The organism is Dolichospermum sp. FACHB-1250, assembly GCF_014696335.1.
GTDB lineage: Bacteria > Cyanobacteriota > Cyanobacteriia > Cyanobacteriales > Nostocaceae > Dolichospermum > Dolichospermum planctonicum.
In genome coordinates, this window is sequence record NZ_JACJPZ010000017.1 from 1 (window position 1) to 57,671 (window position 57,671).

The 57,671-nt window shown below is 37.3% G+C and carries 49 protein-coding genes, 1 tRNA gene and 3 pseudogenes (1 of these 53 running past the window's edge); 18 read left to right on the top strand and 35 right to left on the bottom strand.

The annotated features are described in order from the left end of the window. Positions 1-93: 93 nt before the first annotated feature. Together H6F39_RS07870 and H6F39_RS07875 are read right to left on the bottom strand one after the other, a co-directional pair. Positions 94-2,076: a GAF domain-containing protein gene (locus H6F39_RS07870; protein WP_242028624.1), complete on the bottom strand. Its 1,983-nt coding sequence runs from the start codon at positions 2,074-2,076 to the stop codon at positions 94-96. Between the two features lie 304 nt (positions 2,077-2,380). Beyond that, positions 2,381-3,877, bottom strand: coding sequence for a dolichyl-phosphate-mannose--protein mannosyltransferase (locus H6F39_RS07875; protein WP_190396503.1), 1,497 nt, complete (start codon positions 3,875-3,877; stop codon positions 2,381-2,383). Between the two features lie 223 nt (positions 3,878-4,100). Between H6F39_RS07875 and H6F39_RS07880 the strand changes: the two genes are divergently transcribed. The 3 genes from H6F39_RS07880 to H6F39_RS07890 all read left to right on the top strand — a co-directional run bounded on the left by H6F39_RS07880 (position 4,101) and on the right by H6F39_RS07890 (position 6,036). Further along, on the top strand, positions 4,101-4,505 hold the full coding sequence (locus tag H6F39_RS07880; RefSeq protein WP_137906253.1) for a hypothetical protein: 405 nt from the start codon (positions 4,101-4,103) through the stop codon (positions 4,503-4,505). A 35-nt stretch (positions 4,506-4,540) separates the two neighbouring features. Further along, complete coding sequence (locus H6F39_RS07885) at positions 4,541-5,596, top strand: tellurite resistance TerB family protein (RefSeq protein WP_190396504.1); 1,056 nt, start codon at positions 4,541-4,543, stop codon at positions 5,594-5,596. An 83-nt stretch (positions 5,597-5,679) separates the two neighbouring features. Continuing rightward, positions 5,680-6,036, top strand: a complete 357-nt coding sequence (locus H6F39_RS07890; protein WP_137906251.1) for a Rieske (2Fe-2S) protein — start codon at positions 5,680-5,682, stop codon at positions 6,034-6,036. Positions 6,037-6,471: 435 nt separating this feature from the next. On the opposite strand, the gene corA is transcribed toward H6F39_RS07890, so the two are convergent. Continuing rightward, complete coding sequence (gene corA, locus H6F39_RS07895) at positions 6,472-7,623, bottom strand: magnesium/cobalt transporter CorA (protein ID WP_137906250.1); 1,152 nt, start codon at positions 7,621-7,623, stop codon at positions 6,472-6,474. Positions 7,624-7,798: 175 nt separating this feature from the next. Between corA and H6F39_RS07900 the strand changes: the two genes are divergently transcribed. The 3 genes from H6F39_RS07900 to H6F39_RS21125 all read left to right on the top strand — a co-directional run bounded on the left by H6F39_RS07900 (position 7,799) and on the right by H6F39_RS21125 (position 9,197). Then, positions 7,799-8,605, top strand: coding sequence for an SDR family oxidoreductase (locus tag H6F39_RS07900; protein WP_137906249.1), 807 nt, complete (start codon positions 7,799-7,801; stop codon positions 8,603-8,605). Positions 8,606-8,799: 194 nt separating this feature from the next. After that, the gene (locus H6F39_RS21120; protein WP_306420153.1) at positions 8,800-9,033 is read left to right on the top strand and encodes a hypothetical protein; all 234 of its coding nucleotides are present in this window, start codon (positions 8,800-8,802) and stop codon (positions 9,031-9,033) included. Beyond that, complete coding sequence (locus H6F39_RS21125) at positions 9,027-9,197, top strand: type II toxin-antitoxin system HigA family antitoxin (RefSeq protein ID WP_306420152.1); 171 nt, start codon at positions 9,027-9,029, stop codon at positions 9,195-9,197. Before H6F39_RS21120 ends, H6F39_RS21125 begins: the two co-directional genes overlap by 7 nt. Positions 9,198-9,497: 300 nt before the next feature. Here H6F39_RS21125 and H6F39_RS07910 read toward each other — a convergent pair whose 3' ends face one another. From H6F39_RS07910 to H6F39_RS07920, 3 genes are all read right to left on the bottom strand, one after another. Continuing rightward, positions 9,498-9,953 carry a cupin domain-containing protein gene (locus H6F39_RS07910; RefSeq protein ID WP_137906248.1) on the bottom strand — a complete coding sequence of 152 codons (456 nt, stop codon included), beginning with the start codon at positions 9,951-9,953 and terminating at the stop codon, positions 9,498-9,500. Between the two features lie 4 nt (positions 9,954-9,957). Then, a complete protein-coding gene (locus tag H6F39_RS07915; protein ID WP_190396505.1) occupies positions 9,958-10,728 on the bottom strand; it encodes a cysteine hydrolase family protein in 771 nt (256 codons plus the stop codon). Between the two features lie 173 nt (positions 10,729-10,901). Further along, entirely contained in the window at positions 10,902-12,671 is a 1,770-nt protein-coding gene (locus tag H6F39_RS07920; RefSeq protein ID WP_190371484.1) for a hypothetical protein, read from the bottom strand. Between the two features lie 730 nt (positions 12,672-13,401). Between H6F39_RS07920 and H6F39_RS07925 the strand changes: the two genes are divergently transcribed. Further along, positions 13,402-14,610 carry a NupC/NupG family nucleoside CNT transporter gene (locus H6F39_RS07925; protein WP_190371520.1) on the top strand — a complete coding sequence of 403 codons (1,209 nt, stop codon included), beginning with the start codon at positions 13,402-13,404 and terminating at the stop codon, positions 14,608-14,610. A 182-nt stretch (positions 14,611-14,792) separates the two neighbouring features. On the opposite strand, the gene H6F39_RS07930 is transcribed toward H6F39_RS07925, so the two are convergent. Beyond that, on the bottom strand, positions 14,793-15,944 hold the full coding sequence (locus tag H6F39_RS07930; protein ID WP_137906244.1) for an AAA family ATPase: 1,152 nt from the start codon (positions 15,942-15,944) through the stop codon (positions 14,793-14,795). A gap of 87 nt (positions 15,945-16,031) precedes the next feature. Between H6F39_RS07930 and ggt the strand changes: the two genes are divergently transcribed. Further along, the gene (gene ggt, locus H6F39_RS07935) at positions 16,032-17,753 is read left to right on the top strand and encodes a gamma-glutamyltransferase (protein WP_370539374.1); all 1,722 of its coding nucleotides are present in this window, start codon (positions 16,032-16,034) and stop codon (positions 17,751-17,753) included. On the opposite strand, the gene H6F39_RS07940 is transcribed toward ggt, so the two are convergent. Then, a complete protein-coding gene (locus H6F39_RS07940; protein WP_228036413.1) occupies positions 17,750-18,085 on the bottom strand; it encodes a hypothetical protein in 336 nt (111 codons plus the stop codon). The genes ggt and H6F39_RS07940 overlap by 4 nt on opposite strands. Before the next feature lie 338 nt (positions 18,086-18,423). Here H6F39_RS07940 and H6F39_RS07945 point away from each other — a divergent pair. Both H6F39_RS07945 and pyrE read left to right on the top strand, forming a co-directional pair. Further along, positions 18,424-18,496, top strand: a tRNA-Arg gene (locus H6F39_RS07945). A gap of 121 nt (positions 18,497-18,617) precedes the next feature. Next, on the top strand, positions 18,618-19,247 hold the full coding sequence (gene pyrE / locus H6F39_RS07950; RefSeq protein ID WP_137906242.1) for an orotate phosphoribosyltransferase: 630 nt from the start codon (positions 18,618-18,620) through the stop codon (positions 19,245-19,247). Between the two features lie 38 nt (positions 19,248-19,285). On the opposite strand, the gene H6F39_RS07955 is transcribed toward pyrE, so the two are convergent. Next, on the bottom strand, positions 19,286-20,587 hold the full coding sequence (locus H6F39_RS07955; RefSeq protein ID WP_137906241.1) for a tetratricopeptide repeat protein: 1,302 nt from the start codon (positions 20,585-20,587) through the stop codon (positions 19,286-19,288). 242 nt (positions 20,588-20,829) lie between these two features. Between H6F39_RS07955 and H6F39_RS07960 the strand changes: the two genes are divergently transcribed. Then, positions 20,830-21,081, top strand: a complete 252-nt coding sequence (locus tag H6F39_RS07960) for a hypothetical protein (protein ID WP_137906240.1) — start codon at positions 20,830-20,832, stop codon at positions 21,079-21,081. Here H6F39_RS07960 and H6F39_RS07965 read toward each other — a convergent pair. From H6F39_RS07965 to H6F39_RS08015, 12 genes and pseudogenes are all read right to left on the bottom strand, one after another. Beyond that, the gene (locus H6F39_RS07965) at positions 21,078-21,410 is read right to left on the bottom strand and encodes a DUF5615 family PIN-like protein (protein ID WP_137906239.1); all 333 of its coding nucleotides are present in this window, start codon (positions 21,408-21,410) and stop codon (positions 21,078-21,080) included. The two genes, H6F39_RS07960 and H6F39_RS07965, sit on opposite strands and share 4 nt — an antisense overlap. Next, the gene (locus tag H6F39_RS07970) at positions 21,407-21,631 is read right to left on the bottom strand and encodes a DUF433 domain-containing protein (RefSeq protein WP_137906238.1); all 225 of its coding nucleotides are present in this window, start codon (positions 21,629-21,631) and stop codon (positions 21,407-21,409) included. The genes H6F39_RS07965 and H6F39_RS07970 overlap by 4 nt, the downstream gene beginning before the upstream one ends. A gap of 401 nt (positions 21,632-22,032) precedes the next feature. Beyond that, entirely contained in the window at positions 22,033-22,473 is a 441-nt protein-coding gene (locus tag H6F39_RS07975; RefSeq protein WP_190396507.1) for a PIN domain-containing protein, read from the bottom strand. 536 nt (positions 22,474-23,009) lie between these two features. Beyond that, positions 23,010-23,165 (bottom strand): annotated as a pseudogene (locus tag H6F39_RS20655) (DNA-binding protein); the annotation flags it as partial. A gap of 42 nt (positions 23,166-23,207) precedes the next feature. Beyond that, a complete protein-coding gene (locus H6F39_RS07985; protein WP_137906236.1) occupies positions 23,208-23,453 on the bottom strand; it encodes a DUF1902 domain-containing protein in 246 nt (81 codons plus the stop codon). A 142-nt stretch (positions 23,454-23,595) separates the two neighbouring features. Next, the gene (locus H6F39_RS07990) at positions 23,596-24,030 is read right to left on the bottom strand and encodes a type II toxin-antitoxin system VapC family toxin (protein ID WP_137906235.1); all 435 of its coding nucleotides are present in this window, start codon (positions 24,028-24,030) and stop codon (positions 23,596-23,598) included. Further along, complete coding sequence (locus H6F39_RS07995; RefSeq protein ID WP_137906234.1) at positions 24,027-24,293, bottom strand: hypothetical protein; 267 nt, start codon at positions 24,291-24,293, stop codon at positions 24,027-24,029. The genes H6F39_RS07990 and H6F39_RS07995 overlap by 4 nt, the downstream gene beginning before the upstream one ends. Positions 24,294-24,451: 158 nt before the next feature. Then, positions 24,452-24,661, bottom strand: coding sequence for a hypothetical protein (locus H6F39_RS08000; RefSeq protein WP_039201908.1), 210 nt, complete (start codon positions 24,659-24,661; stop codon positions 24,452-24,454). Further along, entirely contained in the window at positions 24,648-25,103 is a 456-nt protein-coding gene (locus H6F39_RS08005; protein ID WP_137906233.1) for a PIN domain-containing protein, read from the bottom strand. The genes H6F39_RS08000 and H6F39_RS08005 overlap by 14 nt, the downstream gene beginning before the upstream one ends. 199 nt (positions 25,104-25,302) lie before the next feature. Next, positions 25,303-25,569 (bottom strand): type II toxin-antitoxin system VapC family toxin, encoded by a 267-nt coding sequence (locus H6F39_RS21130; RefSeq protein WP_370539375.1) that lies wholly within the window; start codon positions 25,567-25,569, stop codon positions 25,303-25,305. After that, positions 25,509-25,694, bottom strand: a complete 186-nt coding sequence (locus tag H6F39_RS20660) for a type II toxin-antitoxin system VapC family toxin (RefSeq protein WP_236097038.1) — start codon at positions 25,692-25,694, stop codon at positions 25,509-25,511. The genes H6F39_RS21130 and H6F39_RS20660 overlap by 61 nt, the downstream gene beginning before the upstream one ends. Continuing rightward, positions 25,691-25,915 carry a hypothetical protein gene (locus H6F39_RS08015; RefSeq protein ID WP_137906232.1) on the bottom strand — a complete coding sequence of 75 codons (225 nt, stop codon included), beginning with the start codon at positions 25,913-25,915 and terminating at the stop codon, positions 25,691-25,693. The genes H6F39_RS20660 and H6F39_RS08015 overlap by 4 nt, the downstream gene beginning before the upstream one ends. 4 nt (positions 25,916-25,919) lie before the next feature. Between H6F39_RS08015 and H6F39_RS08020 the strand changes: the two genes are divergently transcribed. Continuing rightward, complete coding sequence (locus H6F39_RS08020) at positions 25,920-26,069, top strand: hypothetical protein (RefSeq protein ID WP_190371482.1); 150 nt, start codon at positions 25,920-25,922, stop codon at positions 26,067-26,069. On the opposite strand, the gene H6F39_RS08025 is transcribed toward H6F39_RS08020, so the two are convergent. From H6F39_RS08025 to H6F39_RS08050, 6 genes and pseudogenes are all read right to left on the bottom strand, one after another. After that, the gene (locus H6F39_RS08025; RefSeq protein ID WP_137906231.1) at positions 26,066-26,464 is read right to left on the bottom strand and encodes a PIN domain-containing protein; all 399 of its coding nucleotides are present in this window, start codon (positions 26,462-26,464) and stop codon (positions 26,066-26,068) included. The genes H6F39_RS08020 and H6F39_RS08025 overlap by 4 nt on opposite strands. A gap of 4 nt (positions 26,465-26,468) precedes the next feature. Continuing rightward, entirely contained in the window at positions 26,469-26,687 is a 219-nt protein-coding gene (locus H6F39_RS08030) for a hypothetical protein (RefSeq protein ID WP_137906230.1), read from the bottom strand. Between the two features lie 175 nt (positions 26,688-26,862). Beyond that, positions 26,863-31,587, bottom strand: a complete 4,725-nt coding sequence (locus H6F39_RS08035; protein ID WP_190396508.1) for a polymorphic toxin type 10 domain-containing protein — start codon at positions 31,585-31,587, stop codon at positions 26,863-26,865. Positions 31,588-31,636: 49 nt separating this feature from the next. Next, positions 31,637-32,125 carry a hypothetical protein gene (locus H6F39_RS08040; protein WP_190396509.1) on the bottom strand — a complete coding sequence of 163 codons (489 nt, stop codon included), beginning with the start codon at positions 32,123-32,125 and terminating at the stop codon, positions 31,637-31,639. Positions 32,126-32,130: 5 nt separating this feature from the next. After that, positions 32,131-33,007 (bottom strand): annotated as a pseudogene (locus tag H6F39_RS08045) (IS630 family transposase). A 112-nt stretch (positions 33,008-33,119) separates the two neighbouring features. Further along, positions 33,120-36,251, bottom strand: a complete 3,132-nt coding sequence (locus H6F39_RS08050) for a plasmid replication protein, CyRepA1 family (protein WP_137906228.1) — start codon at positions 36,249-36,251, stop codon at positions 33,120-33,122. 286 nt (positions 36,252-36,537) lie between these two features. On the opposite strand from H6F39_RS08050, the gene H6F39_RS08055 reads away from it, so the two are divergent. Continuing rightward, positions 36,538-37,224 carry a DUF433 domain-containing protein gene (locus H6F39_RS08055; protein WP_137906227.1) on the top strand — a complete coding sequence of 229 codons (687 nt, stop codon included), beginning with the start codon at positions 36,538-36,540 and terminating at the stop codon, positions 37,222-37,224. Then, positions 37,221-37,652: a hypothetical protein gene (locus H6F39_RS08060; protein WP_137906226.1), complete on the top strand. Its 432-nt coding sequence runs from the start codon at positions 37,221-37,223 to the stop codon at positions 37,650-37,652. Before H6F39_RS08055 ends, H6F39_RS08060 begins: the two co-directional genes overlap by 4 nt. A gap of 160 nt (positions 37,653-37,812) precedes the next feature. On the opposite strand, the gene H6F39_RS08065 is transcribed toward H6F39_RS08060, so the two are convergent. Continuing rightward, positions 37,813-39,447 (bottom strand): Ppx/GppA phosphatase family protein, encoded by a 1,635-nt coding sequence (locus tag H6F39_RS08065; RefSeq protein ID WP_137906225.1) that lies wholly within the window; start codon positions 39,445-39,447, stop codon positions 37,813-37,815. A 92-nt stretch (positions 39,448-39,539) separates the two neighbouring features. Between H6F39_RS08065 and H6F39_RS08070 the strand changes: the two genes are divergently transcribed. Beyond that, positions 39,540-40,424 (top strand): 4-hydroxybenzoate solanesyltransferase, encoded by an 885-nt coding sequence (locus tag H6F39_RS08070; RefSeq protein ID WP_137906224.1) that lies wholly within the window; start codon positions 39,540-39,542, stop codon positions 40,422-40,424. Positions 40,425-40,581: 157 nt separating this feature from the next. Here the strand turns inward: H6F39_RS08070 and H6F39_RS08075 are convergent, their stop codons facing one another. The 5 genes and pseudogenes from H6F39_RS08075 to H6F39_RS08095 form a co-directional block, all read right to left on the bottom strand. Continuing rightward, on the bottom strand, positions 40,582-40,731 hold the full coding sequence (locus tag H6F39_RS08075; protein ID WP_228036407.1) for a hypothetical protein: 150 nt from the start codon (positions 40,729-40,731) through the stop codon (positions 40,582-40,584). Between the two features lie 39 nt (positions 40,732-40,770). Beyond that, positions 40,771-41,931 carry an RNA-guided endonuclease IscB gene (gene iscB, locus H6F39_RS08080; protein ID WP_190396510.1) on the bottom strand — a complete coding sequence of 387 codons (1,161 nt, stop codon included), beginning with the start codon at positions 41,929-41,931 and terminating at the stop codon, positions 40,771-40,773. 225 nt (positions 41,932-42,156) lie between these two features. Next, a pseudogene (locus H6F39_RS08085) lies at positions 42,157-42,369 on the bottom strand (nucleotidyltransferase family protein); the annotation flags it as partial. A gap of 245 nt (positions 42,370-42,614) precedes the next feature. Beyond that, complete coding sequence (gene argS, locus H6F39_RS08090; RefSeq protein WP_190371475.1) at positions 42,615-44,666, bottom strand: arginine--tRNA ligase; 2,052 nt, start codon at positions 44,664-44,666, stop codon at positions 42,615-42,617. Between the two features lie 261 nt (positions 44,667-44,927). Continuing rightward, positions 44,928-46,379 (bottom strand): MFS transporter, encoded by a 1,452-nt coding sequence (locus H6F39_RS08095; RefSeq protein ID WP_190396511.1) that lies wholly within the window; start codon positions 46,377-46,379, stop codon positions 44,928-44,930. A 56-nt stretch (positions 46,380-46,435) separates the two neighbouring features. On the opposite strand from H6F39_RS08095, the gene H6F39_RS08100 reads away from it, so the two are divergent. Next, entirely contained in the window at positions 46,436-46,960 is a 525-nt protein-coding gene (locus H6F39_RS08100; RefSeq protein WP_190396512.1) for a phosphoribosyltransferase, read from the top strand. A gap of 339 nt (positions 46,961-47,299) precedes the next feature. Then, complete coding sequence (locus H6F39_RS08105; RefSeq protein ID WP_190396513.1) at positions 47,300-47,902, top strand: hypothetical protein; 603 nt, start codon at positions 47,300-47,302, stop codon at positions 47,900-47,902. 106 nt (positions 47,903-48,008) lie between these two features. On the opposite strand, the gene H6F39_RS08110 is transcribed toward H6F39_RS08105, so the two are convergent. Next, on the bottom strand, positions 48,009-48,926 hold the full coding sequence (locus H6F39_RS08110; RefSeq protein WP_190396514.1) for an AEC family transporter: 918 nt from the start codon (positions 48,924-48,926) through the stop codon (positions 48,009-48,011). A 90-nt stretch (positions 48,927-49,016) separates the two neighbouring features. On the opposite strand from H6F39_RS08110, the gene H6F39_RS08115 reads away from it, so the two are divergent. After that, positions 49,017-49,814, top strand: a complete 798-nt coding sequence (locus tag H6F39_RS08115; protein WP_190396515.1) for a D-alanyl-D-alanine carboxypeptidase family protein — start codon at positions 49,017-49,019, stop codon at positions 49,812-49,814. A 297-nt stretch (positions 49,815-50,111) separates the two neighbouring features. On the opposite strand, the gene H6F39_RS20215 is transcribed toward H6F39_RS08115, so the two are convergent. After that, positions 50,112-57,671, bottom strand: the 3' portion of a protein-coding gene (locus H6F39_RS20215) for a Calx-beta domain-containing protein (protein WP_199290887.1). 1,470 nt of this gene lie beyond the right edge of the window; the window shows 7,560 of its 9,030 coding nt (coding positions 1,471-9,030); its start codon lies off the right edge, out of view; the stop codon is at positions 50,112-50,114.

Consider the following 57,671-nt stretch of genomic DNA (forward strand, 5'->3'; position numbering starts at 1 on the left):
GGACATTAGAATCCCTCAATGAAGCGATGACGATTGCAGTTAATTATCTTACAGAAGATGATGCTTTCAACTGGTTCAACCACTGTGGCTTATTTACCTGAAAACTGCTGTAATAGCGTTACCAATGAGGTTTAAAAATAGCTGGATTAATTGTGTTTCATCGGCCATGACGGTGGGTAAGGGATCATGGGTAATGATTGCACCAGTTTCCGTAATCCGTTGACGTAAATTCTTCAAAGCCCGATTTACAGCAGTTTCTACTTCCGTGACTTGAAAAACAATTCCTAATGTATCTACCTGGGAGTATGCGAGTACGTCATCAATTAAGGTCTGCATTAAACTTACTCCTTCGACAACATAACTAATAAACTCCTTTGCATCTGCGTCTATTGTTGCTGCATAGCGCATTTCCAAAAGTTGCACATAATTGGCTACTTGATTTAATGGTTCTTGCAAATCATGGGAAGCGACATAGGCAAATTTTCTCAATTCTGCATTAGAACGTTGTAAATTTTCAGCTAATTGGGCTAATTCATCAGCTTGACGGAGGACAATATTGATGATGGATTTTCGTAATTCCAATGCAGCTTTAATTTCTACATTTTGCCAGGGTAAAGATGTTAATTGAACTATTTCTTTCCATAAATCAAATGATTTACGCGGACACAACCGGACATTTCCCTCAGATTCATCAACTGAAAAAGCTTGATGGGGATTCCCACCCCAATTGACAGTTTGAATTATTTCTGGTCGAAACCACAATAGATAATTTTTCTGAGAAATGGGAATAGCTAATAACCCACTAGCAACGTTTTTCAAGCTAATCGCATCTGGATAAATCTGAGGTAAGGAATTTGTGGAAAATACCTCATCTTTGACATTATTTTTTAGCCATGCTACTAAAAAATTCAGTTCTTCTGCTGGAGGAGTATTACCAATTAGGGTATATTTTCCGCCAAAATAAACTGCTGCTCCCTCTGCATTAGTTAAATCTAGCAGATTTATTTGATTTTTGACTAAACCATCAATAAAGTTCTGTTCTTGAGACATATATTCAATCAATTGGGATTGAACTTGTTTCAAATTTATCTGATATTTGTAATCTTCTGTTTCTTCTTTGCCAGAAATTTCTGAAAATATAATTCTTCCTAAAAATTCACAAGCTTTCCGTAATTCGTAGGAAATATATTTGGATGATTGATGATGACAAGCAATTAAACCCCAAAGTTTGTGATCCTTAATTAAGGAAATTGTCAAAGATGCACCTACGCCCATATTATGTAAATATTCTATATGACATGGTGCGGCACTTCTGAGAGTAGAATTAGTTAAATCAATAGGTTTTCCGCTAACTGGGTTAATTTTGGGGAAAATTTCTACTGATGATTGAACGTTTGTATCGGGAATAACTCTAATGGAATTTTCTAGAAATAATTGTCGTGCTGGCTGAGGAATATCTGATTCTGGATAATGTAATCCTAAATAAGACTCTAAACTATCTATTTTTTCTTCAGCAATTACAGAACCATGTCCATCATCACAGAATTTATATAACATGACTCTGTCAAATCCGGTTATTTTTCGGATTTCTTGGACAATAATTTGACTAAAATCACGGAGGCTTTTAGTTGTTTTTAATCGATTAATTGAGGCTTGAGTTAAATGATAAAAACTTAAAAAAGGAATATTCTCTTGAGATGCTGTCGGTTCTAATTCTAAGATTAAAAATCCTTGAGAATTTCGATAAAAAGTGGCATCAAATATTGTATATTCATCTCCTTGTTTCTTGATCCAAATTTTGGTAGGGTTAATAAAATCTAAATTTTCTTCTGATAACCAAAATTTGATTTTCTGTATTTGGTAAGGATCTAGTAAGTCTTCTAATTCCTGTTGTACCATATCTTCTGGAGATATGCCAAAAGTATTAAAAGTATTTTGACTAATTTGTAATATTTGTAAATCTGGCTCTTGTAAGACTAACAAAATCCCATGGGGCTGAATTTCACTAATCAAATGTATTTGCGCTTCTTTTGAGCCTGTGATATTAATATGCTGTTGCTTAACATTGATATCCATAAACCCTTCCTTCCATGATTTTGGAGCATAAAATATATAGATTGCATCTAAATTCCTCACACCTATAAAAATTTTTTTGATTTAGTACCTTTGACAGTGGTACAGTCTATAGGTACAATCGCTCTTGTCCTTTATTCTTACACAATTTAACTGTTTGTAACCTAATATATAGATAAGAAATGTAAAATTTAATCTGATAAAAGCTACAGTATTTGTATAGTTATATTAAGCAATACCAAATAGAATAATATTGCCAGAATAATTGACCGCAAGACCGCACGCAAATTCATATTAGGTATTTCTATCAAATCCAAGAATTAAACCACATCCGCATTCTATAATCATCAGGAGAGAGGGGTAAACCTAGATAAATAGGTATCCAGAAAATGAAAGCAACTACAATTATAAAAGTTATAGTTACACCTAAAAACCGCAATGTGCGATAATAACTCAGTAAACATTGATCTACAAACCAAGCAATGGCTATGAATGTAAAGATTACGGCACACATATAATGATAGATAAAAGTACATCTTGTTACCTTTACCCAAGGGAGCAAATTAGCTCCATAATTTATAATTAGAAATAGACCAATCCAAGTATCAATGCTGAGATTTTTCGGGATAAATACTAGCTTTTTTTCTATTCCTGGCATAGTCATGTTGATCATCACCATACCAATTAAAAATATCATAGCAGCTAAACCAAACCACCATAAAAATGGATTACCCATAGCATGAACATCATAAATTATCTTACCAGTACCATCAGGTAAAGGTGGTCCAAATACAGGTAAGGGATCATGAATACTTTGAGCAGTTTGATAATAATAAGCCATTGGCCGGGTTAATAATGGCCATTTATACCATGCAGCACAATAAGGATGAACGCTAGGACTATTACCACCTAATTGCAGATGAAATTGTAAAATTTGTTTATGGACTTCAATAAATCCATATTTTTGATCAAGTTGGAGATGAGGAATCCAAATCAAACTATAAACGACTGCGGGAATAATTCCTAAATAGGAAAACATCTGCCAAATATTTATTTCTTTCAGGTTTTGTAATGGTGTTTTTCTAGTAAGAATCTGGGAATTATGGGAGGTGCGAAAAAAGTGTAAATAAGGAAATAAGGGGGTACGAGATGTAGAATCAAAAGACTGTAAGTAGTGAATTATCCAAACTGCTATCCATAAACTATAAGCACCTCCAAGAAACCACAAACCATTCCATTTAGTTCCCACGCAAGCACCAAAACTTATCCCAGAAAGTAGCAACCAAAACCAACGTTTTTGTTTTTGCTTCTGCAATGCTAATAATAATAACCATTGTCCTAGTAAACCAAAAATAACTATATATATATTACTTAAAGCATAACGAGATTCTACTAAAAATAATCCGTCACAAGCTGTAAAGAATCCTGCCAATAAGGCCAAACGATAACGATAACTTACTTGATAAGTTAATAAAGTCACGACTACGGGAATAAATGAACCTGTCAGAGCATTTAGCCAGCGATAACTCCCAGGGGATAATAAAGAACCTGTGAGACTATTTACAGCAGGTTCTCGGCCTATGGGAATATGATTACTAATCCAAATACCCAAGCCAATCAAATATTGACTGAGGGGAGGGTGAGCATTAAAAAATGGTGTGTGGGTCAGATAGTTATTACCAAATTTGGCAAAGTACACTTCATCAAATACTAAAGTATTAAATCGGCTTAATCCCCAAAAACGTAGGCTGAATGAAAAGATAAATATGCCGATAATTCCCAATCGAAACCAAGTTTTGTTCATGTTATTTGTGATTTTGGCGGTTTTTGAAATAGCAGTAGTTCAATACCATTATACTTAGAGGATGTTTTTAAATTTGTCAAGTTTGCGGAAGAACCGCTATGATAAATCTCTTTCCTGGAGAAAAAGTGCTATTGTAGTAAACAAGTTTTTCCTTATCATCCCTTGGTATTTGAGTTCAAATGTAGAATAATAGCTGTAGCCCAGCAATAAAATTTAATCTACTATGTCACAATTAGAACGATGGTTAAAAATGGCAGAAGATGAACTAACGGAGTATAGCACTGATGCCCGTAAAATGGAAAAACTCCGCCGTCGGATTAGTTTATCGTTATCATTAGCAGAACAACGGCAACTAAAAGCTGCGTTATTAGGTACAATGCCATCTAGCAAAATTGCAGAAATTGTAGAGGAGCAAAGACAAGTGGTGGCCTTACCATTTTGGGGAATTGCTGGTTTGGGTTTGCTGTTGGGGATTTCTCTGAATCAACCCATGGGCTTACTAGCAGCTATAGGGGGAACTGTAGCAGCTTTTAAAATTCAAAAATGGGGTTGGCAATTACAGGCAAATAGTCTATTATTACGAACATTAGAAGATATTGAAACCCGGATTTCCCAACCAGGTAATTAAGTACAAACAGCAGATTAATTGAGGAGCTAGACATTATGACAAAGTATGACTATATTTTCAAATCAAAAGAGAAAATAGCAGCATCATTGAATCCAGAAGAAGCGGTAGTAGCAATTGCTGTAATTACCACAGCAGTTGATTTAGGCATTGAAGATATAAATGGGGAAATTATAGCTGATATTCTCTGGGAATTTGAGATTTTTGATGAATACTCAGAAGAACAAATGTTAGAAACCGTGGATACACTGATAGAACTAGCCGAAGATGCTGGATTAGGATCTTTATTTAATGCTGCTAATGCTGCTATTTCTGAGGAGGTAGTATTAGATGGTTTTGCGGCTGGGGTGATTATGCTTTTAGATGCTGAAGATTTGATGATTCCTGCTGATAAAAAGACTTATCTTAAACAACTACAAATAGCTTTAGAATTGGAAGATGAAGAAGCAGAAGAAATTATTCAAGAGGTAATTGCCGCAGTTCAAACAGGAGATGAGGAAGAATATGATGAAGAATTTGAATCAATAATATTCAATGAATCTGGTGAACAATTTTATCAGTCACCTTTGGGAAATTTTACAGTTCCTATTCCTCTGGATTTTGAACAGGGAGGAAAAATTCAAACAGAAGAAGGAATGGTGAGTTTTTCGGATGATATGGGAACTTTATTGAGAATTGATTATTATCCTCTGTCTCTAGAACAGATTAAGGAGATCAGAACTCAAGGACATGAAACCTATCTTCATGAAATTATTGTTAATGAATATCTGCCCGAGACGATTATTTCTAATGTACCAGATGCTGAAGTTAAGCATAGAGAATATTGGCAAGATCCTTTAAAAAGATATTACTATGTATTAGTAAATATCCCAAAAGGTTCAACTATTTCTCAACAGGAAACTAACGGTCATGGCATAAGATTAGATGCCTATAGAGGATTATTGTCCTTTGTCAATAGTGAATGTTTGTATGTAGTTAGTAGCCAACGCAGCTTTTTAAATAGTGAAACGCTCGGTTCGGTGAAGGAAGAAGCTGAGAAAATTAAGAAAACTATTTTGGACTTTGTAGAAACTATCGAGTTTGCGGAAATCTAAATTATCAAGATTGGCGATCGCACCGAGCAAAATTGCGAGAAACTAAGAAGGGGTTTATAAAATCACAAAATCAGGAGAAGATCATGGCTTGGACTCAAGTTTTAGCTGCTAATGCACTGGCTACTGGTGCGCGAGAAGTAGTAAAAGTAGGCGATCGCCAAATCCTACTTTTAAATCACGAAAATCAGTTTTATGCTGTAGATAATACCTGCCCGCACTTAAAAATGTCCTTAAAAAACGGGAAAATCGAAAATGGGGCGATAGTTTGCCCTTTTCATCGTAGTGCTTTTGACTTGGGTAACGGTGAAGTCAAAACCTGGTGTCCATTTCCACCCGTAGTGGGTAAATTACTCTCAATGGTTTCCCCAGAAAAAACCCTGCCAGTATTTCCCCTCCGCGTCGAAGAGGGCAACATTTTGATTGATGTGCCATTCGCATAAATAGATAAATAGGTAGGCATAATTAAATATGAAGATGGGTGGGCTTCTAGCCCGCTCTAGCCTAGAATCAGAAAATATGACCCCAAGATCCCGCTAATCAAGCCATAGGACAATCAAAAATAAAGCTAAGAAATATTAACGAAACATAACTCAAGTCTGTTTCTCACCCATTTTTAGGCAATAATGGGAGTGTAAGAAAATAGATTTAATAAATAACTAGTTAACCGCTAGTAAGTAGAGGTGGAGTATGACGACCCAAGATTTTCTTATCCCTCATGCTTATACATACCTGCTGGTTAAAATCGGTGTCTTGATGTTAGCTTTGTTGTTGTGGTTCATATTTACAGCCGCACCCGTTATTTAATTCCATTCACTACTTAGAGATGTTCCCTAAAACGTCTCTATTTTATTAAGTTTTATGGATTTTTATCAAATCTAGCGGTGAAAGTCTTTTTGGAAATTAACGGAATTAGTCAACCAACCCCGGCGCCAAAAAAAGTATAGTAAACTTATCGCAACTAACGCCATTGCTCCCAAACACAGGGGGTAGCCCCAATACCAATTTAATTCAGGCATATTGTGGGGAGATTTTTCGGTATTAAAATTCATCCCATATACCCCTGCAATAAAAGTCAAGGGAATAAAAATCGAAGAAACCACCGTTAGTAGTTTCATAATTTCATTCATTTTATTACTAATTGCTGATAAATAGACATCCATTAATCCAGCTACTAATTCCCGATAAGTTTCCACTATATCCATAACTTGGACTGCATGATCATAACAGTCTCGCAGATAAATTCTCACATCATCACTAATTAATTCACTACCGTCTCTAATTAAAGAATTAATTGCGTCTCTTTGAGGCCAAATTGCGCGGCGAAGCTGTAATAATTCCCGCCTAACTTGATATATTTTTTGCAATGTTTTTTGATTAGGATTAACTATTACTTCTTCCTCTAACTCATCAATGCGTTCACCATAAAGTTCTAAAACCGGGAAAAATCCATCAATAATGGCATCTAATAAAGAATAAGCTAAATAATCGCTACCTTGTCTACGAATGATCCCTTTACCTTTATCAATTCTCATCCTCACTCCATCAAAACAATCATGTTCAGGTTCTTCCTGCACTGTTAATACATAATATTTCCCTAAAACTAAACTTACTTGTTCACTATAAAAACTGCCATTATTGTTATTAGGTACAACCATGTGGGCAATAATCACTAATTGATCTTCATAATCCTCAATTTTTGGACGTTCTATCATGTTCACAATATCTTCTAAAACCAGAGGATGTAAATCAAAAGATTGACCTAAACGGTGTAAAATATCTTTATTCCCTAAACCTTGAACATCCACCCAAGAAACGGATTCTGTATCCAAATAGTTAAGACACTCTTCTGGATAACTTATTTGTTTGCGAATCAGATCAGTTTGGTTATAGTCAATTAAAAAAATAATGGGTTGTTCAGCATTTTCATCAACAATGATTGTTCCTGGTGGAGTTCCTGCTTGGTGAAAAAACTCCTTATCGTGTGACTTATTGATCATCTTGGAAACTCGGCGAATTTTGTTAACCATAAATCTTCATTCCCTAGCTACTGATAATTGTAATTTTAACATAAAACAGGAGTCAACAGTAAAATCCTTACCTTTGGGTCTTGGCGTGAGGCGAATTATTCAAAAAAGATTCCAGTCATGGTAAACTATTAGAGTCAAAATTATTGTAGATTAAATAGCATTGCTTAATAAAAGTATGAACAGCAGTAAAGATCTCATTTTAGTTGTCGGTTCTACCGGTGGAGTCGGACAACTCGTAGTTAGTAAACTTTTAGAAAAAGGCTTACCCATTCGCATTCTCACCAGGAATGCAGAAAAAGCCAACAAAATGTTTAATGATCAAGTAGAAATTGCGATTGGTGATATTCGTGAACCCGACAGCTTAACAGCAGCCATGACAAATATTACTTCTATTATTTGTTGTACAGGAACTACCGCTTTTCCTTCTTCCAGATGGGAATTTAATCAAAATCCCAACATTATTGAATTAGGAATTACTCTATTCAATCCTCTATTTTTAGAAGATAAAGCTAAAAATACCCCTACTAAAGTTGATAATCAAGGTGTAACAAATCTGATATCATCCGCACCAAAAAACTTAAATCGCTTCGTCTTTGTTTCCTCCTGTGGTATTCTTCGCAAACATCAATTTCCTTTTAATATTCTCAATCTTTTTGGTGTACTTGATGCTAAAGAAAAAGGAGAACAAGCAATTATTAATTCAGGAATACCTTATACTATCATTCGTCCTGGACGTTTAATTGATGGACCCTATACATCCTATGATCTCAATACTTTACTCAAAGCTACAACCGCAGGTAAATTAAACGTTGTGTTCAAAACAGGGGATATAATTACAGGTGATTCTAGTCGTATTGACGTAGCCGCAGCTTGTGTAGAAAGTTTATTTCATCAAAGTGCTGTTAACAAAGTTTTTGAAATAGTAAATCAAGGAAATAGACCGGATACAGTTGATTGGGAAAAACTATTTTCAGAATTATAAGTGTGCAAATTTTCAATAATTAGGTAAGGATAATGACCTTAAAATAGGCGCAACCTATCAATCTACAAGATTGGCGATCGCCAATCTTCCCTTAACCTCTATTACCGTTGTGTCCTTTGTTCATCAAACCATGAATTAATACTCAGAAGTCGGGTATATGGAAAAATGATCCTTTCTTTTAACAGGAGTTAACCATGACTATTTCCTTAGATAAAACCACCTACAGTCAATTATTAGTAGAATATCAACCCAAAGTTATCACCACCGAAGCAGAATATGATCAAGCATTAGAAACTGTGGAAAAATTAATGGCTGATCAACAGCGTACACCCGAACAAACTGCTATCCTACAATTGTTAGTCACTCTCATTGAAGAATTTGAAACTAAACCTACCCTATTGAAACATCATCTCCCCATGCAATGTTAGAACATTTAATGGATGCTAGGGGAATTAAACAATCTGATTTAGTAGGAGTTATTGGTTCTAAAGGTGTAGTTTCTGAGGTTGTGAATAGGAAAAGAGCAATTAGTAAAGCTCAAGCAAAAACTTTAGGAGAATTTTTTAATGTTTCTCCGGCATTGTTTATTTAATAGTAAAACTTGCTATTAGCTTCTCTATGTAAGCTAAAACATGAGAACCAGGCTCATCAATCAAAACAAATACAGTTGCAACTCTTTTTTTGAGATCCTGAGATGCTTGTTTATATAGATAATTATCTAAACTATCTTTACCACCGCAAAATTCAGTGGGGATATGCCTACGACATTTGATTTCTCTGTCTTATTTCTCTCGGTTAGTCTTCCGATAAAAAGTTAAACTTGAGAGTGTAACAAAACATCAGCAAAAACCTTTGTTGTTACACCCTCAAATCGCCCAAAACTATAAAAATACTAGAAAAATTTTAAAGAATCCAATCTTCCTAAAACAGTCATATCTTCAGCATCTAATTCTACAGGAATCCCACTGCGAATTAGTTCCGAAAAATTCTCATTAGGAACCATAATTGTCAATGCGTAGAGACGATTTTTACCAGTATTTCTAATCAAATGAGTCCCTGTAGGTGGAACTAACAAACTATCTCCAGCCTTGATATTTACCTTTTTACCATCACAAATTACAATTCCTTCTCCTTTGAGAATAAAAAACATTTCTACCGCCCATTCATGACGGTTTGGTGGTGTTTTTCCACCCACGTCAAAAATTTCCACACAACAAGTTAAAGAAGTATTAGCGCTTGTGGAATCAAAGATAATTGCTAATCGGTTAGAGTCATGGGGACTAATACGATATGCTTGATAATCTTGAGGAGATTTAATGACTGGAATTACACAACGAGTAGTGTACATATTCTTAATTATTAATTGCTGTCAAAATTGCCGAAGAATCAGTGACAAAACCGAAACATTGTTGAACATTATATAAAGTTGCTAACCAACAATATTCCGGTGAAGTTGTTGCAGTACAATCTTTAACTAAAATACAATCATATCCTAAAAAATTGGCATCAGACAAAGTTGATAAAACACACTGATCAGCATTTACACCAGCAAAGAAGATTGTAGTTATACCCAAATTTCGTAAAATACTATCTAAAGGAGTATCCCAAAATCCACTCATGCGATATTTATCAACCTGGATATCTTCTGGTAGTTGTTCCAATTCGGCCACTACCGCAGCAGACCAACTTCCCTTCATTAGTACCTTAGCACCATTGCTGGGCAAAGCATCACCTAATCCTACACCGTCCCCTGTGGGTTTGTATACGTGCAGTAACCCGGCGCTGATATTCAATAAATCGTGACGATTTCCCCAATTTAACCAAATTACAGGTACACCAGCAGCCCGAATTTGTGGTAATAATTGTTGCAGGGGTGCAATCGGTTGCTGGGCAGGGGTGACATCTACACCAATGTGTGCTAACCAACCATCAGGATGACAAAAATCGTTCTGCATATCAATGACAATGATAGCAGCTTTGGATAAATCGCAGCGTAGAGTTTTAGTTTCTGTTGCTAAAACAACTGGTTGCGGGGTCTTTTCGGGACGGGTAATATCCGCAAATGTTTGATTTACTTCCCAAGCATTTGGTAGAACTCCTAATTTCCGAAGGGGTAGATTCATAAATGCCAGTTCTTATCGTTGTTTAATTTATAGCTTGAAATTAGGTTAACTCGCATCTTGCACCTAGCGAATAACCCTACAGAAAAAAATCATAAATATAAAAATATCACAAGTTTGAGGAAGTGGTCAGTGAGGTCATAAAATACCTCACTGATTCAATTATGACCTATCCTTTACCAAGTCGCTTTCAGTAAATAGGAACGAGTTCCCGTTTGAGCTTGCCCCTCATTATTAGTATAGGTATAAGTACCAGTTGCAACAATATCCCCAAAATTATTAATGCTAACAGCATTATTCAGGGTGACAGTTGCACCGTTATAGGTTAATGGTGTAGTGATTAAATTATTCAAATCGCTCATCACGCCGCCATTCCAAACATAAGCATGGTTTATACCTGAAGCTAGTTGGGAAGCTCCAATCACTTGTCCAAATTCATTGATTCCGTTAGCTGAACCAGTGTTACCACCAAGGCTACCCAGGTCTGTGAAATTCCCGTCTCTCAGTAAAAATGCGTCACTCGTTGCAGTTGCTCCCGAACCATTACTGGTTGAGCCAATGATATGACCTGCATCATTGATATCCCGTAAAGTGGCTTTTTCTGCGCCAAAAGTGCCCAGGTTTTGCATTGTATAAGTACCACTAGTATTTTTTTGCCAAATCACGGCCGTATTCACAAACTGATCATTGAGAGTGTCATCGCTGTCTACGTAGCCAACTATCTGCCCCTTATTATTAATACCGCGTGCAGTACCACCATCACCTCCTAAAGTTGTCAGTTCTTGGATCAGTCCATTTTCTGAGTAAATAGCTTTATCCTGACCTGAGGACAGGATATTACGCCCCACAACCTGGTTTAAGTTGTTCGCATCGAATAAGTAACTTTCAAGACCACCAAAGTCATTGATAGTTAAGTTGTAATTATTACCATTCTTTTGCCAAACTAATGCTCGATCTGTTGCTTTAGGTATGGGTTGACGCACTTCGTCTGCCGTTCCCAAAATAATTCCAGAATTGCCAATTGTATTAACATTGGTTGTCAGCAAAGTGACAGTTGCGCCATTGGCGGCGCCAAAATCAGACTGTCCGTTTTTTATACCTGTATTAGTCAAGGCAGTTTGAGAGCCATTTTCCCAAATGAATCCTTGGCGGACATTATTTGTTTGAGTAACATTTGTTGTGGCGTTCTGGTTGATAAACGTTGCACCAGTATCATATCGCCCAGCAATTTGCCCAAAGTCGTTAATGGAGGCGGCTACCACTGTACCGTTAGTATTTGTACTTAAAGAACCCAAATCAGTAACATTATACCTATATAGAGGTATTTTATTTAACAAGGCTTGGGAACTCCTAGCTACACCCTTAAGGGTCGCCAGTAGATCAGTACCAGTTTTGACTAAGGTATCTGAACCTTGAGTAACAAATTGTAATGACTTGCCCAGTAAGCTTTCTCCCAAACTCACCTTATCGCTGTTGATATTAAACCCAAACACCGTGACAGAGCCGTTACCACCTTCAAGAATGATTTTATCTTGACCACTGCCTAGGACAATCCGATCATTGCCCGTACCTGCATTAATAATGTTATTACCATTACCTGTATAAATGATATCGTTACCATTGCCTGTATAAATGATATCATTATTATCACCAGCATAAATGGTATCATTACCATTACCAGTAATAACATTGTTAACACCTCCACCAGTAAAAATGGTGTTATTACCATTGCCGGCGTTGATGAAGTCTTGACCCGCTCCAGCATAGATTATATCGTTACCTGCTGCACTATTAATGATATTGTTCCCTTCTCCGGCAACAATTGTTGCTTGAGTATTACTGAAACTAGTAATTAAATCATTACCATTACCGTAAAACATCAACTCATTGGTATTTGGCATTAAGCCATAGTCACTTACAGGGTTTAAGTTCAAATTAAAACTCATAGCGTTAATTAGCTCCTTTTATTTGCTGTTAATGAGAATTACATTCAATAAATTTAAGCAAAATAGCTATAACTCAATTGATTATTTATATCAATTAAGTTTACAACTCTATGCTGCAAAACCTAACACCCTAGCTGAAACGGCAAATATCAGTAGGGTGACAAACCTAATGGAGAAGGCTCGTTAAAAATTAATTTCCTAGAAAGTTCTTCTCCTATTTAAGAAACATTAGCAATAATTGCTGTTGTTCAGCCTAGCACAACTAATAAAAAAATTCCTAATAAATAAATGTAAATTAATGTTAAGTATTTTAATAAATTAAAGTGGCTACAGCTATAAATATACTATACGTATACTATATTTATTCTTTACCATAAATATATGTAGACAATTCATATATAAATATTTATATACAAATCAAAGCAAATACAACGCAAGTGATGTACAAGAAGTTAGAATTAAACACAGATAAACACAGATAAACACAGATAATTTTGTACCTCATTAGACTAGGAAACGCTTCGCATTTTTGGTACGATTTTGTATAATATTACAGAACCAGATTATCAAAACTAGATTACACCTCGTCAAGCTATGTCAAGCTATAGAAATGGCATCTTTAGGAGGTGCAAAAGGTTTAAATATAGAAACTCAATTAGGTTCTCCTACCGTTGGTAAACAATCTGAATCTTGTCCACATTTTGTCCACGAAAATATTAAAATACCGAATATGGAGCGTGTTATTTCGTCCCTGGGAATCTGCATTTTTATCACCATATCCTATGCCCTTTCTGTTAACCGTAATGCTGTGCGTTGGCGGACCGTTGCTTGGGGGTTAGGATTAGAATTTGTTTTAGCTTTAGTAATTCTCAAAACTCCTTGGGGTTTGAATTTATTTAAATCTTTAGGAAATATGGTTGCTAATTTTTTAGCTTTTTCTGATGTTGGGGCAAAATTTGTCTTTGGTGAAAATTTCAAAGATCATTTTTTTGCTTTTCAAATTCTGCCAACAATCATCTTTTTCTCATCATTTATTAGTGTTCTTTACCACTATGGTATTTTGCAAAGAGTTGTCAACAGTTTAGCATGGGTAATGATGAAAACCATGAAAACATCGGGTTCTGAATCTTTGTCTTGTGCAGGAAATATTTTCTTAGGACCTACAGAAGCGGCACTTATGGTCAAGCCTTATGTAGCAAATATGACTCAATCTGAATTACACGCCGTTATGACTGGTGGTTTTGCTACTATTGCTGGTGGGGTATTAGGTGCTTATTTATCTTTTGGCATTCCCCCAGAACATTTAATTGCAGCTTTTTTTATGACTTCTCCTGTTTCTTTGATAGTATCAAAAATTATGTATCCAGAAACAGAAGTGTCGGACACTACTGGAAAAGTTAATATAGATATCAAAAGTAATTATGTTAATGTGATTGACGCAGCGACTTCTGGAGCAATTGACGGCATAAAATTAGCGGTGAATGTGGGAGTAATAATTATTGCTTTTTTAAGTTTATTGGCCGCTGTTAATGCTGGTTTAGGTTGGTTGGGAAAATTATCTGGTTATCCGCAATTATCACTAGAATGGATGTTGTCTTTTATTATGTTTCCTGTAGCCTGGTTAATGGGGATAACTTGGGCTGACTGTGGACAAGTTGGGGTTTTATTAGGTAAAAAGACGATTTTAAATGAATTTATCGCCTATTTGGATTTGGGAGAACTGATTAAAAAACAGGAAATTTCTCAACGTTCAATAATTATTGCTACTTATGCCTTATGTAATTTCGCCAATATTGGCTCAATAGGAATTACCATTGGTGGGATGACAGGAATCGCACCAAACCGTCAAAAAGACTTAGCACGTATGGGTGTAAAAACAATGATTGGCGGATTATTGGCAGGTTTTATCACTGCTGGAATTGCGGGAATGTTGATTTAATCAGAATAAAATTACTGATAGATTTTAGCAGCATTTCTTAATTTTAAATTGGGTTGATGTGGGTTAATTCATGCTTCAATAAAAACCTGTTTTGTTTATTTAATATTATCGTAATATCAGAAAACCTAATAAAACTTGCTTAAATGCTGTTTCCGTTGCACCCTCAACTAAAATTGCTATTTTCATGGACGACCTCCCATTAAATTCATTGCCCAAACTTGATCTAAACTATATTCTTCTAGCCAATGTTCTAAATTAAAACTATCACCCCATCTCATAGTAGTTAGACCATCTTCAGCATCACAAACTAACACTTCTTCAGGTTTCAAAAATCTAATTAATCTATCGGAATGAGTGGCCACAATTAGCTGAGTTTTTTGTGATGCTTCCCGCATCATATCAGCCAGTAATCTTAATAATTCTGGGTGTAAACTAACTTCTGGTTCATCTATAAGAGTAACAGCAGTTAAACCTGGACTTTGCAATAATGTTATTAACCAAATAAACCGCAAAGTTCCCTCTGATAATTGGTGCATATAAATAGGTTTAGAAAAATTCTTATCTTTCCATGTCATTGTGATAGTTCCTGCTGCTACGGGAGGAAAACCCAATCTTTCAAAATCTGGAAAAGCAGCAGTTAGAGTATCTTCAATAATTTCAAATCGTTCTGGGTCAGTTTCTCGTAAATAATAAAGACAGGAAACTAGATCTTCACCATTAGCACCAGGTAGGCTTGTAGGACGCATTGATTGTGGTAAACGAACTGGACTTTTAGGAGCAACATTCAATGCACCGTAAAATGTACATGATGCTAATCTTTTACGTAGATTCTCAGGTTCTTGATACATTTTGGGAACTTGAGCAAGAGAAGTTTCCAAGGGATTATGATCCCAATTTGGACGTAATAATTTTTGATCTTCTGTACTAAAATACTTCACATCCAATCCAAGTGAATTAATATGCTTGAATGGTTCTAAAACCAAGGGATTATTTTCAGTTAGTGTTTCTAATGCAATTTCATAGGTGAAACCTTTTAGTGCAACTTCCAGTTGGTAATCAAGTGGTGCATACCCTGGTACGCTCATAGACAAAGAAATAGTTATACTATTGGCTCTATCACGGGTAATAATATCAGGTAGTCCACCTAATTCAGAAATTTTGTTTGCTAATTGAGCATTTGCTGATGCTGCTAAAAGTGAAAAAATTTCTAACAAAGAAGTTTTACCCACACCATTAGCACCAATCATGACTGTCAGAGGACGATCACGCATATCAACTTGTACATTAAACAAGCGACGATATCCTTCAATAGTTATCCGTTCAAATGAGTTCATAATCTAAGTCTTGCCAATGGTGATGAATAAATAGTATTTTATCATTTAACTAGTTTTTGCACGCTTTAATTTACGCTAAAAATGCCCATGATTACCAAAACAAAACACCTAATCATCTCCTTTATCTTCTTTGCTGCTATCCTCACCAGTCAAGCCGTATCAGCTACCATCACCCTGCCCCTCCGTAGTAAAAGGGGAATGGTAGTTTCTGCAAATTCTCTGGCCAGTGAAGCTGGACTTTTAATGTTAAAAAAAGGCGGAAATGCCGTAGATGCAGCAGTAGCTACAACCTTCGCTATTTCAGTAGTTGAACCTTTTTCTGCTGGTATTGGTGGCGGTGGTTTCTTACTTTTTCATTCTCAAAAAACCGGGGAAATTAAAGCTTTAGATTTTCGAGAACGCGCACCCATTAAAGCTACTAAAAATATGTATTTAGATGCTGAGAGAAAAGTGCGACCCGGCGCGAGTATTACTGGTTATTTAGCAGTAGCAACACCGGGGACTGTAGCGGGTATGTATGAAGTTCATCGTCGTTCTGGTAAGTTACCTTGGCGAGAGGTTATGAAACCTGGAATTGCACTGGCTAAAAATGGTTTTATAATTAGTGATAGGGTTGCTTGGCGTTCTTCAGCAGCTTACGAAAACCGTAAACAAGCAATACTAAAAAACCCCGCAGCTAAAAAAATATTTACTCGTAATGGTGAATATTATCAACCAGGAGAAAAATTAATTCAAACTGATTTAGCTAAAACTTTAGAAGCAATTTCTGAAAATCCTCAAAGTTTCTACAGGGGAAAAATTGCTGAAACAATAGCCTCAGACATGAAGAAGAATGGCGGTTTAATTACTATTGAAGATTTAAAACAATATCAAGCAATCTGGCGCAATCCTGTATGTGGTAACTTTCGTAAAAGTAAAATCTGTTCTATGCCCCCACCATCATCTGGAGGAGTTAACTTATTACAAATGTTAAATATGATCGGTGACACAGACTTAAAGTCTTGGGGATGGCATCACCCCGATGCTATACATTTAATCATAGAAATAATGAAAATTGCCTATAGCGATCGCGCCGAATATTTAGGTGATCCTGATTTTGTTAAAGTTCCAATTTCTCAACTTATTAGCCCAGCTTATGCCCAAAAACGTCGTCAAGAAATTAACATGAAAATGGCAAGACCATCAACAGAAATTAAACCTGGACTGAAAACTTCAAAATTTCATGAATCAACAGAAACCAGTCATTTAAATGTAGTGGACGCAGATAGAAACGCCGTCAGTTTAACCTTCACAATTAACTTAGGTTTTGGTGCGGGAATTGTCACACCCGGAACAGGAATAGTTTTAAATAATGAAATGGATGATTTTGCAGTTGCACCAGGAGTACCAAACGCCTTTGGTTTAGTGGGTAAGGAAGCTAATAGTATAGCACCCAAAAAAACGCCCCTTTCTAGTATGACACCCACCATTATCACCGAAAATAATCGCTTGCGAATGGCTGTCGGAGCGCCAGGTGGTAGTACCATTATTACCCAAGTATTGCAAATAATTTTGAATGTTTTAGAATCCAAAATGGATGTTGGTACAGCGATTTCGGTCCCCCGCATACATCACCAATGGCTACCAGATGAATTGCGAGTGGAAGCATGGGGTTTAGATGCGTTAACCGCTGAAGACTTACGCCGACGGGGACATAAAATCAGGGAAACTCGACCTTGGGGTAATGCAAATGCCATCACAGTTACAGAAGATGATACCCTAGAAGCAGCGGCCGATCCTCGCGGTGATGGTTCTCCAAAGGGTTATTAATTCTCTTTTTGACCATAACCTAATTGCCAATTTTTTACTTCTTTGAGATCATTGATTTTACCTGTGAGAATAAACTTAATTGCAGTGCGTGTTTGTAAATATGCTTTTACTAAATAATGTCCCGGTTTAGCATTAATTCCAGCTATAGTTTGACTACGATTTGCTACAACTCCACAGAAGGTTTGATTGAATGGTAAATTAACTTTAATTAAAGGATCATGTGAATAATTATTTGGTAGCATAAACACAGCATATACATGATGTTGACCTAACCAAGGACGAACCACAACTTTCTTAGGATGAATATAATATTTTGTACTTTCACTAATCATAAATCCGTCATTTTTACAAGGAAAATTTGGTAATTTATGCCAGAAATTACTAAAGCAAATTATGATAACTAAAGTCAAAATAAACAGGAAATAAGGGATTTGACGGCTTCGCACTGCTAGATCCAACAACTATGTTTTTACTCATATTTTGATTTTACCAACTTGTGCTAAAAAATAAAGTGCGATCGCTTACGATACTAAATTATTACGATACTAAATTATATGGTGAAAAAGATTTTAGAGTTGAATTTAAGTATAAAATTTAACATACAAAATGACTAAGAATTTAATTTTCACCAAATTCAAAAAGTATGTTATAGTGTTGAATGTATATGCAAGGGCGCGTGGCTCAGTGGATAGAGCAACAGGTTCCGGTCCTGTGGGTCGGGGGTTCAAGTCCCTCCGCGCTCATTTTATTTGCAAGGCTAACCATAAAAGTCTATGCTTGCTTGAGTTAAGTCTTAATTTATGCTTAATTTGAAAACTCTGTTGAGTTTTAGGTTTGGTTTCACACAACTTTTCATGGTTTATAATGTCTTATTCCACTCAAACCCACAATAACTCAAATATTTGGGCGGTTAATACTGATTTAACTATTCTCCGTCATCAGCTACTAGATTTATTTTGTCAGCTTGCTTATCAAGAGGGTGATTTTGTTCTCTCTTCTGGACAACGTAGTTCTTACTATATTAACGGGAAACAAGTAACACTTCATCCCCAGGGTGCTTTAGCCATGGCAAGATTATTGCTACATATCTTACCTGAAGATACTCAGGCTGTAGCTGGTTTAACTTTAGGGGCTGATCCTATTGTATCAGCAGTGAGTGTAGTCTCTGTTTATGAAAATAGACCAATACCAGCTTTAATTATTCGCAAGGAAGCCAAGGGACACGGTACAATGGCTTACATTGAAGGTCCGAGTTTACCCCAGGGTGCGAAAGTCGTAGTTTTGGAAGATGTGGTAACAACTGGACAATCTGCACTCAAAGCCGTGGAACGATTACAGGCAGCAGGTTATACTGTAAATATGGTAATTTCACTGATAGATAGATTGCAAGGGGGTGGGGAGTTATATGAGTCTGCTGGGTTGCAATTTCAGGCTTTATTTACGATTCAGGATCTTCAGGAACGCTATCGAGAAGTTAAATCTACGATAGAGTAACGTGTATTGGTAACATGGTGTGGTGGGTGACGCTGTTGTTAACCCACCTCGGAAATTCTGGAAATCAGCTTGGTAAGCTCCTGATAATATTGTATATTTCCTGACTGGTAATAAAGATCAGCGGATTTGCGGAAATCCGTAATTGCGTTTAACTGATTCCCCAGTTGTCTATGTATATCCGCTCTGACTAAATAGGCTAGGGGATAACGTGGTTGTAAATGTATTGCTTGGGTTAAATCTGTTAATGCTGCTTTTAATTCTCCTAAAAGAAAGTAACTGCGACCACGATTAAACCAGTCTTCAGCTAAATTAGGGTTAATACTGATTGCTTGTGTATAATCAGATATGGCTTTTTTATAGTCATTCAGAGCATAACGGGCATTAGCGCGATCGCTATAGAATACAGCGGATTGGGGATACAATCGTAAAGCCTCAGTAAAATCACTGATTGCACCATTAAAATCTTTGACTGTATAACGAATATTTCCTCTGTGATAATAGGCGGCTAAAAAGTCAGAATCTATTGTTAAAGCCTGGTTATAGTCTTTAATTGCTGCTTGTATATTACCTAAAAACTTGTGAGCGTCACCTCGTTTGCAATATGCTGGAGCAAATTCTGGGGTGATTGATATTGATTGAGTATAATCTGCAACAGCACCGACAAAATCCTGCATAGCTTCCCGCACCGTTCCCCGTCCATAGTAAGCTGTAGCTAAAAGGGGATTAATTTGTAATGATTGATTATAGTCAGTAATTGCATTTTCATAATTTCCTAATTGGTGATGTGCATTAGCTCGAAAAGCATATACTATATCTAAATCAGGATTAATTTGTAATGCTTGATTATAATCGCTAATTGCTTGGTGATAATCCCCTAGATTGCCATAAATTAAACCCCGTTGATAGTAAACTTGAATATCATCAGGAACTATTGTTAATGCTTGATTAAAATCCTTAATTGCTTGGTGATAATTTTGGAGATGAGCATAAATTAAACCGCGATTGTAGTAAGCTGTAGCAAAATTGGGATTAATTTCTAGAGAACGATTATAATCATTAATAGCATTTTGGTATTTTTGCAAAGCATAATAACTATTGCCACGATTATGGTAAGCTTGAGCAAAATTAGGATTGATGTTTATAGCTTGGTTATAATCAGCGATCGCTTTTTCATAATTACCTAAAATATGAAAGATATTACCACGATTAATATACGCCATGGAAAAATTAGCAGATAATGCTAAAGCTGCATCAAAACTAGCAATTGCTTGTTGATAATTACTCCTACGATAATGATCTAAACCCTGTTGATGTAAAGTATTAATAACATTTTGATTCATAAATAAAGAGAGAATAGAGAAAAAATCTATAGCTGAGAATAGGCAACAGAGAACAGAGTTAAAAGTCCTGTGGTGTATAGTTTTTAGGTAAATTTTGGATCTCGTTCAAATACACAGCGCCATATTTGTCACCAATAAGCACACAAAATAGATTTTACCATAGATAGATCCCTGATTTCTCAAAGGATACTGCTGGCAAATAGGTGGTAAGACTCCTGCTAACCCACCAAAAAGCGAACTGCTTGCAGCAGCGCAACGCTTACGCACCTCCCACATCCCCCAAAAAGCGATTCGTATTAACTTCCAAAACTTTCCCTATTCAGTGCATAGCCGTAGTCTGTCGTATCGATCGCACCTTCCACATCCCAAAAAGCGAACTGCTTGCAGCAGCGCCTCGCTATCGCCCCCCACACCCCAAAAGCGATACCTTAGGTAAGCTTCGCTATCGCACTCCCACATCTCCCGATAAGATTGGCGATCGTACTCCAAGTTAGGTTAAGACCAAAATACTTTCTGTTTCACTGCTGTCAAACTGAATGATTGTGACAAAATTATCTGTCAAAATCTGCACAATTTTTGATGTAGGACTATTACCAATACGAAGAAAAATAAACTTAGGCGGATGACCATAAAGTAAACTACGTTGATGAAAATCAGAGTCTTTGGAAACAATCACAAAACTATTCGCTTTAGCATATTCCCATATAATTGCATCATCAGTATTTATCAGTGCTAAAGTCTTAACGTGTGCTGAATCGGGATATAGATCAATAATTTTATTAATAATCCGATCTGACAGATTTTCATCTAATAGCAGTTTCATAGTGCAGCGACAAATAACTTTTTCTCTCGATCAGCAGCAAAAGATAGACAGGCTCTAATATCTTCAGATGTCAGTTCTGAAAAATCTTCGAGAATTTCTGCTTCTGTCATACCACCTGCTAGATATTCCAAAATATCGTACACGGTTATACGCATTCCCCGAATACAGGGTTTTCCACTGCGTTTTCCTGATTCAATGGTAATAATGTCTTGGTAATTCATAATTAAGCTCTTCTTTTGAATCTTCAATCATTATATCCTAAGTTTTTAACCCAAACCCTCTAAAAAGCGATTTCTAGGTCGCACTTCGCTATCGCTCTCCCAATATCCCAAAAAGCAATACCTACGGTAAGCTTCGCTAACGCACTTTCCACATCCAAAAAAAGCGATTCCTAGGTCGCGCAACGCTATCGCCATTCCAGATCCCCAACAGCGAACTGCTTGCAGTAGCGCAACGCTTACGCACTTCCAGTATTTACTAAAAAGCGAACTGCTTGCAGCAGCGCTTGCGCTATCGCCCTTCCCACATCCCCCAAACAGCGATCCCATTTCCACATCCCCAAATGCGATCAACCTCTATAATTTACTATAGCTAGATATTGTGAATTTTGAGTTTAAACCAGCTATTTATATGATGGAACTTCTACTAACTCAGTAATGGAATCGCCAAGACGGAGAAAATGTTTCCCATTAAGAGTTAAGATTTTATCCGCTTCTATTTTTAAAGCAGAATAAGCGATTAAACTATCATAAATTGCTCCTCCCGTCAACCCTAAATTGACCATATTTTCTGTAGCTTGATAATAATCATCTTCAGTTAAAGAAATAATCTGAAATTCTTTGAGATTTTCCTGAATAAGCCTCTGAGTGATTTGAGGTGAAAAACGAGGTTGAGAAGGAAAAGAAGATATAACTGAGAACAATTCGGCTAAGGTATGAGTAATTATAAATCCTTCAAGTGAGGTTTTCACCTTTTCTAGCCATGACCAACAAGGAAAATGATGAGGATGTTTAACTAAAATAGCCGCAACTAAAACTGATGTATCAAATAATATTTTGACCATGAAATTACTTGATTCATTCTTTCATTTTTGAGTTCTTCAATTATTGAATTAGCATCTGTTAATAATTCCACATCCGAGACTAATACATGACCTTCATAGTAAAGTGATGGTTCTTCTTTGATGGGTTTTAAAATTAGTTTTCCGTCTTGAACTTATAATGATAGTTTGGATTCATTATTTAAACCTAACTGTTGTCTAATAATTTCAGGAATTTGCAGATGTCCTGATTGATTTAAGGTGACTAATTCCATAGTGTTTTTTCCAAAAAAGAGTAACTGTTTGTATTATAGCAGCGATCGCACCTCCACATCCCAAACAGCGAACTGACAAGTCAGCGCTTGCGCTATCGCCCCCTCAATACCAAAACTTAGTTTAGGATAGTGATTTGATAAGAGGTTGAGTAATAATTTTTCTGTTTTTAGCTACCTGTTTTTTCCTTAAATCTTGACAAGTTTCATGCAAATCATAATTAAAAGATTTAGCGTGTTCTTCTCGAATTTTGTAAATTTCTTCTAATACTTCATCTTTCTACATAGTTAATCTCCCATAAGTTCATAAGGTGTACAAATTGTTGGTAGTTCATATCCAGATTGAATACTAATTTATGAGAGTTTTTTCTGGATTTGTGCGTTAGCAATATGTTTACAGTTCCATGTTAACAAATAATCTACTTGATAAACAGTGGCTAAGGCAAAAGGATTTTCTTAAGTTCAGGAGTAAATGATTTTGCCATATCACACATTCACTAGGATTTTACTAATCCGTTGACTAATGATATCGATTGAAATTTCTTGACCTGAATCACCTGAGATCACTTGATTCAGTTCTAAAAGCTCTGGAACCATAATCATGAGCTTCTGCTCTAGATATTCTAAAGAACTAGCTTCTGTTATTAAACCGGGTACATCTTCACTAGAGGCAGTCCAGACTTGAGCCTCTTCATCCCAGAAAGCATGGACTTTTAAAGATAATTCACTCATAAACGTACACCATGACACAACGATCGCATCCCCCAATTATACCTCCCATCCCAGGAACGATCGCTCTCAATAATTTATGTTGCCCCAATCGCCCCCACATCCCAAAAAAGGCGATTACTAGGTCGCGCTTCGCTATCATTCTCTAACGTTGTAAATCTAAATACACTCTTTCAAAAGGCTGTTTTCGATAACTGCGGTAAATATCAAAATCACTATCTAATGTAATAATTGATGAAATATTGAGCCGTTCAGAGATAGTAATTAATGACAAATCAGCAAAATCCCCTGGTAAGTCTGCATACTGTTGATTAAGTTCTCTAATGCGAGTAAAATCTTCTGGTATTAGAGGAATACAACGATAAAGTTTTTGAGCTAAATCATTGAGAAATTCATTTTGTGTCCGATAATCTCTACTCAAAAGATACATCACTTCGGTCACGCAAGGAATAGTTGTAATCAGTTCACTTGAACATTGTTCAAAAAAGTTACAAACGGATTTATGATAATTATCTTGCACGCTGTAGTAAGCAAATAAAATACTGCTATCAGTAAGAATAATAGGAGGATAATCATTCATTGATGATATTTTTGATGGCGGTTTTGAATATGCTCTGCAACGTCTTTTTTACGATTTTCTCGTAATGATAAATTAGGAGCAGCATCTTGTAATAGGTTTTCTGGATGTTTTCCTCGTCTTTGAGCTAGGGTTTGACGAGGTTTTATGGTTTGCCAATGTTGATAAATTAGTTTTTTTAGCAGTTCTTCAGAGGTAGTATTCTCTTGAGTAATGATTTCTGCTAGGTATGTTTCCGTTTCTCGATCTAGCTTGATAGATATCATTTTTGTTTTTTGCAATGGACTTATACATTTTATGTTCTATTATACCTCTAAAAATATGATCGCTCTCCCTCACATTCCCAAAAACCGAACTGCTTGCAGCAGCACTTCGCTTACGCACACTCCCACATCCTGAACAGAAAGGCGATCGCATGAGCTAATTAATCTTGCCAATTTTCTTTTGCTCTAGCAAAAATTTCATCTATAGTTTGATCTTTATATATTGTGCGAGAGATTTCTACATAATCAGTAGGCGTTTTGTGTAGTAAGTTCAAAAAACGTATAGCTGCGGCTGAACCAAGAGACTTATACAGAGCATTTATACCTTGTACTCTAATTTCTGTATCATCCATAATATTATTGATTTTCATAATTTTCATTCTTCCTAATATAGTCAATAGGGTTCATGATTGCTATCTCTAGCTGTAATTTTTGAGATTGCTTCCTCAAACTTTCATCACAAGTCAAGAAAAAATCAGCTTGAATATTAACAGCACAGGCCAAGTGTAAAGCATCTTTACTTGATAGGTTAGCCGACTGCTGAAATAAACGGGCTTGTTCTACTATTTCAGTTTTTGGAGCTACCTTTATTTTACACAAACTGATCATGCCCAACACTGCATATTTACGATCAATGAATGGACATAATTCGGTTTCATCTTGGTGCATAAAAGACCAAACTAGAGTTACCTGTTCTGTTTGAGCTTGAGTAAATATCTCTTGGCAAGCTACAGCCTCCATTTGGATTCTAACTTGTCTTGGATCATCAAAGCCACGCTGAAAGCAGTTATAGTCTAGATAAATGAGAGTCATGTTTCATGTTTAGCCACTGTACTACTGCTTTTTATATTACTGGTTATAGGGATCGCATTCCCACATCCCAAAAGCGAACTGACAAGTCAGCGCTTGCGCTATCGCCCCTGACATCCCTAAAAAGCGAACTGACAAGTCAGCGCTTGCGCTATCACACTCCCACACCCCAAAAGCGATCGCTAATTTCACAAGATGATAATTACCAAATCACGGAGCATTCGTAACTTTTAAAAACGGAGTCACGGCTAACTAATGTTGCATTTTCAACTTTGGATTGAGCTATAAGCATTCTATCAAAGGGATCTTTATGGTGCAGTGGTAAAGTTTTTAATTCCAAAATATGAGGAAGTGTTGCAGATATTAACCTGATATTATTTCGCTCCCACTGAATCTTTAGCATAAGTTCTAGATCGTCTCTGAGAGCAAAGCAAGTTTGCCTAGCTGAATTTTGATTTGCATTTCCCATAGACTGACAACGCTAATAATTACTTCATTATCAGGATCTTGAAGTAAGTGTATTGTGCTTTTAGGAATACACTCTGGATCGCTATGCCACCACATGAAAGCATGAGTATCAAGCAACAATTTCATGATTCTCCTAGCCAAAATTCATCGGGTAATGGATCGTCAAAATCAGCAGTAAATATGCAAGATCCTAAACCAAGTCCTGCTTGGCGTAGCTGTTTGGATGAGGAGTCTTGAGACTTTTGATTAATCTTTATTTCTACCCATTGCAATAGTTGTGTAGCTAGTTGGATTTGCTCCTGAATGTCTAAATTTTTAGCTTCGTTTAAGAGTTCTTTTAATGGCATATAGTTGGCTACCTTGCAAGATACTACTGCAATCATTTTAGCGCGATCGCACCAATTTCTAAAACCAACGATCGCCCCTTACATCCCTAAAAAGCGAACTGCTTGCAGCAGCGCCTCGCTATCGCCCTCCCATTCCCCAAAAGCGATCGCTTAGAGAAAAGGATTAATAATCTGTAATCCTTCCACTGTAAAACCGTGTTGCATATCCTCTGAATAGAGTTGATTCACATTAACTGATAGTGCACTGGCGATAATTAAACTATCCCAAAATGAGAATAAATATTTTGTTCTTAATGTGGATGCTGTTAACAATATATTCAAATCAAGTTCAATGATATGATGAATTTGATAAAAACCTTGAATAAGATTTTGAATTTGATTTTCAGAAAAATTTCCTTTTTTGATTAAGTTTACACAAACTTCATTGATTACCTGAGTACTTAAATAAAGTCCTGTTTGTGTGGCTAGATGGTTAGCAATTTGATGTTTTCGGATATCTTGACTCTGATTAAGTGCATATATCCAGATATTTGAATCTAAAAATGTCATTTTTTTATTCGTTTTCGTAAATTCCTTCTCGTTTCATTGGAGTTAATTTTTCTATATTTAACGGATGTTCTAATAAATATTGGAGGTAATTTACAGACTGTTCAGAAGTGTCTTGTTGAAGAGTGACTTTAACTATATTGGGTTGTTTTAACTGTTGTTGGTACTGTTCGGGAATTTTGATCATCCCATTTTCAATAGTGGTTTGAAATTCTACTGTAATCATATCTATTTTCCTAGTCTTTATTTGCTTGTTAGTTCTATTATACCTCAGTTTATTTCCTTTACCATTCCTGAAAGCATCAAAGCGATCGCCCCTCACATTCCCAAAAGCGAACTGCTTGCAGCAGCGCTTGCGCTATCGCACCCCCACATCCCCAAACAGCGATCAAGTTTTCACATTAATCACATCCACAATCACGACCAGCACCTCCAGCGCCTCCTGTTAATCCGCCAATACCAGCACTTCGTTCAGGGAATATATTCCCGACTGTTCGGACTGAGGCATTAGATGGAATAGATGTATTAGGAACTAAATATTCTCTCGCTCCACCTGATGTGTAACCACCTTCGATATATTTGTTGTTTACTCCAGGCGCTCCAGAATAAGTTCGTTTAAGACCATTCGGAGAAAACTCAATTACTGTAAAACTTCCTGTCTTGGAAGGATCAATTCCTAATCGTGAAGCAATTTGATTTGCATTTAAATATTTAATATCCTCAGCAGCAGCTACAAAAACCTCTGGATTACCTGGTTTTCCTAGTGTTGTAAGAGGTGTATTACTAGGAACAACTCGTGCTACCGTATTAGGAATGCCAGTTCTTCGTCCTAATTGTAATAATTTCCCTGCTTTACTTGCTAAACCCGCTCCTATTGCTCCTGTTCCAAAATCAAATAGAGCGTCATTTAAAGAATAACAAGATCCAGTAAGCTTTGATATAGCATAACCAAATAAGACACTTGTTGCTCCACCGATAAGAAGATTTGCAAACTCACCACTAGGATCATTGGAATATATTGGACTATTCCCTACATAACCAAATAAGTTAGTGTTCCCACCATTAAATCCAATCGGATCTTCACTCAAAAATCTTCCCGTAGCTTGGTTATAATACCGCGCACGGTAATAATAAAGCCCAATCTCCTGATCAAACTCTCTTCCCGTAAACAGATAACGAGTATCAATAGCAGGATTACTTTCAGAAATTACCTGACCAAAGGAATCATAAACAAAATGATTCACCACTGCACCGCTATTATTCACCAAATCCCGAATCGTTCCCAAATGATCAGTTAAATGCCAGACCACATTACCAGCACTTTCCTGTGCCAAAACCTGATCAACACCTGCACCATGCAGATAGCGTTTATCTAAAACAGGCTGATTTGCACCCGCACCATCACTATCTACAAACTCTAACAGTACATTCTGTCCATCATAAATAAACTGTGTCACCACTGCGGGGGTTATATCTTGAGGGTTGGTATCTACAGATTTAGCAATGCGGCGATTGAAAGCATCATAGGTGAACTCAACCCGTTGCGTCTCGTTACCTTCAGCGTCCTTATCAACCATAGCCACTAAGCGGTTACGATAATCCCAGGTCAACTCTTGCACCTTACCAGTAGCAATTTCTGTCTGCTTGGTTAAATTCCCTTCGTTGTCATACTCATAATTATATTTACCATCAGATAGTAGGCGGTTGCCTTGACCTGTTACATACCCATTCCCGTGAATATTTGAGGTGATCCGGTTGCCATTTGCATCGTAGGTGTAAGATTCATCTGGGTTGTTAGCATTACTGTGATTAGCACCTGTTAACTGGGCGCGATTATCGTAGGTGTAATCTGTCGCGCCATCAACATCAGTAATTTTAGTAATGCGACTCGCTGCATCATAAACATAGTTATGGAAAGCGACATTATTTGTACCGTTACTGTGGTTTAAATTCGTGAGACGATTGAGAGAATCATAGGTGTAGGTTGTGCCATTGACTAACTGAGTTCCTGTGAGGTTAGCATAGCGATTAATTGAGGTATATTGTCCAAGAGAATTGTAAGCAAAATCAACTCTTTTATCACTGACATTATTACCCGATTGAGTTAATTTAGTCAGGCGATTTAAAGCATCATAACTGTAGGAGTTATTGCCACCTGCCACATTATTAATCCTGTCAGCAACAGAGAGAACATTGCCTACTTTATCGTAGGAGTAATTAAGGACAACATTAGAAAAACCAGGAGTACCAGCATTATTTACAGACAATAAACGATCTCTATTGTCATAATTAAATGCTAAGGAACTAAACTTATCATTAACCGCAGTTTGGTTACTAGCTTTGTCGTAGCTGTAATTAATTACCTGATCAGTTCCTACCCATTTTTCCTGATTTAGACGATTGATGTCATCATATTTAAACTCAGTTCGGCGATTATTGCGGTCAGTTTTCGCAATCAAATTATTAACGGGATCATATTGATATTGAGTAGATTTTCCTAATGGGTCGGTTTCATTAATGAGGCGATCGCGTGCATCATAAGCAAATATAGTCTTATTATTTACAGGATCAGTAACAGAAGCCAGATTATTACTCAAATCGTAAGTAAACTTAGTGCTACCCAAATCAGGAGCGATTGTTTCAATCACCCGATTCCGAGCATCATATTTATTTTCAGTTTCATTCCCTAAAGGATCAACCACTGAAAGTAAATTACCCAAAGAATCATAACTATAGCTGGTCTTTTGGTTGAGTGTATCAATATTTTCAATCAACCGATTCAACTTATCGTAGGTATTCTGATTCACATTACCTACAGCATCAGTAGTTGATATCAAATTACCATCAGCATCATAGCTATAGGTAGTAATCGGAGAAGTTAAAGGACCATTGCCATCGGGGTCAGCTTCAATAATTTTCACTAACCGATTCAGTGCATCATATTCAAAGGTAGTGCGATTACTATTTTCATCAATAATTGCGGTTTGATTACCTGCTAAATCATATTCAAATTGGCGTTTAGCTTCGTCTGCTGTTCCCTTAGCGTAGATGATGGAAATTAAACGACCATTCGCATCATAATCACTATCAGTAATCCGTCCTAGAGGGTCAGTAATCAGGTCAACTAAGCCATTATTTGTGTAGGTAAATTGGGTAATAATATCATCATTGCCACCAACTTCACCCACTACCTGAGTTAGAGATAAAAGATTACCGTTATTGGGATCAATTTGATAAAGAGTTTGATGACCAAGTTCATCAGTCATGCTGGTGAGTTGGTTAAAAGTTGGATCGTAAGTATAGCGACGAGGTGTACGTTCAAAACTTATTATATTTTTAATTAAGTTTTGATTATCTGTCACATCATTTGTAGTCAGGAAAAAGTTGGTATCAAACATAACGGTTAGTTTGCCACCAAGAGCGTTAGGAAGATCATTGTCATCAAAGTAGAGTGTACTACCCCGATTTGCATTATCTACTGTCACAAATTGCCCTGTTCCTGGATTTGTCACACCTCCAGTTGCTACCCCTCCATAGGTGACATTGCCATCAGAAATCAGATTAGGACTATTAAAGGGCGATAAAACTTTTTGTACAAAAGCAGGTTCAACAAAATTCAGTGAACCACCACCAGCTAATTGAATCAGGTTTAAAATAGAATTATTGCGAGTAGCAAAATTGTTATTTTCACCTACTAATAATAAATCCCCTCCTCCCCGTAAGAATCCTAAATAAAGTGCTTGATCTGCTTCGCTTAGTGGATATGCATTGTCAACTCTATTATCTATAACTTGAGTGAATCCAGTTAAGGTATTGGGTACTGTATTAACAATTGTAGTTGTAATGCCAGCTTCTTCAAGTAATCCTTTTATAAAAGGTGTTCCATCAGTATTTAGACCATTACTGATAATTAAAGCATTTCCACTAGGAGAAATAAATGCGAGCGAATCTTGAATACTCAAGACATTACCATTATCATCATAAGTAAATGATGTAACGTTACCTCTGGCATCTGTTTGTCGAGTAACCAGATTATGTTCATTCCGTTGGACAGCAGGTAATAAACCAACTTCATCAGAAGATGATACTATTTGCCCGGCTTGATCAAGATTATTGACTATTTTCTTACCATTAGCATCTGTATAGGTAGATGCAGCATTTCCCAACTGAAAGGCAAGAGGCACATTTACGGGATCAATAGTTTTATTTGGTGCATATAAACCTTGCACTTGTACAGGATCAAAATCTAATTCTGAACCATCTTTACGAATAGCTCGATCTGCTCTTCCTGCAAAGTCATAGAATGTCTGTTCTTTATTTCCTCGCTTATCAACCTCAGAAATCATTAGATGATTAGGGTCATATTCCCAAGTACGACTTGTACCATCGGGATCTGTAATTTTGATTAAATTACCATTAGTATCGTAGGTTAATTTAGTGCTACGACCAGCAGGATCTGTTATTTCTGTAATTCTATTATTGCTGTAGGTAAAAGTAGTTTCTAAACCTACCGGATCAACCATTTTCATTAACCGGCGATTTTCATAGACATACTGAGTTTCATTACCAATGCGATCGCGCATTTTTGTTAACAGATTTTCCCCATTGAAACTATAAACGGTTTTATCTGTCATCGTGCAGCGGAAAGTACCATCATTTAAACGTTCTAAGGTGGAAAAATCGCCTACTGGTGATTTATAGCTATTATCTGCTTTCTTTTCAAACAATAACTCACTACCATCACCATCAATAATAATTACTGAATTATCAGCATTAACAAATATTTCCTGTAAACCAGCTAATCCCCAACCACTACCAAAAGCACTATTTACCGTATTAATATGTAGGAATTTACCCTTACTGGTAGAAGTAGAACCATTCAACTGATTATTATTTAATCGCATTAATCCAGTGGTTAAATCATAATCATAACGACCTGAATCTAAAGTTCTCAAATCTGCCTGTAGTGCAGCATCAATCTTCCCACCACCATTAGGAATTGACCAGAAATTTTCCCCGCAATTTAAGCCAAATTGACCGCCAACAAAACCGGGTACTTCTAACTTAAAATCACCCCGTTTAATTGTTAATTCAGCCATCAATCTCAAATTAGAATTATTCGGCACATTGTTATAACCAAAATGCAAAATTGGTCTAGCATCTGCTCGTTCTGAATCATAACGTAAACTGATAACGCAGATTTTCTGGTAATGCGGCCGGAGTAAGTTCTGTGGGAACTGTGGTAATACTTAATTGTCCTGTATAGGGTTGACCTTCTTGATTAAATAAACTATTAGCAAAAACCTTTACTGCTGAACCTTGTATAGCTGCACTGGTAACAGTTTGAGTAATTGTTGGGTCAATTGTTTGGGCATTACTAATATCAATTGGTGGTAAATAAATGGGACGATCAATAATATTTTTCACATTGGTATAAACATCATGTCCCAACAGTAAAGGCAGTTTTTCCGCAATAGATGGATAAACAATATTATTGACCTGTTGACCTGGTTCAATAATCAATGCTGCATCAGCAGATGGTACTTGATTTAAAGTCAAAATAAATGAACCATCTGCATTTGTGGTAGTAGAAATATCACCGATTTTAACTTTCACCCCAGCCAAAGGTTGTTGTCCAACATTTTGAATTATAGCTGTAGCCAAGTTAATTAGGACGCTGCTTGCTTGAGAACGATTTCCATTGCGTCACGTAAATTGTCTGATGTGGATAAAAGCTTACGAATTCTACTTTTCAAAGTAGCCCAACACTTTTCAATTCGATTGAGATCAGGTGAATAAGGCGGTAAGTAAACTAACTGACACCCAGCCTCTTCAATTAATTGAGCAATCCGACCACCACGATGAAAGGTAGCGTTATCAACAATCACCCACTCACCGGGACGTAGCATCGGAATCAAACAAGTTTCTAGCCAGGTCTCAAACACTGTACGATTACACGCCCCTTCGACTGTAAATGGCGCAATTATTTGCCCTTCTCGATAGCCAGCAATCATGTTGATACGACCTTTGCGCTGACCTGATTTGAGGTCATAAAAGCGTTCCCCGGCTGGGGAGTATCCGTAACCGTAATTATCGCGTTCATCCATGCCAGACTCATCAACATATACTAGATGGGGTTTATAGGGTTTTTCAGTTGCGCCAAGAACGCTGACCGCTTGGCTTCATCTCGTTGAATATATCCGTATGTTTTTTTTTACGAGTATGTCCTATCTTTTGCAATGCTCTAGAAATTGTGCGTTGGCTAATATCTCCTTCCCATAGCTGTGCCATTTCACTTTGGGTTTTATCCCCATGCTCTTTCACAAAGGTGCGAAACTTCTCCCCATCCTTGATTTTACCGTTCTGCGGCGATGTTTTTCTCTGTTTAGGTTTGATATCACCCGTTTCGGCTTGACGCTTAAACCACAAGTTAATTGTGTTGCGACTGATATTGAACAATTGGCTTGCTTCACACTTCTTGAGACCGTCCAATTCGATCGCCTGCATTACCTTTTGCCGAAAATCATCACTATAAGGTTTAGCCATTGAAATGAGGTAGACGCTATGGGAACTCTTATAGTTTATGTCCTAATCTTGATGGCTATAGCTATACAACCCCTCCCCAACTCTCCCCTTGCGAGGAGAGGGTGGGCGAGTGCTATTTTTGTACCTCACAAAGTTGAAATCTGCTGTAATTCATAAGTACAGATTCATATTCATCCCTTCTAGACAAATCCACAATTTCACGTTCGTGATTATGCAAAGAAGTCAACATCAAATCATCCCGGTTTTGCCAAATTGCAAATATTTTTTCTCTACCATCATTTAAAGTTTTTAAATCAATTTGATAACCAGCATTTACTTGTTTTAACTTCAACCCCAATAAACCCAAAAGTCGGTTTAATATCTTAATTCCTGAAACAGCTTCTTTACCTCTAACTAAATCAATATCTAAAGCGCGTTTAATGTGTTTACTACTTTGCATAGCTACATTTTTCAACCACATTAAATCAGGATCATTTTCATTAAATACGCGCTGTAATTCCAGAAATTGTAGCATTCCTAAAGCCCGCATAGCTTCCACCTTGAGTGTATAAGTTTTTAAATCTGGGAGAAAAACTTTACCTTCACCCCAAAATAATTGCTGATTCCATTCTTGCTGATCTTTAACATGAAAATATTCACTTTCATGAGTGAGATAATAATGAATTAATAATTGTCCATAATATCCTTTTTCATCCTGTAATTTCAGTTGGGGAGTAACCACAATTCCATACCTTTGTTTGAGGATATACTTATTAACTTGATGACGTTCTTCATGGGTGAGAGAATGTTTAGTTAATAGCTCTTCATATTCGATATAACCAATATCCTTAGCATTAGCCACAGAATTTGCGTTTGCTAGTTGATTTTGCTGTTTAATGTCTTTGATTTTGCCTTTAATTTCCTTGACTTTTTGACGACTTTGCGCCCAATCTTTTTGAACTTTGACAATTTCCAAAATTAAGCGTTTACGGTTTTCTAAATCACTAGGTTCAGTGGCGAAAAATGCCAAGCGTAAATCACGCAGAATGTTATTTTGTACTTCATCACTTCGCATTTGAATTTGATGTCCATCAGTTATCAATCCTTCTTGCATTGATTGACGATAGAGACGAATAGAAGCATTAACTCTTGCAGATAATTTTGCCCAAGTACGTAAATGAATGGGATCATAAACTAAAGGTAAATCCACATCTATTTTATGCAATGGACTTAGTAAAGCTAGGTTTTCCTTTTGATTTTCTTGATACCAATGAGATAGTAAACGATAATTTGTACTCCCACTTCCAATTAAGCCAATACCCCGTTTAGCACACCAAACAATGCGGGGAACATCATCCCTGACTCTTGCTAAAGCTTGACGGGCTTCTGAGTCAGGAATCACCCCTTGAAAAATACCATAAACTCGGTCAAAATGTTGAACATCAATACTAATTCCTGTTCCCAAACTAGGGGTAACAAAAACAGTATGATAATCTGTAATTTTCTGATTAATAGCCGCTATAAAATCAACGGCTGCGTGACCGGGTGTATTAGTGGTATGACTGCTAATTACTAAGGTTTCGGGAAATTCTTTTTTGAGTTTTTGCAACCGTTCTCTTAAATAATGCTCAATAGTTTCACAACTGTAACGACCAGAACGACTATCGGTGGTTACATAGCATTTACGTCCAGCAATTAGATCTAATTCTAATTGATGAATTAGAGGTGTGGGATTAGGTGAATCATAAAAAGTTGTATCCCAACCTTTTTCCGGTTTCCATTCATTGACAACTAGCCAAGGAGTTAATTTAATTCCTGCTAAAGTCTGTAAATACTCTAAAGATACATCTGATAAATCGGCATCTTGGGCAATTATTAAACCTCCATCTGTGATCACTGTAGAAATTAATTGTTGGAAAACTTGGAGAATTTTAACTCGTTTTTGTTTACAGGTTTCACTGTTGAGTAAATGCCATAATGATTGTTCAACTTCATCTAAAATTAATATTGCTCCTCGCCAATCTTCAGGTTTTAATTTCCAAATTGAATCTACACACAATCCTAAAGATGGTGTAATTGGTAAAGGATAAGTAACGGGTAATTCATCAGATTCTATACTCCATGTTTCATGTTCAATTCCCCATTTAATGCCGATTTTATCACATAAGAACCTTCCTAAGATGATTCTATGGGTAATTAATAAAACTGGTTGATTGCGGCTTTTTGCTTGTTGAACAATCCCTTGTAATGCGGTGGTTTTACCTGTACCTTTGGCTGATTTTACTCCCACTAAGCCAGATGTGGGAAAGGGAATTTTTTCCAAATAGGGACAGTTAACAGTAATTGCAGCGGGAATTGTTAACTCTGTGTGGGGTTTGCTTTTGGCAATGTAAATATCTAAATCTACACTTTGACGATAAATTTTATCAAATGCTATTGCTCCTTTGGCAATGATGAATTCATCAACTCCTTTTTCTTTTCCTGGAAGTTCTACAACTTTAACATGACAATTTTGTTGTTGCAATAAACAACCTAGTTGGGAAATGGCATTATTGACGGCGGCAATTTTTTTCTGTTGAGTTTCAAAATCAAAACAAATATGAAAGTCGCGTTTTGTGTTTGTGAATGCTGCTAAATCAGGTATTAATTGCCGACTGGTAACTTTGCCAAATTCATCTTTAATAACTCGATAACCGCTATTAATACCAGGAATAGCAATAGCAACGTATCCTTGGGTTAATAGTGCTGCGGCTTTTTTCACACCTTCACAAATGACAATGGATATCTTGTTTTTAATTACCCATTCCCAAAAACCTTCGGCTTCACCGTCATCATTGATGGTGATTTTTTCCGGTATTTCTAAGTTGTAAAGTTGTCCAACTTGTTGCCAAATTTCTAAAGATATGCGTAAACAAAATATGCGTGTGGCTGTGCTGGGAGGGTGTTCATATTTGATTGATTTACCTTTCTGGTTTTGTCGCGGTTGGTTGGGTTTAAAACATCCCCATTCCATTTTATGCCAATTGTTGAGGGGATCTAGTCCAGAACACCACCAACCACCTTCGGTAATATGGGTATAACGCTGTAACCATGCACTTTTAATCATCCCTGTGTTGGTGCGGGGGAGTTTGTCAGAAATCAGCAGGTATTCATAAGCATTTGTGCTTTGAAGCGATTTAAAGTTTAAACAAATTAAGTCTAAATTTATACCACTGCTCTTGACTAATTCTTCAAGGTGTTGCGGATGTAAAGAATGCAGATGCATAAGCTGAAGCAGCTAAGGAATATAAGGAAATTAAAACTTTAACACGGCTGGGTTGATTTTTTATAAAATAATTTTCTAAATTTAAGTGTTATTTTTTTAACTTTGTTTATATAAATACTTCTGTGAATATATCAAGGTTTGGTTTTAGCCATGAAACTGTACAAATAATAAATTTGTATTATAATTATATATACATATAATTTTTACTTATACGTATTGGCTATTCTTAGTCAGATAGATTTTATGATATAAATGATAAACATGAAAATCTCTGGTAGGTACATTTATGAAAAACCTTTATGGAGAAACTGATCCTAGAGATATTGCCATCTACTCCATTAGTGATGCTGCAAAATACTTACGTATTCCGGTAGGTACAATTCGCTCTTGGACAGTTTCAATCTCAAATGGTTCTAATTTCTCAAAACCACTAATTTTAACTCAAGATATTAAACCTAAACTCCTTTCATTTACTAACCTCGTTGAAATTCATGTTCTTAGAGCTATTCGTAAACACCACCAAATGCAACGAGACAAGGTAAGAATAGCTCTTGATTATATTGAGGAGAAGTTTCAAGTATTACATCCATTAGCCAGTGAAAAATTCTCAACAAATGGGGTTGACTTATTCATAGAAAAATATGCTTCTTTGTTTAATGCCTCAGAATACTGGCGAACAGATTTGAAAAGCACTTTCAATACTCATTTTCAACGCATTGAGTTTGATAAAAATGGATTTGCTATGAAACTTTTTCCCTTTACTGCTTCTCAAGAGGAAAATAACCCCCGCATTGTTGTAATTGATCCTAGAATTGCTTTTGGTCGTCTTGTGATTGCTGAGACAGGAATTCCTACCACTGTTTTGGCTCAAAGATTAAAGGCTGGTGAGTCAATTCAGGATCTAGCTTGTGATTATAAATGCGATCGCCTGAAAATTGAAGAAGCTATCCGCTGTGAACTACCTGCTGCATGAGTGAACCTGAATCAATTACCTTTTTTACTGATAGGTGCTTAGGTACAGGAACTGTTCCAGAAAAACTGCGCCATGCAGGTATTCAAGTTGAAATTCATGATCAACATTTTGGTCAAGGCACTCAAGATGTAGACTGGCTACCAGAGATAGGTCAAAGAGGCTGGGTTGTTTTGACTAAAGATGATAGAATCAGCAGAAACAAATTAGAAAGAATTGCTGTTGCTCGCGCTCAAATAAAAATGTTTATTTTAACTTCCCAAGGTTTAAAAGGGGAAGAAATGGCAGAAATATTTATCAAAGCAACTGAACAAATGCAAAGATTTGTTCGTAAGCATCCTGCTCCATTTATTGCTAAAATTTCTCGTGATGGCAAAATAACGTCTTGGAAAGACAGTCAGATGTTATTGGCAGAAATGCAGCAGTTTTAATTAAGTTTTAATTATATTAATTATAATATTAACAATGTCTAAATACTATAAAGCTTATAAAATCTCTCAATTAGCTGATTTCGTCCCCCTGTCGGTGGGCATTGCCCACCCGACAATACTAAAAATTTGTCAGCTATCATTTATGATGCTCATAGCAACTTTATCTATTCATTAATTTTGCCACAAATCTTAAACCAAATTCTTCTTCAAAAACTCCTTTTTTGTAATCTAAACTCCACATTTCTAACCCACATTCATCTTCAATTGATGAGGGAAATATCAACATCTTAAATTCTTGAAAATTGGGCTGATATTCACATTGAATATGAGCAATAGCACCTATTTGTCTTCTGTCTAAAGCTACTGCTAATCTTAACATCGCGCTGAGTTGATTAACCATTGTCCGATGTTCTTTGTGGAGTAGATTTCGATAGTTTTCATGCTTTTTCTTGGGTGGAGATTTGCGGTGATAACGGGCTATATTGGCGATAATTTCAATTTCGGTTTCGTTATATCCCAGTAATTCACTATTTCTGATTAAGTAGTATGAATGTTTATGGTGTGCTGAATGTGATACGTGATGACCAGAATTGTGTAAAACCGCAGCAGCCCATAATAATTGACGTTGATTTGCACCCCAATTATGTATTTGCGCTTGAGTTTGATCAAATATACTGAGGGCAAAAGCGGCTACACGATCGCCATGTTCTAAATTAGTCTGGTATTTTTTTGCAGTTTTTAATACACTGCGTTGACGAATGGAACTTTGAAACCTCAGCCTGTTATCAATGAATCCGTGAGCCAGCATCCAGTCTACAATCACACCTTCCCGGAGCGATCGCTCACAAACTGTTAAGGATTCTAAGCCTAACAAGGTCATAGCTTCCTGTAAAATTACTGCCCCTGCAAGTATTACTTCTGACCTTTTTTCTGGCATCCCCGGAATGGCAGCCCGTTCTATATTAGTCATTCTACGTAAGCGAGTTACCCAGGTGCGTAAATCCTGGAGACTGAATTGATACCCATTGAGAGTGGAAGGAACAAGGCCTAATTTTTCCCGTGCGTGAATGGTAGCAATGGTTTCTATTGTCCCGGATGTACCGATTAACCGGGGAAAATCGCCAATTTTCAGTTTTCCTTGCACCTCTTCTACAGAACGCTCTAACATTCCCCTAGCGTAAGCCTGTAGGTACTTAAATTCGGTTTCGGTGATCGGATCAGATTTGACTAATTCCCCGGTTAAGCGCACTGCGCCAATTTTGGTACTGGTGAGACTCCGGGGTTCTTCACTGTCTCCTAAAATCAATTCTGTTGAACCACCACCAATGTCAATAATGATGTGCGGTTGGTTATTAAATTCCATCCCCGACAATACACCTAAATAGATGCGACGGGCTTCTTCTGGTCCTGAAATCAAGTCAACGTTTAAACCTACTTGGGTTTCGATTTGGTGGAGAAACTCTTTACCATTAGGAGATTCACGCACAGCACTAGTCGCAACTGCAACTATACTGGTAACACCTAAGCTATAAGCAAGGGTTTTAAATCTGCCCAAACAGGCGATCGCTTTAAGCATCACGTCTGGTTTTAATTCGCCAGTAATTAAATTGCGATCGCCTAATCTTACGGTTTCTTTTTCCCGAGCAATCATGGTAAAAGATGGTAAAGCGGCTTCAATTTTCACTATTACGATATGTAGAGAATTTGTACCAATATCAATAGCCGCAATCATCTGATTTTCTGGAACTGATAGACTGGTGATATTTTCCCAGTTAGCCGAGACTAAATTCAGCATCTTGTTGTTCTTGTGAATAGATTAATAGGACTGTAGAACAAATAGCAAATAACGATATTCTATAAATGTAAAGATATGTTAAATCAGCAAATATGTTAAGGACACCAAAAACCAACCAACAACCATTATGGCTGACAATTACCCTACTACTACGGTGGAATAAACCTGAAGGTAGATTAATTCTCATGATTCCCGCATTGTGGGCGGTGTTTTTGGCTGCTGCGGGTAAACCACCTTTACCCCTGGTGGGAGTGATTATCATCGGTAGTATCGCTACTAGTGCGGCTGGCTGCGTAGTTAATGATTTATGGGATAGAGATATTGATCCCCAAGTAGAGAGAACACGCAACCGCCCCCTTGCATCTCGCGCCCTTTCCGTTCAAATTGGTATAGTGGTGGGGATGGTCGCCCTGGTCTGTGCTGCTATTATCGCCTTTTATCTTAACCCTTTAAGCTTCTGGTTGTCTGTAGCAGCCGTTCCTGTTATTGTACTTTATCCTGGCGCAAAACGGGTATTTCCCATTCCCCAATTGGTACTTTCTATTGCTTGGGGTTTTGCGGTTTTAATTAGTTGGAGTGCCGTTACGGCTAATATTACAGCACCAACTTGGTTACTTTGGGGTGCGACGGTACTATGGACTTTAGGATTTGATACTATTTATGCTATGAGCGATCGCCAAGATGATCAACGCATTGGTATTAATTCTAGCGCGTTGTTTTTTGGTAAATATGCCCCTACAGCGATCGCTATTTTCTTCATTGGTACTATTATACTTCTAGCTGGAGTAGGGTTATTAGTTAATTTACACAGTGCTTTTTGGATCAGTTTAATACTGGCTAGTATGGGCTGGATTTGGCAAATTATCCGCTTACAAAAGCCAGAAATACCTAATTCTGCTTATGGGGAAATGTTTCGTCAAAATGTCTGGATTGGTTTTGTAATTTTGGCAGGAATGATTATTGGTTTTTTGTCATAAAGGTCAATCAAACACAAAATAATTGACATCCTCAAGATATCAGATCACCCTCTTTCAAGAAAGACTAGCCAAACCCCTAATTATAGCGTTATGCACTTAAATAAGGTAAATCATAGTCCCCTCCTACCTTGTGGGGAGGGGGTTGGGGGTGGCTTTCTTATATCATTTGATTTCCAAATTGCGAATTACAGCATCTTGAATCATCTTGGTTTGCATAAATTCTTTCTTCTTTACCACCTTTTGTATATTCCTCTATCCGTTCAATACATTCTTGAATATTACTTAAATATAAACGCTCATCTTTCACAACGGTACAGCTTCACCTAATACTTTATCTCTAATTAATTCATTGTGCATACGAATAACCATCCTTTGCGTGAATGCGTTTACAAAACTTATGTGATATTCCTTGAATCAATCCATTTTTAGTATAAATATTGAAACTACCAGTTGAACGAATAGCCACTTTTCCCACATAAGTACCAATCTTTTTACCCGTGGTGACAACTGCTTTAGCGATATCGCCAGTTTGAAAACCAAAATGTATTTTTTCTCTCGGTACGTGCCTACTCGGAAAACCGTATTTGTCAGTTCGACAAGATTGTCTAGAACCGTGTCCGTTGGCTGTAATTAACAATGGCTTAACACCTTTGATATTGAGAATTGGAGTTGATTTACCAACACAAGCTGCGTCAATCCAGTGCGTTTTCTCTAGATTTTGCTCACTTCTATTAAACTTTGTTAACCCTCCTGAACCTGTTTCTACAGGTAATCCGGTTGCTTTTAGAACTTCTAGTAATGCAGTACGAGTTGTGTTTACTGCGGCTGCATCAGCCAGCGGTCTTTTGGCTTGCTTCAAGATTTTTTCTAACTTTAAAGGGTCTTTTTTGAGAAAATATTTGATGTCTTTCGTTCCCTTTTTGGTGTTACACTTTTCACAACTTAAAGTGAGATTTGTAATTGAATTACTACCACGCTGATATTCCTTACCTTGAATATCAGGATTAGTCATTAACTGCATATTAAACCTGACTAATTCTTGACTAATAGCCTCAATTGGTGCGAGTTTACGCAATCTTTCAACCCAAGTTTTGATATTCTCAATTCGACTTTGTAGGCTCGGCGCTAACCATCTTTCTGGACGGGTTCTATTCAAAAACCTTGGTTGTCTGTAACGAGTTTTTCTTGCACGTCTAGAACGTCTTAATTGCCTTCTAGAAGTTAAAGCATCTCTAATTGCAAAACCTCTATGTTTTAATTCAGCAGCAAATACAACCTCGCCATTTGCATCATTAACTAATGCCATTCCCGTGAATTTTGCACCAGGGTCAATCTTTAATCTTAGGGGTGATATTGGTGAATCTGAGCGAGATTCTTTCAAGATAATTGTGAATGGGAATTGCCTATAAATTGCTGCTTTTTTGCTTCTCAATAACTGTCTAGCTTGCGCTGAATGAATTGGATCTAGTGGTCTTTTTTTAGTGTCTAAAACAAATGCTTTGGACATATTGTCCCTCCTTGCGGGTAATGTTAGCCTGGACAAAGATTTAAAGGCTTTTTACGCTAACAGCACTGGATTAACCCAATAAGCCTGTTTAACTGTTAACCTCACCAGCTACAAACTGGCTACGTATTTGTAGGTGAGATGACCTGAAAATCGTAGTGATTTAACACTTAGTCGGGTAAACTCTGGGCTTTTAAAGCCCCCACTTACCCTAAGGGAAGTGGTGGGTAATTTACGTAAATTATCAGGTTCAGCAATATCCACTTTTCGTCCTAGCAATGCTGCTAAATCCTGCATTAAACCAATATAATCAAATAAACTACTTTGTGGTTTAAGTTCTACTAAAAAATCTACATCACTATCTGCTGTTGCTTCACCTCTAGCGACAGAACCAAAAACCCGCAAATTATCAGCACCATATTTAGTGGCAATCTTTAATATTTATTCTCGAAATGGTAGTAATAATTCTTTAATTCCCATTTAATTCCCATAATTTATTTTTGAGAAACCTTAACTCTCTCTATTTTATGATATTACATCAGGAGTTGTCAATATAAAGATGAGATTTAGCAATGGATAAATTTAGAATAATACCGGAATATTATCAAAAAATATTGAATGAAATGAATATGTTTGATATTATGTCAGGATTTAGCAAAAGCTAAACCCCTACCCAATGCTTGTATTTACATCCTTTCTAAAACCTTAATTCCTAACAAAGATAATCCCAACTTCAGCGTTTTTGCAGTTAAATCACATAACATTAACCGCGAAGTTCTAGCAGGTTCTTCTGATTTGAGAACAGGACAATTTTCATAGAATTTGTTAAACTTATCGCTGAGTTGATACAAATAATCACACAACCGATTTGGTAATAAATCTTGCTCAAGATCATTGATTACTTGATCCAATTGTAATAAGTGCTTTGCTAAAGAAATCTCAGTTTCTTCTTGCAAAATAAAATGACTCTTGACTTCATAATCTTGCTTTTCAGAGTCTTTGCCAAAAACATTTTCAGTAAAATTTGCAAGTTGTCCGAGTAGTTTCTGTCTGTCAACTACCCTGAGTAAATACCTGTAAATAAACCAGCCACTATAACTAATACCTACCACTTCAAATAAAGGAGATAGTAATGGTATTTCATGAATTGCACCCAAAACATTCAGTGCTATTTTGCTGGATAATATTGCTCCTATACTTATTCCGAAAGGAACAATAATCTTCCTCCAGTTTGTATTAAACTGTAAATTGTTAATGACTACATTATTTGTGAGATTCTCAACTTCAATACCTGCTTTACGACCAATGCTTTTTATTCTTGCATAAGCATAGAGAAGATAAGGGGCTGTATTGCCTTTGAGAGATAACATTTTGTCATAACTAAAGACATAACTGCTGGTGCGATTTTGACTTAAATCAGCATATTTAACCGCACTAATTCCCACTACTTCGGCGACATTTTGCATAAACTCTTCCGTTTCTGTGCGTCCATCTTCTTGTAATCTCTTTTCTATGTCTGCACGAGCGCGGTTAATAGCTTCATCTAATAAATCTCGTAACCGCACAGTATCCCCGGAACGAGTTTTAAATTTTTTGCCATCTTCACCTAATACTAACCCAAAAGGAACATGAACTAATTCTACATCATCAGGAATCCAATTTGCTTTTTTTGCTACTTGGAAAAATTGGGCAAAGTGGTTAGATTGTCCTTCGTCTGTCACATAAATTATCCGCTTGGCTTTATCTTCTTGAATGCGATAACCTAAAGCTGCTAAATCTGTAGTTGCGTAGTTATAACCACCGTCTGATTTTTGGACAATTAAGGGTAAAGGATTACCTTCTCTGTTAGTAAAACCATCCAAGAAAACACATTTTGCCCCTTGACTTGATTCTAATAATCCCGTTGTTGCTAAATTTTCTACAACTTTTGATAATAAAGGATTATAAAAAGATTCACCTCTTTCTATTAATTGGATATTCAGTAAATCATAAATGATTTTAAATTCCTGTCGAGATTGTTCACATAACAATTTCCACGCATGAAGCGTATCTTCTGCACCTGCTTGTAATCTCACAACTTCTTGACGGGAACTTTCTTGAAAAACCGCATCTTCATCAAATCGTTGTTTAGCTTTGCGGTAAAAATTAACTAAATCCCCAATATTTAAAGCATTTGCGGTAGTGAGTGCTTCTGGATAAACTTCCCGCAAATAGGTAATTAACATCCCAAATTGCGTACCCCAATCACCAACATGATTTAATCTTAAAACATCATGACCACAAAATTCTAAAATCCGGGCAATGGAATCACCAATAATCGTAGAACGTAAATGTCCAACGTGCATTTCTTTAGCGATATTCGGACTAGAAAAATCCACAATTTGCTTTTGGGGATTTGTCGCTTTAGGTATTCCCAATCTAGAATCTAATTGAATAGCGTTAAGTTGTGCTTCTAAGTAAGATGTTTGTAATTTAAGATTAATAAAACCGGGTCCAGCGATTTCTGGAGGTTCACAAATATCAGATATATCTAATTTACTGACAATTTCCCCAGCGATAATTCGGGGTGGCTTTCCTAACTTTTTACTCAAGGATAAAGCTACATTAGCTTGATAATCACCAAATTTAGGATTACTGGCAGAAACCAAAATTGGATCTGTATTGGTGTAATCTGTACCAAAAGCAGCCACTAAAGCCTGTGTTAATTTTAGTTTTAGTTGTTCTTGTGTAGGGTTCATTATATCAATTGTATCTGCGTCGAAAGTGTTGTCATGCTTGATTATTTTAACTTAAAAATATAATCACTTAAAGATAATTCTGGATATTAAAACAATTATCTCAATAATTATACCATTTCTTTGTGAGCCTGGGCTGAATTTTTGATCTTTTATTTTTTTCTTCTTTTTTCTTTCTTCGCGTCCTTCGCTCCTTCGTGGTTCGTTTCTTATCTAAGTTGGTACATCTTGATAAGATAATTGGTATTATAACTGCCTAATGCTTTATATTCTTTCCTGTTTTTCTTGTAGTTTTAGCATTATTTCTGCGTGCATTTCGCGGGTAATGGGATAAAAGTACATTAACACTAAACCTGCTATTAAACAAACAGTTGGTATTGGTCCAACAGCGATACGAATAGCTAAAAGTGCTGATTCTGGTTGTACAGGTAAGGAACTTTGTCCAATAACAGCCTCTTTAAAACCATAAGCTTGTAAAGTATTACCGACTAAAAATAGCCCCAAAGCTAAACCAAATTTTTGCAGTAAAACCATGAAACCATAGAAAATTCCTTCTCGTCTTTGTCCGGTTTGTAATTCATCTAATTCAATAATATCAGGTATCATTGACCAGGGAATTAGATAAGCTGTAGAAACTCCCACACCTGCCATTATAGCCATTATATACATTAAACCAATTTGATCAGGCTGTAAGAAAAATAATCCACCAGCAGCAATAATCCAAGAACTCATGCCTAGAAAATAAACCAGTTTTTTACCAATTTTTTGACTTAAATAACTCCAAATAAATAACATAAATAAAGCCGTTCCTTGAACTGCAATCATGACCGTGGGGACATCTCCCTCTTTAAGTTTCATACAGTTAACGACAAAATAGGGAATAATACTGGCTGTGATTTGCACACCTAACCAAGAAAAAAGATAGATAGCAATTACAAAGAGAAAGGGTTTATTAGTAAAGACGATTTTTAGCTGTTCAAAAAAGGAAATTTCTGCCTCTTTTGGTAATTGTATACGTTTAGCTTCAAAAGCCAAAATGCGATCGCGCACACCATAAACACACCAATACAAAGATAAAATAGAAATTACAGTACAAATTGCGGCTAAAACTAAATACTGTTGTTGGCGATCGCTAATTTGTGAGAAAATAATTTTGGCTAAAATTAATGATAAAATACTACCACCAATCGAAAACGTAAACCGAAAACTATTTAAGCTAGTCCGTTCATCATAATCTTGAGTTAATTCAGGAGTCATAGCTGTATAAGGCAAATTTACAACGGTATAAAATGCCTGAGATACAATCCCAATAGCTACATAATACCAAAATAAACACCAAACATTAATACTTTTATCCGCAGTAAATTGGGGGACAATCCATTGTAAGAAAAAGAAAACACCAAAAGGAATTGCCCCATATAAAAGCCAAGGTAGACGACGACCCCAACGACGGGATTGGGTTTTATCAGTCAACATTCCCACCACGGGATCATTGATACCATCCCAAATTTTGCCAATCATCAAAATACTACCTGCCAAACCTGCTGAAATTCCGGCTACATTAGTAAAGAAAACCATCATGTAAAAGACAGCAATATTTGCAGTAATAGCAGGACCCAAATCTCCAGCACCATAAGCTAGTTTGGTTTTTAAATCTAATTTTTTACTGGTTAGCGATTGGTGAAAATCCTTATTATCGGAATTATCCTTAACCATAAATTACACCCATCTTAGTTGACAATTGATAATTATTAGCACACTTTTTTAATCCTATGTCAGACCTTTACATTTCTTGGCCAGATTATCACCACAAAATTGAACAATTAGCCGTTAAAATTTATCAATCAGGCTGGGAATTTAACCAAATTGTCTGTTTAGCTAGGGGGGGACTGCGTGTAGGAGATATTCTTTCCCGTATCTACAATCAACCTTTGGCAATTTTATCTACTTCATCTTACAGCGACATGGGTAAACAAGAGAGAAATAATTTACTTATTTCCCGTCAATTAACCATGACTAGTGAAAATTTAGGTTCGCGGATTCTGCTTGTAGATGATTTAGTAGATTCTGGTGTCACTATTCAAAAAACAGTTCCGTGGTTATACTCTTATGGACAATCCCCCATTGTAGAAGTTCGCACTGCTGTAATTTGGTATAAAGCTTGTTCTGTTGTTGTACCTGATTACTATACTGATTATTTGCCCGATAATCCTTGGATTCATCAACCTTTTGAACATTACGAATATATTAGTCCTGGGGAGTTGGCAAAAAAGCATAATTTAGGGGTTGCAGAATAGCAGTAAAAGATACTCGTTTTGTTGTGACTTCATTGCCTACAAAAAATCTGAAAAACTTCATGCTCAAATATAGCAATTCCCATACAAGTGATAACAATTTTTTATGAAGATGCACATAATTACACTCCCCTGTAGTCGCCTCTTACTAAGCAAGGACGGCGAAGTCGGGGGGTAAATTATATGCAACTTTACAAATAAATGGTATGAGGTGCAATAAGTCAGAATTAAACGCAGATAAACGCAGATAAACACAGATAATTTTGTACCTCATTAGACTAGGAAATGATATATTAGCTTTGAGTCTTAATTATTAGTTCTATAGGAGAGAAATTGGTGAGCATGGATAAACTTTTGGAGCAGGTAGTTAGTCAGGTATTAGCATTAGTAACCTTTTTCGCTTTCCCCGTAATCCAATATTTTCTACTCAAGTGGACAGTACGACAAGAAGGACTACCGAGGCTTGGATACCTGCCAGAGTATGGTTTTAGAATGGTCATTCGGAACATACCTCGAAAAAGACTTTTAAAGAATATTAAATATAAAGTTTTTCTCAGAAGCCTTATTCCACCATCTAAAGGTTCTACAGCTTATACTTTCTATGATACTGATATTCTCTATAGAGAAGAATTATTTGTTTTTCCCAATTCAGACCAAACTATGTTAAGCTTTCAATTACAGGGAGATAAAGAAGATAATATTGACTTTGTTATTACAGATAAACTGGGCAACAAGATTCAAAATGGAATCTCAATAAAGAATTTTGAAAAGCTGATTTGTGATTATTCAGCAACAGTTGAGAATTTCTTTAACTTTGACGTTCAAATTGAAAAACGAGTTGTTATTGAATCTTCTTCTTTGATCAAAATGTGGCAGGAAACTCATTTGGGATGTGACAAATTCAAAGAATTTAATGTTGACTACATACTAACTCCTGGTTATTAGTGCAATACATAGAGGTATATACCAATGAATTTTTGCAGTAGCCCAATTCGGTAATTCTGTTGATGCAGATAAGCACTGTATGATTGTAGTTGAAGCAGATTTCCAGTTAAAACAGCCATAACCAAAGAGGAAGAGTAAATAACAAGACTATCATCCCCATTGCTAAAGCGGTGACAGCCAAATCACGATCTAAATCAAAGGTTTCTGCTATTACCAGTGTAGCTAAGGCTGGTGGCATGGCCATTTGCAAAACTATCACCTGCGCTGCCTTACCAGTGACACCAAAAAGGGAGAGGGTACTACCTAAAATCAGGGGAACTAGTAGCATTTTAATAAAGATACTACTCCCCGCTTGTGGTAATTTAGTCCAAGATTTTAATTGTGAAAGTCTCATACCAATTAACATTAAGGATAAAGCTACTGTACTCCAACCCAATTTTTCTAACAAAAATACTACTGACTCAGGAAGCGCGACTTGACGCAACAGTAAGCCAAATCCAAAACTCCACAGCGCGGGGTTAATAAAAATTACCTTTGCTACTTGGATGCGATTTTGGATATTGTTGCCGAATTTAGCAGCTAAAACCACACTTAAACCATAAGCGCCAAAGAGTGAGCCTAACATATCATAAAATAAAGCCCAGGCAAAATATTCTTTACCTACCATTGCTAAAGTTATGGGAAAACCCAGATAACCTGTATTACCTACCATGGCTGCTAAAATCAGACTACCTTGAGTTGCTCTTGGGGGGACTGAGGTGGTGAAGTTGGCTTGTACTTTGATTCCTAGCCAGGCTAACAATGCCCCTATAAAAATGGCTAAGTGCGCTATTATTGGTGCAATCCAAATTTGTCCTGATAAGTCTGTTTGCAGTAAAAAACCAATAATACCAATAGGTACTCCCACCCAATAGAGAAATTGACCTATGTAAATGGAAGCATTACCGGGTAATTTACGTCCCAGTATAAATCCTATCAGGATTAATCCCACTAATCGGAGATATAGTTCTAAAATATCTATCAAAATTACACCTAAAATAATTAAGAATTAAAAATTCAAAAAACTCTGGCCTTTGACCTTCTTTAACCATTAAACACAAATAGGAGCAAAAACTTGAATAAAGCTGGGTTTCCCAAAAAACCACACAATTCCTCTCCTCCCTCTGATGATGATATCCCCATAGCCATTCGTGATAATTCTGATGCTATAAGTAGTATAAAATTAAAGCCACAAGTTGTAATCATCAGTGGATTTGCTGGATTTTTGCTGCTGGCTATCTCTAGTGGTTTTTTGTTTTCTCTGACAACACCTAAGCAAACTGCTAATTCCGTGCCGGAAGCGATTAAACCTATATCAGTAGCTAATAATACTCCTGCTAAGGATGATACAGTTCTGGGACATTTCCCATATTCAGAAGCACCAGAGTCAGAATTAGCCCCAATTACGGCTGACAATAGGATTAGAATGCGAAAATCTGCTGCTGTCAAATTTCAAGCCATGGTACAAGCGGCTAGGAGTGCGGGTGTAATTTTAGTGCCAATTTCTGGCTTTCGTTCCGTACAAGAGCAAAAGCAGTTATTTTTTGATATTGGCGCACAACGTAACCAAACTCCAGCAGAAAGAGCGTCTCTGAGCGCACCGCCTAATCATAGTGAACATCATACAGGCTATGCTGTAGATATTGGCGATGGTGCAGTACCCGCCACTAATTTACAAGCTAATTTTGAAAATACTAAAGCTTATCAATGGTTACAAGCCAATGCTGCCAGATTTAGTTTTGAAATTTCCTTTCCTAAAGATAATCTGCAAGGTGTCAGTTATGAACCTTGGCATTGGCGTTTTGTGGGTGATAGTGATAGTTTAGAAACATTTTATAAAGCCAAAAATATTAAACCTATAAAAACACCATAAATGGAGATTTACTATAGTTAGGGCTTGCTGAATAAACATAAAACCGGGAGACATCAATTATTTGCTTTTGCCTAATTACAGCGATTTTGCTGGTAAATGAACCACGGTTTTTGTTTCGCGTAAAGGAAGAAGGTAATCTGTGGTTTAAATTGTGGTTTAAATTGCCGAAAACTGCTGTAAGCAGGAATATTATCTCCAACCGATTTCATCCACAGCTTGTAAATAATAATTGTCAGGTAAGGTAAACTTGGCAAACACTGGGATGTTTTAGTTTACCTTAACCTTAAATTAGATAAACTATACAGAAAAGTAGTTGTTAGTAGTTAATAAACCAGTAGCTATTGTACCAGTTATACCTGTGACATTGATTAACAGGTCACTGCTAGAATTAAAGGCACTAAGACCATCATTAACTGATAGATAAGTACCATCATTCCAACCAAAGAATACAGCTTGGTTAGCAGTTAAAGATTGTGTTCCGGCCAGATTGGGATTAGCATCTTGATAGGCAGCGATCGCCGCAGCATTTAATGTAGTAGCAGTTGAGAAAATACCAGCATTGAAAAGCGCAGTAGGAAGTGAAGTTAGGGCAATGCGATCGCTCTCTCCTGGATTAAAATCAATGATGCGATCGGGTGCAGCTAACAGCGAATCACTAAAATTAGAGTAGACAAAACGGTCTGTGCCTAGTCCTCCAGTTATAGCGTCTGATCCGACTCCTCCAGAGATAGTATCATTACCATCTTCTCCATAAAGCGTATCATTCCCATCTCCACCAATTAAGGTATCAATGCCTGTACCACCATTGAGGGTATCATTCCCATCTCCACCGTTGAGGGTATTATTGGCGCTGTTACCTGTGAGAATATTATTACCTGTGTTCCCTGTACCGTTAATAGCTGTCGTTCCAGTCAGGGTGAGGTTTTCTACAGTGGCAACGTTAGCTAGGGTGAAAGTGACGCTAGATTCAACGGTGTCAATTCCTTGGTTAGCCTGTTCGGTAATTGTGTCTGTTGTACTATCAACAATGTAAATGTCATCACCTGTACCACCAATTAAGGTATCAATGCCCGCACCACCATTGAGGGTATCATTCCCATCTTCACCGTTGAGGGTATTATTGGCGCTGTTACCTGTGAGAATATTATTACCTGTGTTCCCTGTACCGTTAATAGCTGTCGTTCCAGTCAGGGTGAGGTTTTCTACAGTGGCAACGTTAGCTAGGGTGAAAGTGACGCTAGATTGAATGGTGTCAATTCCTTGGTTAGCCTGTTCGGTAATTGTGTCTGTTGTACTATCAACAATGTAAATGTCATCACCTGTACCACCCACCAGTGTATCCACACCTGCACCACCATTGAGGGTGTTATTGCTACTGTTACCTGTGAGGATGTTATTACCTGCGTTCCCTGTACCGTTAATAGCTGTCGTGCCAGTCAGGGTGAGGTTTTCTACATTGGCAGGTAGAGTTGTGGTAGCGGCAGCTAAGACTGTATCAGTAATGGTTGTGGTAGCTGTTTGTGATGTCCCCAAGGTGGCATTTGTAGGGTTGCTGAGAGTCAGGGTAAAGGTTTCATTTGCCTCATTGATAGCATCGTTGAGGATGGGAATATTAATCACCTGACTGGTGACACCTGGGTTAAAAGTGAGAGTTCCTGTTGTACTGGTATAGTCTGACCCTGATACAGCCGTTTCATTCCTAGTGGCATACTGAACTGTAATCGTTTGGGTACTAGAACTAGACAGGCTCACAGTATAAGCAACATTTTGGGGACTTGTGAAGCCTTCTACTATGGTTTGATTAGCACTCAGATTGATAACGGGTTGGGTAGTAACGATAGTGGTTGTAGCATCTGCTTGAGTGGGGGCTGTTTCGGTTAAACCTAAATTATCAGTGGCTACACTATAAAAACTGTAGGTTTTACCTGCTAAACCGTTATAAATACCCGAAGTAGCTGTAATATCATCTTGCCACAGGAGATATTGACCGCCATCGGTAGCTACATAAATATCGTAGGAGGCAATACCACTACCGTTATCTGTACCTGTCCAGGATACGGTAAAGTTAGCGTTACTGTTGGCGGGTAAGGCTGTTACTTGACTGGTCGGTGCATTACTATCTAGGGTGTTAAAGACTGCTGTGGTTTGGATGGGTGTTTGATTATTCAAGGTAATACTGGCTTGGGCATCAACGCGAGTATTATTAGCGGAGTTAGCTTTAGGTTGAACTCTATAAGCTACAAAACCACTTCCTGCCCCGTTTTGGTCATTAGGAGGTAAAAAGCCCTGAGTGGTGCTATTTGCGGCGTTGCCTGTGGCGGGGTCAATGGCGGTAAATGTCCAAGTGATGACACCTGTAGCGGTGTTTAGTTCAGCACTGGCATCAACAAACACACCTCTGGTACTACGGAGGTCAAGGCGTTGGCTGTAATTTTGTACGCCGTTGGGAACATCAACCGTAATATCCCCAAAACCAAAGTCCTGTAAGGTAAAGGTGTTCAGGTCGAGGTCGGTATCAAGGGTTTGAGTGATGGTAACTTGGGCGACTGGAGTAGTTCCGGCTGCGGCGTTGTTGCTAAAGCGGATGGTGTAGGGAATAACTGCACCTGCGGTTAAATAGTGTTGTGTTCCCAAACCATCGGGGTTGATCAGGGTGTTGGGTGCGCTGACGGTTTCTATCCGTTGTTGGTTGGTTGCCCCACTGATAGCCCCTTGGATAAATTCCGTGTTGCCATTGCTGAGGTGAATATCTAAAATGACATCTTCTAGTACATCAGGGTTAGTAATACCTGCATTTCTAGCTATTTGTTCGGCTGCGGCGCGTTGTTCAGGGGTTAACGAGGCGGTGGTGATGATATTGCGGGGGAAGGTCAGGTCAGTAAAGGTGGCGGTTGTTTGTCCTGAAGCGTAATCAAAGAGGGAATTTGCTTGAGTAATACGCCAACTATTGGCATAGTCACCGTAGAGTTGTTGATCTGTAATTGTGCCACCAATGACAGTACCGTTACGCAGGGCAAAGTCATCATTGCGGTTATCGTTAAAGTTACCTAAAAGTCCGACTACTTTACCTTGGCGATTATCAGCTAGACCAAGGTTGATATTTAACCAAGTACCCCGATTATTAACGAGAATGAGGTCATTATTGGCGGTAACGATACTATATTTATTACCTTCTCGAATAATTAGGTTTTGACCTACTGCATAGAGTCCGCCTTCGGGAAGGGTGACAGCAGTACCGTTAATGAGGAGGGGGTTGGTTTGGTTGGCATAAATTGCTATGCGTTGACCACCGATTTTAATGGCAATGGCAGAGTTAGCAGAGGCACTGGTGCTATTTCCCCAAGGTTGTTGACGGGTTTGGATTTCAAAGTCGTCGGTGGTAGATTTAACGAGGGTAAATTCGCCTACGGTTTGGAAGTCGTAGCCTATGCCGTCGAGGGTTTGTAAGTGAGGGTCGTTATATGTACCACCCAATAATGATATTCCTCTTCCCAGAAGACCTCCCAAAGCACTATTCTTTAAAAAATCAGGAATACGATCAAAAGTTCGACGGAATGGACCATATTTATCACCCCAGTTTCGCCATGCTCCCTTTCCTGTTCTTTGACCTCCTCTAAGTTTGCCACCGTAATAAAAGGGGTCATGTTTGTAATGGCGCATCGGGCTTACATATTGTCCATTCAAACGTCCTATAGCACTATTTTGATTAAATAAACTCCCTTTTCCCCACCTGTTAGGTAGTGCATGAGAAAATATAGTTCCTGCTTGTTTTCCAACATTTCTCAAGGCTGCTGTTCCACCACCACTGATCGCACCTAAACCAGCAGAAATCAAAACACTTTTCCCGTCAAACTCATCCTGTAATCCAAAACTAATCATAAGTCCTTGAATACCTGCATCAGTAGCAGCACCAACAAGTGCGCCTGTTCCTGCTGCAATCAAAATAGGAAGGAAAATCAGATTTCCTGATGGATCTGTATAACTAATTGGATTGTTGAAAGTATAGCGATAAAGATTTGTATCTCCACCATCAATTTCTAAAGGATCTGTACTTAAAAACTTACCTGTTAAGGGATCGTACATTCTTGCCCGCATGAAATCGAGTCCATTACCCTCATCCATTACTCCCCATTGACCCACATATTCAAAGGGGTTAGCAACGCCTTCAACCTTCGTTAAATCTTCCCCAAATGGTAAATAACTGTAACGGTTAACATAACTCCCATCATTCGCCGTTAACCCTACCGTTGAACCGATCGCATCGGCATCATAATAATTACTATTACTACCATTGACCCGACTCACCAAACCAAGCCCATGAGTATAGTTAGCAACTAAGGTATTACCGTTATATTCGCCAACAATATCCCCCAACCCCAAAGGATCAAGTAAATATTCCGTCCGTTGACCATTTAAAACAGTCGCAACGCGGTTTCCTAAACCATCATATTGATAATCCCAAGTTCCTTGAGGAGTGACAACTTTAGTTAGACGATTTTCAACATCATAAGTATAAGTTGAAGTCTGTCCTCCTTGGGTTTTGCTAATCAAATTCCCATCTGTGTCGTAGGTATAGACAGCATTACCCACATTGGTATACTGATTAAGATTATTGGTGTTGTAGTTGGTAGTCGTGCCATTATCCGTTACACCAATGCGATTTCCTGCCGCATCATATTGATAGTTAATGGTACGATTTGTTGGCGTGAGGACAGATGTTAATTGACCTGTTGCATCATAACCATATTGAAAAGTTCCTTCCAATGTGGTCATGGTAGTACGCCGACCTAGGTTATCGTAGGCATACTCAAACTTAGAGTTAACGGTATTATCTGCTTTGTAGTTGATTAACTTGGTTAACTGACTCTGTTGATCATATTCATAAGTCGTATAAGTGCCGTTGCCGTTGGTTTCTTTAGTCAGACGACCTGCACTATCATAGTCATAGCTGATAATGCTTTGTGCTGTTCCATTGGTTAACGTTTTTAAGCGTCCAACGGTGTCATAGGTATAGTTAACTGTATAACCATCTTGAGAGACAAGTTTAGTCCGTTGACCATCAGCATTGTAGGTATAGGTCAAAGAACGTCCCGTAGGATAGGTTATTTTAGTCAGTTGATTTGCAGCGTCATACTGCATGGCAATAGTTCCAGTGGCATCGGTGACACTGGTAAGATTTCCCTTGGTATCATAGCCATAGCTAACGCTAGAACCATCTGCATATTGTTTCTTGGTTAACAGTCCACTGGTGTTGTAGGTATATCCAATAGTGCTACCACGACGATTAACAGAACTGGTGATATTTCCCAACCCATCCACGCTAAACTGTTGAAAACTACCATCGGGATATGTGATTTTAGTGAGATTGCCTTTAAGGTCGTAGGTATAATTAACGCCATTACCTTTAGGATCTATAAACCCAGTCAGTTGATTAAAGTTAGCATCGTAAGTAAATTTAATGTCTTGGTTGAGTAAATTTGTTTGCTTCGTTAAATTTCCATTTGTGTCGTAGGTGTAACCAGTTTGACTACCATTAGGCAGGGTTGCACCAATCAAATTTCCATCTGCATCATAGCGGAAAATCAGATTTTGATTATTAACACCGCGAATTTGTCCACCGTTACCCCCATCATAAAGCAAGATGGTTTGAGACGCACCTGTACTATCGGTAATTGTGACACCACCAACATTATCGTAACTGTAGGTCAGGGTTTGGGTTTGTCCATTGCTAAACTCTTTAGTGAGACGACCTTGGTTATCATATTCAAAAGTACGCTCATAACCTAAACTTGATTTTACTGATAACAAAGAATGTTTTTTCGCTGCTATTGTACCTGTATCATAAGTGTAGGTCGTTGTGCCTTCAGGACTGGTGACAGATAGCAGATTTTCCCCAGAGGCATTATAACTATAGGTGGTAATTTGTCCTGTGGAGTCGGTAATCTGACTAATCCGCCCTTGGGCATTGTAAGCTAAGGTTAAACTATCGCCATTAGTGTGAAGTAACTTAGTTAGATTATTGTTGGTATATTCCAGGGTAATTTTATTGCCATTGGTATCTTCAACATAGCTGAGTTTGCCATCAGTCCCAAATAATGAGATTAAACCGTTAGCTTCTTTTAAGCGATACTGACCATTAGTAATCGTTAAAGTTGCACCACTATCTTCAAGGTAAGTAACACCGTCGGTTTGCTTCTCGAAAACGCGCTGTAAATCTCCCACACTACGAATAACAACATCACCTTTACTATCAGTTGTGGCGCGTAAATCCCACTGACTAGCCCAACCTCTTCCTAAACTGCCTAAATTGTAGCGTTCTGCAATGGATTGATAGAAGGTGCGGTTAAAGGTTAAAGATAGTCCAGGTGCAGCATCCACTACATCCGTTGTACTGGATAAATCTATATTAGTGAGAGTATTAACTGCTTGTCTCCATTCAAAGGCAAATAACCGAGTTAAATCACTGGTTTCCTGTCCCAGTTGACTTAAATAATTAGCATTTTCCGTCATCACAGCTTGAAACTGTCCCGCAGTTGTGCCTAAATTAGCTGTTAAATTACTCCAAATTGCATCCCAAGCAGCAGTATCAATAAAACTATAATCTGCGCGAGATTCGGCTTTAATAGTTGCCCAATTAATCACTTCATTGGGTTGAACTTGCTGCACTGCAAAGTTAATTAAACCGTTACCATTGGGAGTATAAGCAAAGGAAAATTCCCCACTTTCACCAGGGGCTAAAATTCCGGCTGGTCCATTATCACTTGTGCCTAAATATAAGTTTAGCAGTTGACGTAGAGTGGCACTAACGGTATTTTCTTCAGGATATGTTACCTGGGCATTTGTGGGAGTAATTCTGAATAAAGGTGCAATGACATCGGTTTGTCCAGCATTGGTATATCTGACTGTAACTACACCATTGGCAGAATAACTCAACTGAGTTTGAATATTGCCTACGGCACCATTTGTAACTGTGAAAATATCGTTAGCAACAAAACTATTTTGTCCATTGGCAACTTTAACATCATAGTTTCCAGTGGCTAATCCCTGTAAGTTAAAAGTTGCCCATGCTTCGGTTTCATTTATCCAATAAACCTTACTAGCAGTGGTTGGTGTTCCAGTGGCAGAAATTAAGCTAATTTGGTCGTTGGGTGAAAAATTCTGTCCTGAAATAACAATTGTTGTTTGACCTTTATTACTTCCCGATGCACCTTGAGGAAGTCCAGTAATCAACAAACTAGCATCATTATCAATGATAGTCAGACTTGCAGAATTTTGTTGTCCAATAGTTGCCCCTCCGGTTGGGTTGGTGAGGATTAATTGGAGGGTTTCATCTAGTTCTGCTATCGTGTCATTAACGATGGGAATGGTGACGGTTTTACTAATTTCTCCATCAGCGAAATTAACGGTAATTGCTGTGTTGTTGTAGTCGCTTGGTGCTTTAGCTGTTCCATCTTTAAAGTTAATAGTAGCACTTATAGCACCCTCTCCGCCAAAGTTACGGATAACAGTGACAGCAGCAATAGGTGTACCATCTTCTCGGAGGGTAAATTGAGGGGAACTAAAGCTTAAAGTACCTGGTGTAGTTATCCCAATTGTGAGTTGTTTCTCGAATGATAAACCACCTTGATCAGTAGTTTTAATCCGAATACTGTAACTATTCTTAGTGGCGTAATTAAAAACAGCGTTAGTTTTGAGTTGATTTCCCGCAATGGTAAAGGCGGCATTATCAGTTGAACCTGTACCTGTTACTAAACTATAAGTAAAGGTATTACCCGTATCAGTATCTGTAGTGATAAAATCACCAACCACTGTACCAATTGGCTGTGTTTCTCTAACTGTACTTTTGGAAAGACCAAG

Excerpts from the sequence above, each read along its gene's own strand:
- H6F39_RS07870 (WP_242028624.1), bottom strand. The coding sequence starts at position 2,076 with ATGGATATCAATGTTAAGCAACAGCATATTAATATCACAGGCTCAAAA.
- H6F39_RS07875 (WP_190396503.1), bottom strand. The coding sequence starts at position 3,877 with ATGAACAAAACTTGGTTTCGATTGGGAATTATCGGCATATTTATCTTT.
- H6F39_RS07880 (WP_137906253.1), top strand. The coding sequence starts at position 4,101 with ATGTCACAATTAGAACGATGGTTAAAAATGGCAGAAGATGAACTAACG.
- H6F39_RS07885 (WP_190396504.1), top strand. The coding sequence starts at position 4,541 with ATGACAAAGTATGACTATATTTTCAAATCAAAAGAGAAAATAGCAGCA.
- H6F39_RS07890 (WP_137906251.1), top strand. The coding sequence starts at position 5,680 with ATGGCTTGGACTCAAGTTTTAGCTGCTAATGCACTGGCTACTGGTGCG.
- corA (WP_137906250.1), bottom strand. The coding sequence starts at position 7,623 with ATGGTTAACAAAATTCGCCGAGTTTCCAAGATGATCAATAAGTCACAC.
- H6F39_RS07900 (WP_137906249.1), top strand. The coding sequence starts at position 7,799 with ATGAACAGCAGTAAAGATCTCATTTTAGTTGTCGGTTCTACCGGTGGA.
- H6F39_RS21120 (WP_306420153.1), top strand. The coding sequence starts at position 8,800 with ATGACTATTTCCTTAGATAAAACCACCTACAGTCAATTATTAGTAGAA.
- H6F39_RS21125 (WP_306420152.1), top strand. The coding sequence starts at position 9,027 with ATGTTAGAACATTTAATGGATGCTAGGGGAATTAAACAATCTGATTTA.
- H6F39_RS07910 (WP_137906248.1), bottom strand. The coding sequence starts at position 9,953 with ATGTACACTACTCGTTGTGTAATTCCAGTCATTAAATCTCCTCAAGAT.
- H6F39_RS07915 (WP_190396505.1), bottom strand. The coding sequence starts at position 10,728 with ATGAATCTACCCCTTCGGAAATTAGGAGTTCTACCAAATGCTTGGGAA.
- H6F39_RS07920 (WP_190371484.1), bottom strand. The coding sequence starts at position 12,671 with ATGAGTTTTAATTTGAACTTAAACCCTGTAAGTGACTATGGCTTAATG.
- H6F39_RS07925 (WP_190371520.1), top strand. The coding sequence starts at position 13,402 with ATGGAGCGTGTTATTTCGTCCCTGGGAATCTGCATTTTTATCACCATA.
- H6F39_RS07930 (WP_137906244.1), bottom strand. The coding sequence starts at position 15,944 with ATGAACTCATTTGAACGGATAACTATTGAAGGATATCGTCGCTTGTTT.
- ggt (WP_370539374.1), top strand. The coding sequence starts at position 16,032 with ATGATTACCAAAACAAAACACCTAATCATCTCCTTTATCTTCTTTGCT.
- H6F39_RS07940 (WP_228036413.1), bottom strand. The coding sequence starts at position 18,085 with ATGATTAGTGAAAGTACAAAATATTATATTCATCCTAAGAAAGTTGTG.
- pyrE (WP_137906242.1), top strand. The coding sequence starts at position 18,618 with ATGTCTTATTCCACTCAAACCCACAATAACTCAAATATTTGGGCGGTT.
- H6F39_RS07955 (WP_137906241.1), bottom strand. The coding sequence starts at position 20,587 with ATGAATCAAAATGTTATTAATACTTTACATCAACAGGGTTTAGATCAT.
- H6F39_RS07965 (WP_137906239.1), bottom strand. The coding sequence starts at position 21,410 with ATGAAACTGCTATTAGATGAAAATCTGTCAGATCGGATTATTAATAAA.
- H6F39_RS07970 (WP_137906238.1), bottom strand. The coding sequence starts at position 21,631 with ATGAATTACCAAGACATTATTACCATTGAATCAGGAAAACGCAGTGGA.
- H6F39_RS07975 (WP_190396507.1), bottom strand. The coding sequence starts at position 22,473 with ATGGTCAAAATATTATTTGATACATCAGTTTTAGTTGCGGCTATTTTA.
- H6F39_RS07985 (WP_137906236.1), bottom strand. The coding sequence starts at position 23,453 with ATGAGTGAATTATCTTTAAAAGTCCATGCTTTCTGGGATGAAGAGGCT.
- H6F39_RS07990 (WP_137906235.1), bottom strand. The coding sequence starts at position 24,030 with ATGAATGATTATCCTCCTATTATTCTTACTGATAGCAGTATTTTATTT.
- H6F39_RS07995 (WP_137906234.1), bottom strand. The coding sequence starts at position 24,293 with ATGATATCTATCAAGCTAGATCGAGAAACGGAAACATACCTAGCAGAA.
- H6F39_RS08000 (WP_039201908.1), bottom strand. The coding sequence starts at position 24,661 with ATGAAAATCAATAATATTATGGATGATACAGAAATTAGAGTACAAGGT.
- H6F39_RS08005 (WP_137906233.1), bottom strand. The coding sequence starts at position 25,103 with ATGACTCTCATTTATCTAGACTATAACTGCTTTCAGCGTGGCTTTGAT.
- H6F39_RS21130 (WP_370539375.1), bottom strand. The coding sequence starts at position 25,569 with ATGGGAAATGCAAATCAAAATTCAGCTAGGCAAACTTGCTTTGCTCTC.
- H6F39_RS20660 (WP_236097038.1), bottom strand. The coding sequence starts at position 25,694 with ATGAAATTGTTGCTTGATACTCATGCTTTCATGTGGTGGCATAGCGAT.
- H6F39_RS08015 (WP_137906232.1), bottom strand. The coding sequence starts at position 25,915 with ATGCCATTAAAAGAACTCTTAAACGAAGCTAAAAATTTAGACATTCAG.
- H6F39_RS08025 (WP_137906231.1), bottom strand. The coding sequence starts at position 26,464 with ATGACATTTTTAGATTCAAATATCTGGATATATGCACTTAATCAGAGT.
- H6F39_RS08030 (WP_137906230.1), bottom strand. The coding sequence starts at position 26,687 with ATGATTACAGTAGAATTTCAAACCACTATTGAAAATGGGATGATCAAA.
- H6F39_RS08050 (WP_137906228.1), bottom strand. The coding sequence starts at position 36,251 with ATGCATCTGCATTCTTTACATCCGCAACACCTTGAAGAATTAGTCAAG.
- H6F39_RS08055 (WP_137906227.1), top strand. The coding sequence starts at position 36,538 with ATGAAAAACCTTTATGGAGAAACTGATCCTAGAGATATTGCCATCTAC.
- H6F39_RS08060 (WP_137906226.1), top strand. The coding sequence starts at position 37,221 with ATGAGTGAACCTGAATCAATTACCTTTTTTACTGATAGGTGCTTAGGT.
- H6F39_RS08065 (WP_137906225.1), bottom strand. The coding sequence starts at position 39,447 with ATGCTGAATTTAGTCTCGGCTAACTGGGAAAATATCACCAGTCTATCA.
- H6F39_RS08070 (WP_137906224.1), top strand. The coding sequence starts at position 39,540 with ATGTTAAGGACACCAAAAACCAACCAACAACCATTATGGCTGACAATT.
- iscB (WP_190396510.1), bottom strand. The coding sequence starts at position 41,931 with ATGTCCAAAGCATTTGTTTTAGACACTAAAAAAAGACCACTAGATCCA.
- argS (WP_190371475.1), bottom strand. The coding sequence starts at position 44,666 with ATGAACCCTACACAAGAACAACTAAAACTAAAATTAACACAGGCTTTA.
- H6F39_RS08095 (WP_190396511.1), bottom strand. The coding sequence starts at position 46,379 with ATGGTTAAGGATAATTCCGATAATAAGGATTTTCACCAATCGCTAACC.
- H6F39_RS08100 (WP_190396512.1), top strand. The coding sequence starts at position 46,436 with ATGTCAGACCTTTACATTTCTTGGCCAGATTATCACCACAAAATTGAA.
- H6F39_RS08105 (WP_190396513.1), top strand. The coding sequence starts at position 47,300 with ATGGATAAACTTTTGGAGCAGGTAGTTAGTCAGGTATTAGCATTAGTA.